Genomic DNA, 56,873 nt, shown 5'->3' with positions numbered 1-56,873 from the left:
CCCACCGAAACTGTCGGACCCACCCGATACTCTGACAGCAGTTCGATTCCCCACCAACCCGATCCCGATCCCGATCTCGCTGTCGTCGCCGGAAAGGAGCGTGTCGTGTTCACCTTCACCGACCGTGCCGCCGACGACGCCCTGCTGGCCACCAGCAGCCTCGACGAGTTGGCCCAGTACGGTCGCGACGCCCTGCGGCTGAGTAATCAAGCCCAGGCCATCGCCATGCAGATCGCCCGCCAGATCGGTCAATCCACCTACAATGAGCGCCTCACCGGATACAACGACTACGTCCCGAACCGAATCCGCAACGCCGCCGACAAAGCCGCCATAGGCGAAATCTCGCTGCAACTGGGCATCGCCCGAACCAAAGCCGGCGAATGGGTCCACCTCGACGAACTCCTCGACGAACACCCCAAGATCCGTGACGCCTTCCGCGCCGGTGACCTGAGCCCCCACCGCCTGGGCGTGGCCATCCGCGGCGCCGCCACCGGCCCCACCGGCGACCTGCGAGCCCGACTGGCCGAACTCACCGACAACACCGACACCGACGACGACCTCACCCTCGACTTCGACGACCACACCGACGATGCCGGCACCGACGATGACGCCGGTGATGCTGCGGCTGAGACCGATCCTGCCGGCGATGAGCCGTGGGATTTCGACGATGTGGTGCTCGATCTGGCCAGCCGCCCGACCACCGACACCGCGCTGCAAGCCGATCTCGACGCCATCATCATCACCCTCGACCCCGACCGGGCCGTCGAAGCCCACGACGACATCGCCGACCTATTCGGCGATGTGAAAATCGGTGCCGAAGCGTTCGGGCACATGACCGTCGACGCCTGCATCCCCGCCGAACACGGTGTACACCTACGCGAGCGGATCAGCGCGTTGATCAGCCGGCGAGTGTGCCGTCGCGACGGCCGCAGCATCAAAGCCCAACGCGTCGCCGCATTCGCCGAGATCATCAAGGCTCCCGGCGCGACGTTGCGCTGCCACTGCGGCGACGACACCTGCCCGGCCACGCAAACCCGCACCAGCAACCCAGCATCGGCCACCACCCCGAGTGCGGGTGGCAGCAGTGTCCGCGACTCGTCGGTCGACACCAGCACGGCCGGCGACTCCAACGCACCCGTCGACACCGCCGACGAACCCGCAATGGGCGGACCTGACGCGGCCGAAGAACAGCCGATCACCCTCGCCGACCTCGACGATCACCGTGACATCGCGATCGAGGTTGACGGCGTACAGTCCGACACCGGAATCGATGACGATGACGAGGCTGAGGACATCGAGCCCACCGCGGAATCCCGACGAGACTTCATCACCGCACCTCGCGCCGAGCACGACACCGACGGGGCCGATGCAGAGCCGACCCACGACCCCGACGCGAACAGCACCGACGACGCGGACACCGACAACACCGCGGCACCAGCAGCCGAACTCACCACAGACGCCGAACACGCCGAGGACACAGCAGACGCCGCGGTAGCCGATGACTCTGACAACAACCCCGCCGACACCGACCCGGACACCGACACCGATTCCGACTCCGATTCCGACACCAACAAAGGCCTCGTCGTCCCCGGCCTGACCCTGCTGCACGACCCCACCGGCCTCGACCCCACCCGCCTGATGGGCTACGGCGCCATCGACCCCGCCCACGCCGCACGCCTGGCACCCCACGCCACCACCATCACCGCCCCACCGAGCGAAACCCGCACCGCCAGCGGCCTGATCATCTTCGGCAACCGCACACCGGCACCACCCATCGACCCCACCGGGCACGGCGGCTACGCCACCCCACCACCCGGGGCACTGACCTACGCACCCTCAGCAGCACTACGCGCCGAAATCATCCAACTCGACCGACGCTGCCGCTACCCCTACTGCGGCCGACCGTCTGAAGAGTGCGAACTCGACCACCTACACAAATTCCTCCACGCCGACCCGCTGGCCGGCGGCTGGACCGTGGCCTTCAACCTCGCACCCCTATGCCGACCCGACCACGACCGCAAACACGACGGCCCGTGGCTCCCCACCATGCACACCGACCGCACCATCACCTGGCGCAACGCCCGCACCGGGCAGGTCATCGTCACCTACCCACGCTGACGGCATCCCCGCCCGCGCGGGTAGGCAGGTGGTTCAGCCGCGGTCAACCTCCGGGCGGACGACCGAGTAACGACCACCAGAACTCTTCGGGAATCTCTTCGCCGGCGCGAAGCACCATCGCGAGACCGGTCGCCATCAGGATGCCGAGGACCCCGAGCCAGAGCCCGGCGGTCGATATGAGTACCCAGGCGACCGCCACCGCGCCCGGCCAGGGATCGAGGATCAGCAATGCCGGGGCGAACAGGAATCCCACTGCGATATACCAATACGATCCCCAACGGTCACAACGCATCACGATGGTCAGCCAGCGCGGACTCGCGGGCGTCGGCGGGTGGACGGGTCTGGGAACCGACCTCTGGGACATCGGGAGACCTCCTCTACCGGGGTACCTCCATCGTGCGCCCACGGCGACACAGAGACCACTACCTCACAGGTAATCGCCAGCCCACCGAAGCGGCGTCACCGGTACGGCTGACGGGCGGTTTCCGGGTCGCCGAAGGTGATCGCACGTTCCCGTCGAGAATCGGTGAGAAGCGTGGCGCTCCAATTCAGCACGGTGCCGAGCCGGTTACGCATACCGGCGAGGAACGCGATGTGGATGACACCCCACGCGACCCAGCCGAGATAGCCGTACAGATCGAGTTTCCCGCTCTCCACCACCGCATGCCGCCGAGCGATATAGGCCGCACTGCCGAAATCGCGATACTTGAACGGCGCACGATCGGTGCCGCCGTCCGCGAGGTGGGCGATCACCGCCCCTGCGTGACGGCCACCTTGCATGGCGACTTCGGCCACACCGGGCAAATTGTCGCGAGAACTCATGTCCCCCACCACCCACACATCGGGGTGCCCAGCGACGGACAAATCCGCTTCCACCGGGATACGTCCGCCACGACCCTGCTCGACACCGAGCGCCCGCGCCACCACGCCGGCGAACGGAACCGCCTCGACCCCTGCGGTCCACAAGGTCGTGCGGGTCGGATACCGCACCACCTGTTTCGGTTCGGCTTTGGTCGTCGTCTCCACGTCCTCAGCGGTCACATCGGTCACATGTACGCCCAGGTGGGTCTCCACGCCCAGTTCGTCGAGGATGTGCTGCGCGCGCCGCGACAGTTTCGGACTGAACGACGGCAACACCCGGTCACCACCGTGCAACAGCAACACCCGCGCCTCACTCGGATCGATGGTCCGGAACTCGTGCTCCAACGCCAACGTCGCCAACTCACGGATCTGGCCGGCGATCTCGACGCCCGTCGGTCCACCGCCGGAGACCGCGAAGGTCAACCACTCCCGCCGGCTCTCGGCGTCCGGAATCGACTCGGCCACCTCGAAAGCGCCGATGATCCGGCGGCGGATCGCGAGCGCATCGTCGAGGGTCTTCATACCCGGCGCGAACTGCGCGAACTCGTCGTTGCCGTGATAGGCCGTGCGCATACCGACCGCGACGACCAGGTAGTCGTAGCCGATCTCCATCGTCGATTCATCCGGTCGACACACCGTGAGAGTGCGCTCCTGCGCATCGAGCGCTTCCGCCTCACCGAGCACGACATGGGCATTGCGCTGGCGCTTCAGCAGGTGCCGGATCGGACTCGAGATCGCGCCCTCCGACAGCAGGCCGGTCGCGCACTGGTACAGCAATGGCTGGAACAGGTGGCTCGTCCCGCGGTCCACCACGGTCACCCTGACGTTCGCCCGCTTGAGCCGGCGCGCTGCCTGCAGCCCGCCGAGCCCGGCACCGACGATCACCACATGAGGTTGGTTGGTCGCGCTCGTCACCGGAGACACGCTGCAGATTGTTCCAGACAGTGGCAGTCAGTTCACACTTTCCCTGGTCATTCTTCGCGGGTCGCGACGTAGGTGACACCGGCCGTCGCCGCGGACACCGCGAACACCGACGGCCACGCCCCGATCTTCTTCGCGAGCGGATGCGAGGCGCCGAACGCCCCGAGGTAGGTGGCAAGCAGACCTGCGGTGACCGCAGGACCCTGTCGCCGCCATTCGCGCACGCACCACGCGCCCGCAGCGGCGAGTACGAGACCGCCGAGCTCCCGCCGCCCAGTGAATCGGGCGGCACAATAGCCACCGATCAGACCTGACGATGAGACCGGAACTGTCGAGTTGAGACGCATGGCGGCCAGAATAGCCTCACAATCGACCCATGAACGTTGCGGATACCGGCGACCCCATCGACGACGTCACGGAACCGAAACGCGTTGCCGCGATGTACCTCAAGGAACGGGTGTACGCGAGCTTCACCGGCCTGGCCATCGTGCTGGTGCTCTACAACGGCGTCGACCACCACAGCGCCGCCTACGCCTTCGAGATCCTGGCGCTCGGCGTCCTCGCGGTGGTGTTGGCCGGATTCGCCTCCGACGGCATCGCCCACCTCGCCGTGCACCGGACGTTCCCGCATGGCCGGGATCTCCGGACGCTGGTGCGCATCTCGACCAACGCACTCTCCACGCTGACGATCCCGCTGGGATTGATCGTGGCGGCGTGGATCGGGCTTCTCGAACTGGACACGGCACTGCTGATCACCGGCTTCGTCTACATCGGCACCCTCGGCCTGATCGGCTGGTTGGCTGTCCGCAACGCCGAGGTGACCTGGATCCAGAAGCTCGCCGCCCTGGTCACCCTGGTCCTGATCGGTCTCGTGGTGCTCGCCATCCAGGTGCTCGCACACAGTCACTGACGTCCGGAGCACCGGCCCGGGGCCGCCGTCACACCGAGAGCGGATCGCCGCGCCGGTCGCGCGCATTGGCGAACCGCAGACTCTCGTCGGCCACGTCACCGCGGAGCAACCGACGGTCGGCGTAGTAGCTCATCGACATCACCCACGGCGCCTCGGGCCCCTGTTTCGGCAAGGTGTCGAGCGCACGCTGCACATATCCCGCCCCGAAATCGAGCAGTGGACGCGTCGGCATCTCCGGATCGGCCACCGGCCAGACGCTGTCGTGGCCATGCTCGTCGAGGTACCCGAGCAACTTACAGAAGTACTCACACAGCAACCCGATCTTGAGCGTCCACGACGCGTTCGTGTAGCCGATCGCCAGTGCGAAGTTGGGCACGCCGGACAGCATCATGCCGCGGTAGACCACGGTGTCGGGAAACGACACCGGACGGCCGTCCACGCTGAGGGCGATGCCGCCGACCAGTTTGATGTTCAACCCCGTCGCGGTGACGATGATGTCGGCCTCGAGCTCCGCACCGCTCTGGAGCAGGATGCCGTTCTCGGTGAACGTCGCGATGCGGTCGGTGACGATCGACGCCTTACCCTTGCGGATGCTGCGGAACAGATCCGCATCCGGCACCACGCACAATCTCTGATCCCACGGGTTGTACGGCGGGTTGAAGTGCTTGTCGACGTCGAATCCCTCGGGCAGCTGTGACTCGTTGATCCGCCGAATGACCCGCCGGGCGGCCTTCGGAAACCGTTGGCACAGTTCGAACACGAGGCGCTGCTGGGCGACGTTCTTCTGCCGGGTCAACGCGTAGCCGCGTTCGTCACCGAGCACTTTCTTGAGCGTGTTGGCCAGGGCATCCTCCCGCGGCAACGGAATGATGTAGGTCGGCGTCCGCTGCAGCATGGTGATGTGCGCCGTGTCGTCGGCCATCGCCGGCAGCAAGGTCACCGCGGTGGCCCCGCTGCCGATCACCACCACCTGCTTGCCCGCGTAGTCGAGATCCTCCGGCCAGTGCTGCGGATGCACGATCTGGCCCGCAAAGCGTTCCCGGCCCACGAATTCGGGACTGAAACCGTCGTCGTAGTCGTAGTACCCGGAACCGCAGAAGATCCATCGGGCACTGATCTGGATGCGTTCGCCGGTGTCGGAGCGGTCGACATCGACGAGCCACCGCGCATCCTCCGACGACCACGCCGCGGACACCACCTGGTGCCGGTAGCGGATGAGGTCGGCGAGACCGTTCTCGTCGATGGTCTCGTTCAGGTAGTCCAGGATGCGGGGTGCGTCGGCGATCGCCTGCTTGTCGCGCCACGGTTTGAACTCGTAGCCGAACGTGTAGAGGTCGGAGTCCGACCGAATACCCGGATACCGGAACAGATCCCACGTCCCCCCGGCGACGCCACGGGCCTCGACGACCGCGAACGACTTCGCGGGATGCTCGGTGGTGAGGTAGCGCGCCGCCCCGACCCCGGATACCCCGGCGCCGATGATGAGGACGTCGAGGGCCTCGACGAGGCTGTCACTGGCGGCGCGGCTCGTTGCGGTCATGTGATGCTCCTGTATTCGTTGGCGTTGACACCAGCATGCTCAGTCGACGCCGCACCCAACCGCTGATCGGGCGTGAAGTCGTACGGTACCGCGCCGGATGTCACCGTCTGGGCAAGCGCTTCGCCGATGACCGGTGCGTGTTTGAACAGATTGTGACCGGCCACCACGACTACCGGACCTTCCCGCCAGATCGCCATCCCGTCGTCACCCCACGGCAGCGTGGTCACCCAGCAGTGCACGATCTCTCGCGGTGTCGGGTCCAGTCCCGGCAACGCCGAATCCACGTAACCGACTGCCGCATCGGCCAATCCGCCGAGACGGGAACCGTCGTCGATGGCACCGTCATCGTGGGCATCGACGTGTTCGGACAGACCCAGCCCGTAACCCGAACGATCGGGATAGGCGGCGGCGTACACGCCGGTCGCGCCGAAGTGACCGCTGCCGTCCTGCAGCGTCGGAAGTCGGTTCACCCCGTCGCGAACCGAAAATGACACGCGCACATGTGCCCCCAAGAGCACCGGCACGGTGATACCAGCTCCTCGAGCCAATGCCGCGGTGCCGCGTCCCGCGCAGATCACCACCGTGCCGTGACTGCCCCGTGTCGTCGGTGTACGCACCACCGCCCCGTCGCCGTCCCGGTGCAGCACGATGACCTGCTCGCCGACGAGACTGTCGGTCAACCGATCCGTCAGCGCGGAGATCACCGCTCGGGTGTGGATGGAGCCGCCGCCGGGATCGAAGACGGCGGCGCCCTCGTAGGCACCGAGCAGCGGCAGCACATCGGCCACGGCGTCGGAGTCGAGCGACTCGGCGGCCACGCCGGCATCCCGGAGCAAGGGCAGACGACGGCCCGCCGTGTCGCCCAGCGCCAGCGCACCGTCGTCGGACACCGTGGTGACACCGATGTCGTCGGACCACTCACGCCACTGTTCACGCGCGCGCACCGCAAGTCGGATCAACCGTGGATCGTCGTGGGCGTGCCGGAAGATGCGCGACTGCCCGGCGGATTGTCCGTAGCCGGGCCGCCCGGTCTCGTACACCGTGACCGAATGGCCCTGCCGGGACAGCTGATAGGCCGTCAACAGACCGATGATCCCGGCTCCGATGACGGCTACGTCAGACGTGACGGACATGACCCGACGGTACCCCCGCCACGACACCCACGCGGTTTGCGTCGAGGACTGGGCGGGTATCCGGCGGCGCAGACGTTGCTGATCACTGTCGAGAAGGGAACCGACATGCCCGAGGAACTCAACGGCACCACCATCGCCTTCCTGGTCGCGCCCGAGGGCGCCGAACAGGTGGAACTGACCGAGCCGTGGAAGACGGTCGAGGCGGTCGGCGGCACACCGAAGCTGGTGTCGACCGCCGACGGCGAAGTGCAGGCGTTTCATCACCTCGACCGCGGCGACACCTTCACCGTCGATGTCACCGCCGACGCCGCCCGCGCCGACGACTTCGACGCTCTGGTGCTGCCCGGCGGGGTCGCCAATCCCGACTTCCTGCGCGCCGACGAGAGTGCGGTGGCGTTCGTCAAGGCCTTCTTCGACGCCGGGAAGCCGGTGGCGGCGATCTGCCACGCTCCATGGACCCTCATCGAGGCCGACGTGGTGCGCGGCCGCACGCTGACCTCCTATCCCAGCCTGCAGACCGATCTGCGCAATGCCGGGGCCACCTGGCAGGACGAGGAGGTGGTGGTGTGCCGGTCGGGGCCGAACACCCTGATCACCAGCCGCAACCCCAACGACCTGCCGGCTTTCAACTCGAAGCTGACCATCGAGTTCGCCAAGACGTCGGCCTGAGCACGATGCGGGCGCCGGAGCGGCGGCTCAGCCCTCCTGCGCGTCAAGCCGCTCGGCGACGTCGGCCGGGAATCCGCCGGTGGCGATCGGTCCCCATCGGGTCGGCGCGACGCGGATCAGCGACTTGCCCTGCATCCGCATCGCCGCGCGGTACTCGTCCCAGTCCGGATGTTCACCGGAGATGCAGCGGAAGTAGTCGACGAGGCCGTTCTCGGCCTCGGGCATGTCCAGCACTTCGGCGTCCCCGTCGACCTGCACCCACGGCCCGTTCCACTCGTCGGAGAGCACACAGACACTCGCGACGGGGGTGTTGCGGAGGTTGACGGCCTTCGCCCGACCCGGATAGGTCGAGATGACGATCCGGCCGGCCTCGTCGACGCCCCCGGTGACCGGCGACAACTGCGGCGTCCCGTCGGCGCGGACAGTGCTGAGGATCATCCGGTGCCGCGGCCGGAGGAACTCCAGGAGTGCGGTGCGGTCGACGACATCGGCTTTCGCAACGGTTCTGGCCATGAGGTTGACGATACGCGCGGTCAGAGCCTGAACCGACCCGCGAACCCCCGCAACGGCATGTCCGCACTTGTCAGGATGCCCGGCCGGGCCGCGACCACCGACGCGATGGCGTTCAGCGCCGGCAGACCGGTCACTGTCATCCCGATCGATGCGAATGACGACGGGTCCGACAGGTCCACACCGGCTTTCGGGAAGATCATGTGCTTGGAGTAGACCGACGGATCGCCGGTGATGTGGGTGATGTAGCAGCCTTTGATGTCCCACGCCGGATCGGTGAAGGGCGTCATCTGCCATTCGAGGTGGGTCTCCACGCGCGCCACGCCGTCGACCATGCCCTGATACGTGATGTAGTTGGCTCCCAGCGATCCCGCCGGCAGAAAGTACCACCCCAGATCGACATCCTTGGTGCAGGCGCCGAGCTCGTAGCTGAAGGCGACCTCGTCGAGGTCGAGGTCGAAACAGTCCGCCATCAGGTACACCGAGTCGGCGAACACCTCGGTGTAGCGACGCAACGAGTCCGGGATCGTCGGATCGTCGACCCGACGGCCGTAGCCGACCGCCTGCCAGGTCTCCGCCGAATGATGACACGACACGTCCACCGACTCGGTGACCGTGACATTCTCGATGTCGGCGACATCCATCGATTGCGCCACCGCGATCACCTGCGCGGCACCCGGATTCATACCGGTGCCGTAGAAGGTGGCACCGCCTGCCTGACAGGCCTCCTCGATCACCTCGGTGGTCTTGCGCCCACTCGGGTGGGGATGGTTGGTGTCGCGGTGGAAGCCGGTGATCCAGTCCGCGGTGGTCACGATGTTGATGCCGGCCTCCAGCACCTGCACATACAGCTCCTCGTCGGGGAAGACGCCGTGGAAGGTCAGCACGTCGGGCGCCGCCGCGATGATCTCCGCCACGGTTCCCGTCGCGATGACGCCGATGGGGTCGGCGCCCACGATCTCACCGGCATCGCGTCCGATCTTGTCCGGCGAATAGCAGTGCAGGCCCACCAATTCCAGGTCGGGGTGGCCGGCGATCCGGCCGATCATCTCGGTACCGACGTTGCCGGTGGCCACCTGGAACACGCGGATTCTCGGTGCGGGAGCGGTCATCACATCGCCTTTCGGTCACCGGTGCCGACGGGCGTCGTCGGACCGTCCGGATAGAACTGGGTGGCCCAGGCGCGCAATGCCGTGAAGCCCTGGTACTCCTTGCGCGACAAAGCGGGCGGGTCGGAATACCGCTGATGCGCCCAGATCTCGATGTCGGCCTCGAACTGTTCGATGACGAAGTCGGCCATCGTCTTGCCGTAGTCGGAGATCGGACCGGACTCCTCACCCGGCTTGCGTCCGATCCACACCGTGAACCGCACATCGGAGGTGTGGTCGTCGACGGGGGTGACCGCAGGCATCGTCCGGTTGTCGACCATCCCCCAGCTCTTGGTCACCGAACAGCCCAGGCCGGCGTTGATGGATTCCACGCCGCTGGTGGCATTCTCGAGGGTTGCGCCCTCGTCGAAAGCGATGGTGAAGTCGACATAGGATACCGGACCACTGAAGTCGTGTCGGGTGAACTCCGGCATGAACGGCGTCTTGTGCACGAACGTGAAGTGCGCGAAATCGACGCCGTTCTCCATGATGTACTGCGGATGGATCTCGAGGCCCTCACGAAAGAGCGTGGCGGCCGCGATCGGCGGATAGTAGTCATCAGCCGTTCGGTCGTCGTCGAAGTCGCCGAAGATGTCCGGGACGTCGAACGTCGGCGGTCGTCCCTCGACGTCGTACCAGATCCAGACCGCCTCGTTGCGTTCGACAACCGGATAGCTGCGGATGCGACGCCCCTTGTTGGGATGCTTCTCGTACGGGATGCAGACGTTGCGGCCCTCGCGGTTCCACTCCCAGCCGTGGAACGGGCAGACGATGTTCTCTCCCGCCACATGCCCTCCGTAGCCGAGGTGCGCACCGAGATGCTCGCAGTAGGCGTCGAACACGGCCACCGCCCCCGACGCCGAGCGCCACGCCACCATCTCCCGGTTGAAGTACTTCATCTTGCGCACGGCGCCGACAGGAATCTCGGCCGACCATGCGACCTGAAACCACCCGGTCGGCTCCATCGACAGCGGGGTTCTGGCCATCGGCTCTCCTCTCGGCCGTCGCACCTCCGAGAAGAACCATAGTGGGTTCTACGAAACTATGACAGGGGGTTATGCGATACCGGTTTCTGCCCGCCGAACGCCTGCGTACGGGCCAGCAGTACACCGAGGCCGCCGTAGCCGAGGATCGTCTGCGCGACGGCACCCCAGAGCCCCACACCCGGAATGGCACCCAGTGGCAACGCCCACACCAGCCAGCTCTGCGCGAACAGCGCCTGCCAGCGCAGCCCGCCGGTCCACCGGCCCGCGATGGCGACGCGAATGCCGATGATCGCCATGCCGAGCATCGACAGCGGCCAGCAGATGTCGAAGATCATCCAGACAACGGACTCGTGGATCAGCCAGAACATGTCGAGAATCGTCGACACGAGCGCGCCTCCGATCAGAAGGAACTCGGCGCGGTAGCCCGCCTCGGCCACGCGGCCCTCTCCCATCGCCTGGGTTCGCATCTGCACCGACAGCAACCCGAGTACCGAGAGCTGGAAGGCGAGTGCGGCGACACCGGCGAACATCGAGGCTGCACCGAAACCCTCGTGGTCGCCGAAAGCGGCGACACTGATCGCCCAGATCGGGGCGCTGCAGGCCAGCGCGATGCCCACGGTCCTTGTCGGCACCGGTCGACGGTCGGAGATGGGATTGGCGGACGGGTCGGCGACGGTCATGATTCTCCTCGGTTGGTGTGTGCCGAGAAGCGTGGCAGGCCCCACTTGGGGTTGACTTGATACCGCCGTGGGCGGGTGACCGGTGCTTGCTCAGTCCTGCTCGTGCGGCCAGTTCCCCTGGGTCAGCAGCTCTTCGAAATGCCGGATGAGATTGGGGTTGAGCTCCTCCTCGACCGCCTTCTGGAAGTTCCCATCCCACGTCGCGAGCCACTCATCGTCGCGGTCCCGCAGGTAGATCGGCCACCCGTGGGTGATGTCGAGGTGGTCGGAGTACAGATCGGCCGAACCGTCCTCGCGCATGTACCAGTACTTGCGGCCCGATTCCCAGAACGCCTTCAGCTCGTCGGCCGTGACGTAGTATTCGCCGTCCGATTCCCTCATACACCCGATCGTACGGACCGAGGCCACAGCTGTGGCGCGGTTAGGATCAGGCGTCATGAGCACCGACGCCGCAGCCTCGGGCCGGCGCACCAACCGTCGCGGACGCTCGACACGTGAGGCGATGCTCGACGCCGCGGTGACCGCACTGGCCTCCGGGGAACCGGGCGCGGTGTCGGCCAACCGGATCGCCAAGGAGATCGGCGCCACCTGGGGCACCGTGAAGTATCAGTTCGGCGATGTCGACGGGTTGTGGGCGGCGGTATTGCATCGGACGGCCGAGCATCGCGGCGAGCTTCCCTACCGCGAGAACAACACCGCCCCCCTGCCGGAGCGCGTGGCCGAGATCGTCGAAACGCTGTTCCTCGGCCTGACCTCCAGGGAAGCGCGGGCCATCGAACACCTGCGCGCCGCCCTGCCGAGGGACCCGGCCGAACTCGAACGGCTCTATCCGCAGACGGCCGCCGAACTCGCATCGTGGAAGGACAAGTGGGCGCGCGCCTGCCAGAAGGCATTCGCCGACCTCGATGTCGATCCTGCGCGGGTGCGCGAAGTCGCCGCCTTCATTCCGGGGGCGATGAGGGGACTCGTATCGGAGGCGCGGCTGGGCACCTATTCCGACCTCGACGAGGCACAGCGGGGCCTGACCAACGCCATCGTCGCCTACCTCGGCGGGACGTGACCCGCAGCGGACCCGCACTCCGCTCGATTCCGCGGAAGGCAGTAACCGGCTGCCCCGCGTGCCCTAACGTCAGCGGAAGTCGTGCCAGAACTCAACCATCAGGAGCCAGACCGCATGTCGCCAGTGATCGTCGTCGCCACCATCTCACCCAAGCCCGGCGAAGAAGCGGCCGTCAAGGAAGCCGTGCTCACCGCGATCCCGAAGGTGCACGCCGAACCCGGCTGCCACACATACGCGCTGCACGAGGCGACCGGCGATTCGACCGATCTGGTGATGATCGAGAAGTGGGAATCGATGGAGGCACTCGCCACCCACGGACAGGCCGAGGCGCTCGCCGAACTCGGCAAGGCCATCGGCAACCTGCTCGCCGGCCCCCTCGACGTCAAGACCTTCACCGCCGTTCCCGCCGGCGAAGCGGACCAGGGCGCCATCTAGCGAAGTCCCACCCCACCGAACCCGCCGATCTGTTGATTCGGCGGGTTCGGGCGTGCTAAACAGGTAGAACGAGCGTTAGATCGGGGCGCCTTCCGGCGTGTCATCAGCCGATCGACTCATCACACCTGGGAGGACCCACATGCCCGAAGCCGTCATCGTCGACGTCGTCCGCCTTGCCTCCGGCAAGGGCAAGCCGGGCGGCGCGTTGTCCGAAACCCAGCCCGTCGAGCTGCTCGCGCACGTGCTGCGCACCCTGGTCGAGCGCAACGACGTCGACCCCGCCCTTGTCGACGATGTCATCGGCGGCTGCGTCGGCCAGGCCGGCGAGCAGGCACTCAACATCTCCCGCACCGCTCTGCTGTCGGCCGGCTTCCCCGAATCGGTACCCGCCACCACCGTCGACCGCCAGTGCGGCTCCAGTCAGCAGGCCGCGCACTTTGCAGCGCAGGGCGTGATCGCCGGCGCCTATGACGTGGTGATCGCCGCCGGCGTCGAGTCGATGAGCCGCGTGCCGATGGGCTTCACCACCGTGGGTCGCAGCCCGTACGGCCCGAGTATCGCCGCGCGCTACCCCGACGGACTCGTCGGCCAGGGCATCTCGGCCGAGCTGATCTCGGCCAAGTGGAAGCTCGAGCGCGAGACGCTCGACACCTTCGCCGCGGAATCGCACCGCCGGGCCACGCAGGCCGCCGCCGACGGCTTCTTCGATCGGGAGATCATCCCGATCGACGTCACCACCACCGACGGCGAGAAGATCACCCACACCGTCGACGAGACGGTGCGCGCCACGACCACCGCCGAGGGCCTGTCCGGCCTGAAGCCGTCGTTCTATTCCGAGGAGTACTCCAAGCGATTCCCGGAGATCAACTGGCACATCACCCCCGGCAACTCGTCGCCGCTCACCGATGGTGCGTCGGGTGCGCTGATCATGAGTGACACGATGGCCGCCAAGCTCGGTCTCACGCCGCGTGCACGGTTCCACTCGTTCTCACTGGCCGGCGACGACCCGGTGTTCATGCTCACCGCGCCGATTCCGGCCACCCGCAAGATCCTCGAGCGCTCGGGCCTGACCATCGACGACCTCGACGCCTACGAGGTGAACGAGGCCTTCGCGCCGGTGCCGCTGGCCTGGGCCAACGAGTTCGGTGCCGACCCCGCCAAGCTCAACCCGCGCGGCGGCGCGATCGCGCTCGGCCACGCGCTCGGTTCCTCGGGCACCCGCCTGCTGAGCACTCTGGTCAACCATCTCGAGGCGACCGGGGGCCGGTACGGCCTGCAGACCATGTGCGAGGGCGCGGGCATGGCGAATGCCACGATCATCGAGCGTGTCTGACACCGTGTCCACCGCGGCGACCGGTGAGCCCGATGCGGTTACGGCCGCATCGGGCGACTGGCGCCAGATCGAACCGCTACACCTGCCGGTCACCCTGGTGGCAGCCAAGGACGCATTCCACGAACGCGGCTTCCACGGCACGTCGATCCGCGACATCGCTTCGCGCGCCGGAGTTTCCCTGCCCACGCTCTACTACCACCACGACAACAAGCAGGGCATCCTGGTGGCGTTGCTCGAGGCCGGCATGTCGTCGGTGCTCAATCGGGTGCGCGCGGCCATCGCCGACGGCGACACACCGCGCCAACAGCTGTCCAACGCGATCGAGACGATCGTGCTGCACATGACCGCCGACCTGCAGTTGGCCAGTGTCGGCAGAGAATTGCGCTATCTCGACACCGACAACCCGCATCGTCAGCACTATGTGGGCATGCGTACCGAGATGGAGGACCTGCTGGCAGATGTCCTGGAGCGCGGCATCGCCACCGGCGATTTCCAGATCCCGGGCGATGTCCGAGAGGTGTTGCGGTATCTGCTCGGCGCCTGCCAAGAGGTCACCACCTGGTACCGCCCCGAGGGCGCACGAAGCCCGGCGCAGGTCGCGGCGTCCTATGCCGCGACGTCGCTGCGGGCGGTGGGATCTCGCCCGCCGACCTGACCCACCTGATCCTGCGTAGCAATCTCAGACCCTAAACACGAAGGAGTTCACCATGAAACGCACCGTCTTCGAAGCCGAACACGAACAGCTCCGCCAGACCGCACGCGAGTTCCTGACCCGCGAGTGCGCACCGCACGTCGAGAAGTGGGAAGCCGCGGGACAGGTCGACCGCGAGGCATATGCCAAAGCGGGCGAGGCCGGATTGCTCGGTTTCAACATCCCCGAGGAGTTCGGCGGAGGCGGCGTGGACGACGACTTCCGATTCAACGCGGTCGTTGTCGAGGAGTTCGCGCGTTTCGGCAGTGCGGCACCGGGTCTGAGCCTGCAGAACGATGTTCTGGTCCCGTACTTCCTGCACCTGGCCAACGACGAACAACGCAAGCGCTGGATGCCCGGGATGGCCACCGGCGAGACCATCCTCGCGGTCGCGATGACCGAGCCCGGCGCCGGTAGCGACCTCGCCGGCATCAAGACCTCTGCCAAGCTCGACGGCGACCACTACATCCTCAACGGCAACAAGACCTTCATCTCGGCGGGCATCAACTCCGACCTGGTTGTCGTGGTGTGCCGCACCAATCCTGATCCGGCCGCCGGGCACAAGGCTTTCTCGCTGCTCGTCGTCGAGCGCGACATGGAGGGGTTCGAGCGCGGACGCAAGCTCGACAAGATGGGCCTGAAGGCCGCCGATACCGCCGAACTGCACTTCACCGACGTGCGCGTCCCGCGGGAGAACCTCCTCGGCGAGGAGAACAAGGGCTTCTACCACCTGATGCAGAACCTCCCCTCGGAGCGACTGTCGATCGCCGTCGGCGCCATCGCCGGCGCACGCGCGGTATTTGACGAGACGCTGCAGTACGTCAAGGACCGCAAAGCCTTCGGCAAGCCGATCGGCACCTTCCAGCACAACCGGTTCGTCGTCGCCGAGATGTCCACCGAACTCGACATCGCCGAGCAGTACATCGACCGCTGCCTGCAGGCCGTCGTCGACGGCGAGCTCACCGCGGTCGACGCCTCCAAGGCCAAGTGGTGGTGCACCGAGTTGGCCAAGCGCGTCATCGACCAGTGCGTGCAGCTGCACGGCGGCTACGGCTACATGAACGAATACCGGGTTGCCCGCGCCTACACCGATTCTCGCATCCAGACGATCTTCGGTGGCACCACCGAGATCATGAAGGACATCATCGGCCGGGATCTGGGTCTGTAGATCGCGGTCGCACCGCAGCCTGACTGAAATCGGCCCCGTGGGGTGGCGCCGAGGGGATATCCCCTCGGATCGCCCTCACGGGGCCGTTTTCAGTCACGGCAAGCCTCCCGTACGATCACACCCCGTGTCCCAACGAGACCGGAAGGTGCCCATGCTCGACGGTGTCCGTACCCTTTACCGCCTGACGCGCGGTGAACGCGTGGCCGATGACCAGCCCACCTCGCACGTCACCCTTTCCGAGGGGCGGCATCGGACGCTACGCCGCTACGGAACCACCGACGACGTCGATGCGGCTCTCAGTGCAGGACGCCCACCAGTCCTGCTGATCCCGCCACTTGCAGTCCCGGCCCGCTGCTACGACCTCGCGCCGGACATGTCGGTGGTCGCGGCAGTGCTGGCGACCGGACGCATCCCGTACGTGGTCGACTTCGGCGAGATGGGTTACGCCGACCGCTATCTCGGATTCGAGGACTTCTGCGACGACATCGTCCCCGACGCTATCGGACAAGTACTCGCCGACTACGGCGACACTTCGAGCACAGTAGACCTCGCCGCATGGAGCCTGGGCGGCACCGTCGCGTTCCTCACTGCAGCAGCACATCCCGACCTGCCCGTCCGGTCGATCACCGCGGTCGGCACACCGCTGAATTATTCGCTGGTACAACCGTATCCGTTGGTGAAGACGCTCATCCGGCCGATCGGTCCCGCTCCGGTGACGTACGCACTGAAAGCGATGGGCGGCATCCCGGCGCCGTTGGTGCGCCTTGGGTACCGCGCGACGGCGTGGGAACGCGAGATCAAGAAGCCCGGCTACATCCTCCGCAACGCGGACAACACGGAGGCGTTGGCGCGGATGCAGGTCATCGACTGGTTCCAGGAGACGCTGCCCGGATATCCCGGCAAGCTGGCCGAGCAGATGTGGGAGAACTTGGTCTTCCGTGACGAGATCGCCGGCGGCGTACTGCGATTCGGTGATCGCAGCATCGACCTCACATCCATCGCGCTCCCGATCCAGCTGTTCGGCAGCCATCGCGACGCGATCGTCAGCTGGGGTGCGGCGCGACACGGCGTGGAGATCTTCGCCGACTCGCCCGAGGTGCACTTCACCACCGTCGAGACCAGCCACCTGGGTCTGATCGCCGGCAGCGAGGCGACCGCGCAGACGTGGCCGCGGGTCGACGAGTTCTTGGCCGGCCTGGACCGCGTGGGCGCCTGAAACTCGTCAGACCGTCGCGGGCGGCGGCAGGCCCCCGCCCAATGTGCGGCCGACTCCCTGCGCAGAAGGGCGCGGCGATCGTGTGCGGCGTCATCGGCCGCAGGTCTCGACGCCGCCGATGCCGTGCGGGTCCGCTTCGCCTCTGCACGATCCGATGGAGGAACGAGCGCTGGTCGAGGTTCAGGTGCGCGCGATTCATCCGGAATGAACGAGACCGCACATGACCTGCGCAGACAATCTTGTCGGTGCAAAGGCATACATTGGCAACCAGCGAAATCGAAGTGTTGATGTGATATCGGATCGGCCCGCGGGGGCCGTTCACTTTCAGAGCTATGTGGGACGTGTGGTTTCGCCGTGTCCGTTCTCTGAAAGGTGCTGGCGGTGTCGAGTCGCGATTGGGCGTTGTCGTCATGGTGGGGTGAACCCTCGCCGTGGCCGGATCTTGCGCCCCGCTTCACCGGCCGTCTCCATGGCGACGAGGTCGCCGACGCCGATACCAATGGCCTGCTCGGGTCGATTGCCTCGTCGCAACGCGGACGAGCTTATCTGGCCTGGCACGACTATCAGCTCGCCGCCGAACTCCATCGCCGAGTTGTCAGCGATGGGAAACGTCCGGAGGACGTGTTTGTGGTCGACGGTTTCGCCGACTGCGCAGCTCGGATCGCGTTGGCGCTGAGCGTTTCCCAGACTGCCGCCGAGCAGCTCCTGCGCGAGGCGGTCGCCCTGCGGGATCGGCTTCCCGCCGTCGCCGAGCGACTCCGCAACGGCCAGATCTCCCAGGCCCGCGTCGCGACGATCATCGCGCGGACCGATCTGCTCACCGGGCATGCCTGCATGGCCGACGTGGATGCCGAGATCGCGGCCGAGTTGGACATGCACCGTGGCGCGTGGTCGGCCGAGCGATTGCGAGACATGATCGACCGCGTTGTCTTCCGCCACGACCCGGACGCGGTCCGAGAAGCACGCAGACGGGCACTGGCCGATCGGCGGATGTCGACCAAGCCGCAGCCGGATGGGATGGCGGAGATTTCTGCCACGATGGCGGCGGAGAACGTCCGTATCGCCGCGGCAGCCGTCACGTCTCTGGCGGCCGCGGTGTGCGCTTATGACGAACGCACGAAGGCGCAGCGTGCCTCGGACGCGATGTTCGCACTGCTGTCGGGCACCCGGTTCGAATGTCTGTGCGGCCGAGAGGACTGTGCCGCACAGATTCCTGAGCCGACCACGGTGCCCCCGGTGGATGCCAAGGTGGTCATTCATGTCGTCTGCGACGAGGGAACCCTCGCAGGCACCGCCGACAACGCCGGGTTCGTCGACGGGCACGGAGTGATCTCGGACGAACACGTGCGAGACCTGGCGGCGCGACCGGACGCCGTCGTCAAGAGGTTGGTCCCGAAAGGCACTCCGCAGAATCCGGACGGTACCTACACCCTCCCCGCGCATCTGCCCTCGGACCCGTACCGCCCCTCCGTTGCTCTGGACAACTATGTCCGGGTCCGCGATGGACACAGCGTGGTACCCGGCAATGCGACACCCGCGTTCGAGGGCGATGTCGAACATGTTCACGAGTACAACCACGCCGATCCCGCGGCAGGTGGACAGACCGTGCCGGAGAACCTGAACATCAAAGGTCGGTTCTTCCACATTCTCAAGACCTTCGGTCGCTGGGTCGACGACATGTACCGCGACTGCAGCGGCCGTCTTCGCACCGAGTTCACCACGCCCGAAGGGCTGGTGATCGAGGGCGACCCCGATAATCTCGAGAGCATGTTCCCCGGACTGTTGCGTATCCGGTTCGCGTCACCGGACCCACCCGCGCCGCCCGATGACTCCGGCCCACCCCGGAACCCGACGCCTCCACCACCCACCCGATCAAAGACCCGGTTGGCGGCCAAACACGCTCGCCGGCAGCAGGAACGCGAGCGAAATCGCCTCCGACGGGAAGTCGGGGAGCCCGATTAGCCCGAGTGCTTGATCGCTGAGTCACGTCGATTTCCGCGAACACCCCGTTCGCGATCCGGAACGCCGGTCGGTGATGGCGCCGGCTCAGAACCCGGCGCCCGGAATCCAGCTCGTACCGGCCAGCGGCACCCGGGCCATCGCGGAGGCCTCAATGGTGATCGCCACCAGGTCCTCGGGCTCGAGATGCTGCAGATGCGCCTTGCCGCAGGCGCGGGCGATGGTCTGGGCTTCCATGGTCATCACGCGCAGGAAGTTGGCCAGCCGGCGTCCACCCTCGACCGGGTCGAACCGCGCCGACAGCGCCGGGTCCTGGGTGCTGATGCCCGCCGGGTCCTTGCCGTCCTGGAAATCGTCGTAATACCCGGCGGCCGAACCCAGCGCCTCGTACTCGGCGGTGTAGCGGGGATCGTTGTCGCCCAACGCGATCAGTGCGGCAGTTCCGATGGCGACGGCGTCGGCCCCCAGCGCCATGGCCTTCGCGACATCCGCTCCGTTGCGGATGCCGCCCGACACGATGAGCTGCACCTCGCGGTGAACTCCCAACTCCTGAAACGCCTGTACCGCCTGCGGAATCGCCGCCAGTGTCGGGATGCCGACATGTTCGATGAACACGTCCTGGGTCGCCGCGGTGCCGCCCTGCATGCCGTCGACGACGACGACGTCGGCGCCGGAGTGCACGGCCAGCTTCACGTCGTAGTAGGTGCGGGTGGCGCCGACCTTGACGTAGATCGGCTTCTCCCAGTCGGTGATCTCGCGCAACTCGTTGATCTTGATGGCGAGGTCGTCGGGGCCGGTCCAGTCCGGATGCCGGCACGCGCTGCGCTGATCGATACCCTGCGGCAGGGTGCGCATCGCTGCGACACGTTCGGAGATCTTCTGGCCCAGCAGCATTCCGCCACCGCCGGGCTTCGCGCCCTGGCCGAGCACGATCTCGATGGCATCGGCGCGACGCAGGTCGTCGGGGTTCATCCCGTACCGCGACGGCAGATACTGATACACGAGGTTCTTCGACTGCCCCCGCTCCTCCGGGGTCATGCCACCGTCGCCGGTGGTGGTCGACGTCCCGACCTCCGACGCGCCGCGTCCCAGGGCTTCCTTGGCGCCCGCGGACAGTGCACCGAAGCTCATCCCGGCGATGGTGACGGGAGTATCGAGGTGCAACGGATACTTGGCATTTCGGCTACCGAGCACGACGTCGGTGTCGCAGCGCTCGCGGTATCCCTCGAGCGGGTAGCGCGACATCGACGCACCGAGGAAGAGCAGGTCATCGAAGTGCGGGAGTTTGCGCTTGGCGCCCCATCCGCGGATGTCATAGATTCCGGTGTCGGCGGCCCGCTGGATGGCGGCGATGGTGGTGCGGTCGAAGGTGGCGGACTCGCGCAGCCCGCGCTGTTCGATCGATCGGGTGTCGGTCATGGTGTTCTCCGAAATGCTCAGTACGCTGACGTGTTGTCGGCGTGGAAGTGGTAGAGCTCGCGGGCCGAGCCGTAGCGGGTGTAGTCCCTGGGATCGTCATCCTTGAAGCCGGCGGCCTTCAGCAGACCCGCCAATTCGTCGAGGTGCTCGGCACGCATCGGCTTGGCGACGCAATCCGCGCCGAGCGAGCCGACCTCGCCGCGGACGTAGATGCGGGTCTCGTAGATCGAATCTCCCAGTCCGTCACCGGCATCGCCGCGCACCACCATGCGCCCGGCCTGAGCCATGAAGGCACTGTTGTGGCCGACGTTGCCGCCGACGACGATGTCGACACCCTTCATCGAGATGCCGCAGCGTGCCGCCGCGTCACCTTCGACCACCAAGAGGCCGCCGTGCGCGGTGGCACCGGCCGACTGCGAGGCGTTGCCTTTGACGACCACGGTGCCGCTCATCATGTTCTCGGCCACACCAGTGCCCGCGTTGCCGTTGATGGTGATCTCGGCCTGCTGGTTCATACCGGCCGCGTAGTAGCCGACGTGGCCGTTGACGGTGACCTTGACCGGTGCGTTCACTCCGGCGGCCACGCTGTGCGCGCCCGACGGGTGCTCGATGACGATCTCACCGGCGACATCGTCGCTGTGTAGTGCGGCGTTGATCTCCCGCAGCGGCGTGGTGGCCAGGTCGAATGTGTTGGAGTTCAGCGTGTCCATGCGTAGACCACCTCAGGCTCGGGTTCCCAGATACGTGCATTCTCTACGCCGGGCAGGTTCGCCAGCGCGCGGTACTCGCTGGCCATGGCGACCCAGTCGTCGGTTTCGGCGATGACTGCCGGTTTGCAGGCGATGGCGTCGCGCACCACGGCGAAGGAGTCGTGATTGGACACCAACAGGGTGTAGAAGCCGTCGAAGGTGGTGCACACCTCCTTCAGTGCGGTCTCCACATCCTTGCCCTGTGCGAGCTGATGGGCCACGAATCGGGCGCCGACTTCGGTGTCGTTCTCGCTGTCGAAGGACACCCCTTCGGCGCGCAGCTCACGACGGATGGTCGCGTGGTTGGAGAACGATCCATTGTGCACCAGGCACTGCTCGGGTCCGACCGCGAACGGATGGGCACCCGAGGAGGTCACCGCCGACTCGGTGGCCATGCGGGTGTGCCCGACGCCCTGCCAGCCGCTTGCGCTCGGAAGTCCCCAGGACTGCACCAGATCCCGCGGCGCCCCGACCCCCTTGAGGACAGTGAGGTCGGCGCCGAAGCCGGCGACCAGGGCCTCGGGATACACGGAGGTCACTGCGGTCAGCAGCGTCTCCGCGTCGACGTCGGCCGCGGCGAGGACGAGGGTGTCGTCGACGAGCTGTGCGGTGACCTCGCTTCCCAACTCCGCGCCGACGGCCGCGGTGGCCGCGTCGAGTTCGGCTGCCTCAACACCGGTCTCCAGCAGCGACACACATCCGTGGCCGGCCGGCGACCACGTCGGGTCACCGTAGATGGCGATACCGGCCGAGTCGGCGCCGCGGTCCTGCATTTCGCCGAGCATCTGGCCGAGAAGCTCGCCGAGGCGTGGGTGGAGTTCGGGGTTGCGCAAGTGCAACCCGACGATTCCGCACATGGTGGTTTCCTTGTCTTTCTCGAACGTGTCTGGCTGGGATGTGCCGGTGAGGGTTCTAGAAGGCGGTCAGGTAGTTGTCGATCTCCCACGGAGACACCGCGGAATGCCACGCGAAGAACTCCTCGCGCTTGAGCCGGGAGAAGTACTCCGAGACAGGACCACTCGCACCGTCCTCGATGTCGGGCACTGCGGCGTTGAGCACACCGGTGATCACCGGGTCGGTGTCGAGCGCCTCGACGGCATGCAGCAGGGTCAGCGGCAAAGCGTCGATGTGCTCGGGACAGCTACCGATCTCGCCCGGGTCGAGGCTGCGCTTGACGCCGTCGAGTCCGGCGCCGAGTGCGGCGGCGATGGCCAGATAAGGGTTGGCCGAACCGTCACCGCCGCGCAGCTCGACGCGCTGTTCGTCGGGGACCCGCACATAGTGGGTTCGATCGTTCCCGCCATAGGTGGCCCGACGCGGCGCCCAGGATGCGCCCGACCGGGTGGCAGTCGCGCCGGTTCGCTTGTAGGAGTTGACCGTCGGGGCCATCAGTGCTTGCAGCGCGCAGGCGTGCTCCAGCACGCCTCCCACGAAACCGTAGGCGGTAGGCGACAATCCGAGTCCCCGCTCGTCCTCTCCTGCGGAGTCGGGAAACACCGGTGCACCGCCGGAGGTCAGTGACAGATGGAAGTGCAGACCGGAGCCAGTACGCTCGGCGAACGGCTTGGGCATGAACGTCGCAACCATGCCGCGTTCGGCGGCGATCGTCGACAGCAGGTACCGCAGCGTGATGACCCGGTCGGCGGTGACCAGCGCCTCGGCATACTTGAAATTCTGCTCGAACTGACCGTTGCCGTCTTCGTGGTCGTTGGCGTAGTTGCTCCACCCCAGCTGATTCATCGCCGTGGATACGGCTGTGAGGTGCTCGTACATCCGTGTCAGGCCCCGAACGTCGTAGCACGGCTGATCCGAATCGTCGGCGTCGTCGGCGGTGACGAGCGCACCGTTGGCATCCCGCTTGAGCAGGAAGTATTCGACCTCCGCGCCCACCCACGGCTCGAAGCCGGCGTCAGCCGCCTGCGAGATCAGCGACTTCAGGATATTGCGCGGCGCGAACGGCCACGGCTTGCCCTCGACGTGTGGGTCGCAGTGCACGACCGCGAGACCTTCCTTGATGAACGGGATCGGAGTGAAGGAGGCCGGGTCCGGGATCGCGATCAGGTCGGGATCTTTGGGTTCCTGCCCGATGGCACCCACCGCGTATCCGGCGAAGCCGACACCCTCAGTGGCCAATTCATCGACGGCCTCCACCGGGACGAGCTTGGCACACGGCTTTCCCCGGAGGTCGACGAAGAGGGCGAGGATGAACTTTGTCCCCGAGGCCGCGCACAGGTCGGCGAGTTCGTTGCGGTCAGTCATGGTGCTTCTCCGTTGTGTGGATGTCCAGGTTCATTATGTCCCCTGTAGGGAAACGTTGTCTACACCGAGTAGACCTCGCGATTGTTTCCAGCCGGTTACCGAGTCGTGAGTCCTGTGTGTCGATCGCGGCGGATGGGACCGCATGTTCGACGACCCGGTCAACGACCCCTGCGTCGGATGAGTCAGAGCTCCTTGAGGTGAACCAGACGACTGGTGCAAAGCCGACTCAACGCCAGCAGCAGAGACGCAAGATGAGTTGCGCGACAGGATCAGTCGAATCGACTGATCGCCTCACGCCTTGATCATAACGGTGCTGGACCGGTGTCACGCAAGAGAAACCGAGCGGTAATCGAGGATCCGCAAATTTGCGGATGGAACCTTCCACCGAACCCCATAACTTCTTCCGCAGGACATCGACCAGGCCCGTTCGGGTCACCACAACCTCGCCAGGAAGGGTCAATTCGTGAAGAAGACACTTGATACATCTGCGGCCGAGCGCAGCCGAGGCCGACGCAGCCGCGTCGGAGCCCGGGCGCTGGCAGCCGTGGGCGCTGCCGCAACTCTCGCGCTGACCGCGTGCGGCGGCTCGGGAAGCGACTCCGCGGCAGGAGCCGGCGACGACGGCAAGAACGTCACACTGATTTCGTGCACCAACTCGAATCCGTGGTGCAACGGCTTCAACAAAGGTCTCGAGGAACAACTGGGACAGGAAGGCGTGCAGGTCACTACACAAACCTCGGACTTCGACGCCGCCGAGGCGTCGCGCCAGTTCGCGCAGGCCGTGTCCCAGCGGCCCGATCTCATCCTCTACTACGTCAACGACCCGAACGCTGCAGTCGCCGACTATCAGAAGGCCCAGCAGGCCGGTGTTCCGGTGGTGGTCGTCGACACCGTGGTCGGTGACGAGTCCGACGGCCTCATCGCGGCGGCCCTTCAGCCCGATCATGAGGCACTGGGCACGTTCGCCGCCGAGAACATCCAGGAGGGCCTCAAGGCCCAGGGTGTCACCGAGGGCAACGTCATCGCGATCACCGGGACGGCGACACAGAACACGACTGTGGTCCGCATGAACGCGTTCCGCGAGCAGATGGCGACGACACCGGAGTACACAATCGTTGAAACACAGGATGGCGATTGGGATCCCGTGAAGTCGGCGACGATTGCCTCGCAGATGTTCGCCAAGTACGGGCCCACCGGTATCGCGGCGATCTACGGCATGGCCGACTACCAGGCCGCGTCGATCGCGCAGGCCGCCGAGCAAGCCGGCGCCCCTCTCTACCCCGCATCTGATGAGGGTGTCGTCATCACCGGCAGCAATTGCGCCACAACGGGTATTGACGCGATGCGTGCCGAAAAGGTCTACGGTGGCGCGACGCAGGCACCCGCGCAGGAGGCCGAGCAGTACACGCCGTACATCATGCAGGTCCTCAACGGCGAGTCGCTGGACTCCGACGGCCCGATCAGCGTGCCAGTCGAACGGATCACCTACACGACCGTCGAGGACTTCGCCGACATCTGCGTCTACTGACGCGCGGGCTCTGGCCGCCGGCTCATCCGGCGGCCAGAGCCACTCCCACCGACAGCCCGAAGGGGTCCACTGTGTCCATCCCGAGCTCACCGAACCCGACTGCGCCCGCGTTGGTCGACGCGGCGGATCTCACCAAACGCTACGGCGCCGTACAGGCCCTTCGGGGCGTTCGCCTGACCGTGCGAAGCGGTGAGGTCCACGGCCTCTGCGGCCACAACGGAGCAGGAAAGAGCACCCTGGTCAAAATGCTCGTCGGCCTCGAGCACCCGGACTCCGGCGACCTGCTCGTCGGCGGCGAAGCCGTGACGATGCACGGCGTCCAGGCCGCACAACGCCACGGCATCGCGATGCTCGACCAGGAGTTGAGCTTGGTGCCGGAACTGACCGTTGCGGAGAACATCTTCCTCGGCAACGTGGAGGAGTCACGCATCGTGCGGCGAGCCGACCGGTCACGTCGCGCCAGGGAACTGCTCGATACCGTCGGCTTGCACGACATGCCCACGTCGCGCCTGATCGCGGACACTTCTCTCGGTGAACGCCAATTGATCGAGGTGGCCAGACTACTGGGCCGCAACGCCAAGGTCCTCATCCTCGATGAACCGACGGCGACACTCACCGATGCCGAGATCGAACACGTCTTCGCCGCGGTGAGATCGGTTGTCGCTCAAGGCGCCGGCGTCATCTTCGTGTCGCATCGCCTTGATGAGGTCCTCGACATCTGCGATCGGGTCACCGTCTTGCGAGACGGCCAGACCGTCGCCGAGCAGACCGTGGACACACTGACGAAGAATGATCTCGTCACCCTCATGCTCGGTGACCTTCCTCCCGAAACCAGCTCCGAAGCACCGGGTTTCGGTACCGCAGATGACCCCCTCGCGGGTGTGGAGCCCGGAACCGGACTGTCGATCAAATCGTTGACCGTCGGGACACGCGTGCGCGGGGTCGACCTCGAGGTGCCGGCTGGGATGATCGTCGGAGTCGCTGGTCAGCTGGGTGCTGGTGCCAGCGAAATACTTTCCGCGATATCAGGTCTCGAACCAGAGGTGAGCGGATCGGTGTCCGTCACCGATACCCGTGTCCAGCTGGCCAACCCACTCTCCTCGCGCACGGCGGGAGTCCACTATGTCTCCAACGACCGCAAAGCGACCGGACTCTTCATCTCGAGCACAATCGAATCCAACCTTGTCGCCACCCGACTCAAGGCGATCTCGTCGGCGGGAGTCCTTCGCATGTCGAGGTTCCGGCGCTCGGCACGAGAGCTCGCCGAACTCGTCGGAATCGACATCCGCCGGCTTGCGCTGCCGGTCGGCTCGCTCAGCGGCGGCAACCAGCAGAAGGTGCTCGTCGGCCGGTGCCTCGAGCGGCCCGACCTCAAGGTCCTGCTACTGGACGAACCCACGCGCGGCGTCGATGTCGGAGGCCGCGCCGAGATCCATCGCCTGATCAGACACGCTGCCGCACAGGGGGTCGCTGTGTTGTTCGCTTCTACCGAACTCGACGAGGTGCTCGATCTCGCGGACGTGGTCGTCACCCTGTACAGCGGTCAGGTCGTCGCGATTCGACGCCGGGCCGATACCACTCTGACCGAGGTGTTCAGTGACATGACTCACCGCACGACCACAGAGGTTGCTTGATGACGACCATGGACAGACTCACCGGGACCCGACCCCACCCGGAACCGCCCGAGGCATCCGCCGGCTCACGCATCGTCGATGCCGTCAAGGCCACACCCGTGGCCACGCTCACCACCGGCGGATTGTTCGTCGCAATCCTCGTGACAGGCGGCCTGACCACGCCAGGATTTCTCACCATCGCCAATGCCAAAGCCGTGATCCTCGCCAGCGCATTCGTCGGGATCATCGCGGTCGGCATGACCATGATCATGCTCTGCGGGCGACTGTTCTCCCTCTCGTTGGGAACCACGGCCGCCGTGGGTGCCTTCGCATTCCTCTATTCACTGCAGTGGGGACTCATCCCCGCGATCGTCGTCACGCTCCTGCTGACAGCGGCCACCGGCTGGATTCAGGGCCTGATCGTCGGTGGACTCAACGCCAACCCCATCATCGTCACGATCGCGGCCGGGGTTCTGATGGAGGGCTTGTCACTCCTGCTCACCGGCGGCGTCACGGTCCTGCCCCCGACCGGAGACACCAGTTACGCCTTCCTCAACGGCCGGCCGTTCGGCATACCGATCAGCTTTCTCATCTTCTTGGGGCTCGTGGTGGTGGTCGAACTGATGTTGCGCCGCACCCATTACGGGCGCGATGTGTACGCGGTCGGTGAGAGCGCGGGAGCGGCGCGGGCCGCCGCGATCAGCATTCCGCGGGTCACCGCCGCCGCATTCGCGATCGCCGGAGCATGCGCGGGCCTGGCCGGGATCCTGTTGGCGTCCTTCAACGCCAACGCGACGTTGTCCATCGAGGGAACGTACAACTTCGATGCAATCGCCGCGGTGCTCGTCGGCGGCAGCCTGGTCACCGGCGGCCGCGGATCCGCGGTGCGGACGCTCTTCGGTTCCATCGTCATCGCGACCCTCGCGTCGCTGTTGCTCATCCGCGGCTATTCCACAGGTATTCAACTTCTGGTGAAGGGCTTGATCGTGTTGGTCGTTGTCTGCATCATCCATCTGGGCGACCGCGGGAGCCGACGATGAAGGCCACTGCGCGCCAATGGGCGCCCCGCGGACGCGACGCTTACCCGTTCGCTCTCCTGATCGTCGCGGCCCTCGCACTGTTCATCATCGCGCCGCTGAACGGCGCCGTCGTCGGGACATTCAACGTCTACAACATCCTGCAAGTCGTCGCCGACTACGGTCTGGTCGTCCTCGCGCTCGGACTGACGATGATCGTCAAGGAATACGACATCTCGACCGCCGGCATCTACGCGGTCGGCGGTGTCGTCGCCGTGACCGTCGGTCAGGACTCGCCGCTGCTCGGACTTGCTGCCGCGATAGGAGTCGGACTCATCGCCGGCTTGGTCCAGGGCGGCGCGGTCGCCGGATTCGCAATGAGCTCGGTGCCGGTGACGCTCGGCGGCTACATCACCCTGATCGGACTCGCGCGGGTCGTCAGTAACGACAAGGTCGTGCCCTATGAGAACTTCGATGTCGGCGCGAGGCTCAATGCGCCCATCCTGGAGGTGTTCTCCCTCCGCAGTCTGATCGTGCTCGCCGCCTTTGTCATCGTCGCCCTGCTGATGAGGCAGACGACGCTGGGAATGGAGCTACGCGCCGTCGGCGGCGACCGGCGAGGCGCCCGCATCGCGGGAGTGCGGGTCAACATGGTGCTGCTCGGCACTCTCGTCGCCTCCGGAGTCCTGTCGTCGCTGGGTGGCGGACTGGCCGCCTATGGCCTGTCGACGGCCAATCCGAACCTCGGACTCACCCCGCTGATCTTCGCCACCATCGCTGTCCTGCTCGGGGGAGTCTCACTCTCGGGTGGCCGAGGGTCGGCGTGGGGAATGCTCGCCGGGTTGGCCGCGTACGCGACCGTGCGCGAGACCCTCGCGATCCTGGGCACCGCGGACTGGATGACCAACGTGGTCACCGGCATCCTGTTGTTGGCCGTGACGATCGCCACCGCCCCGGATCTCATTCGCATGCTGGTCACCGCACGTTCCCGACGCCGATCGGCCCGCGGCGGCGTCACCCCCGCGACCCAGCAGGTGCCTGCGTGATCTCGCCTGTCGAGAATCGTTCACACACAGGCCGGTTGGACGCGGGTGCGGCGACGGTGACGATGACCGTAGTGTTCGCCGGCGTCACGGTGGCGACACCACTGCTGCCGACCTACCAGGAGCAGTGGAACCTCTCCGAGACGACGACGACGGCGCTGTTCGTCGCCTATGTCGCGGGCGTGGTCATCGCGCTCCTGCTCCTCGGGCAGGCCGCCGATGTGTACGGTCCGAGGCCGGTGGTGGCGGCGGCAGTCGTGATCGCGACCGCCGGTGGTGTCGTCAATCTGTTCGCCGACTCCGCAGCGACGCTGACGGTGGGACGCGTTCTGCAAGGTCTCGCCGCCGGCCTGATCCCCGGGGCGACGGCTGCGACGCTGGCAACCACCCGGGTGTCGGCGACCTGGCGATCGCGGTTGATCAGTATCGCGACAACGACCGGTATCGCGGTGGGCCTTGTGCTCGGCGGCTTCCTCGTCGACCGAGGGGTCACCGTGGTGTGGTACGCCTATCTGGGCGCAATGCTGCCCTGCATGGCGTGGGCCCTGACGATGCTCTTTCGGGCAGAACGATATCGCACACAGCACTCACTCTTTCGAGTGCCTCTGGTTATCCCTTCGACCGGTCGCGGGCGATTCATCGGCGTTCTCGCGATCGCCGCAGTCACCTTCGCCGGGATGGCTGTCTACGCCGGTGTGGGCCCACGCCTGGTGGGTTCAGGAGCCGAAGATTCCATCGAAGTCGGGGCAGCAGTTGCTGCCGGGTGCTACGTGATCAGTGGCCTGGCGCAGCTCACTGTCGGCCGACGGGTGTCTGGCCCCCGTTGGGGTGCCGCAGCGCTTGCCGTCGGATCAGGTTGTCTCGCTGCGGCCGTCGCACTCACGAATCTCGGCTTGCTGTTCGTGTCGGCAGCACTGGTGGGGATGGCCAACGGACTGCTGTTCCCGATCACACTCACGGCGGCGGACCGGATCGCTCCCGATGGCAGACGCGCCGCGGCCATCTCGACCTACTACCTGGCCATGTACTGCGGTATCGCACTTCCTCTGCTGGGGGCCGGCGCACTTGCCGATGTCATCGGCTTCACGAACGCGGTGCAGGGCCTGGCCCTCGCCATCGGGGCCGCGGCCCTCGTCATCGCCGCTACGGACGCCGCAGTCTCGCACCAACGCGAGTCTGCGCGGATTTGACAGTGCAACAACGAATGAAAGGACCCAACATGTCCGACCTGCTCAGCGGGAAAGTCGCCATCATCACCGGTGGCTCTCAGGGGATGGGGGCCGCACAGGCCCAACTCTTCGTCGACGAGGGCGCACATGTCGTCATCGCCGATATCGCCGATGACCTCGGCCAGGAGCTCGCCGAGAAGCTCGGCGAGGCCGCCACCTACGCACACCTGGACGTCTCCGACGCCGACGCGTGGAAGACGGTGATCACCGACACGGTGACCACCCACGGTCGCCTCGACATCCTGGTCAACAATGCCGGCGTCTACAAGCGCGCGATGATCGAGGACACCACACTCGAGCTGCTCGACTTCCATTACCGCATCAATCAACTCGGCGTATTCCTCGGCATGCAGGCGGCTTTCCCGGCGATGCGCGACTCGGGTGGCGGGTCGATCATCAACGTCTCGTCCATCTCCGGTCTGGGCGCACTCCCCGGCCACGCCGCTTACGGCACCACCAAGTGGGCCGTGCGCGGAATGACCAAGTACGCCGCACGCGAGTTCGGTCCGCATGGTGTGCGGGTCAACTCGACGCATCCGGGCTTCATCGACACGACAATGCTGCTGGAGAACTCCGAGGAGTTGAACTCGAGTATCGAGACCGTGACCCCGCTGGGACGCCGGGGTTCGGTCGTCGAACTTGCCGAGGTCACCGCGTTTCTCGCATCCGACCAGAGCAGCTACGTCAACGGCGCCGAGATGACCATCGACGGCGGCGCCAGCATCTGACCGACCGGCGCCATCGAGCGTCGCAATGTCTATTCGAACAGAGAAGATAGGAAACACATCATGGGACACCTGCAACTGCCGCCCGGGAAGAAGATCGCCGTCAGCCTGGGCACCGACTTCGACGCGCAATGTCTGTGGTTGGGCGGATTCAACCGTCCCACGCCGTCATTCATGTCGCGCGGCGAGTTCGGCGCGAAGGTCGGCGTGCCACGACTCCTGGACCTGTACAAGCAGTTCGACGTCCGGACCACCTGGTTCGTACCGGGACACTCGGTCGACACCTTCACCGAAGAATGCAAGGCCGTCGCCGACAACGGCCACGAGTTCGGCCATCACGGCTACTACCATGAGAACCCGACGATGATCTCCGCCGACACCGAACGCCGGCTCGTCGACCTCGCCTTCGACACCTTCAAGAACGTGCTCGGAGTCCGCCCCGTCGGATACCGATCCCCGTACTGGGACTACAGCGAGAGCACGCTGGACATCCTCGAGGACACCGGCATGATCTACGACACCAGCCTGATGGGACGCGACTACCACCCGTATCATCCGCAGCGCTGGCAGATCAATTGGGAGAAGGCCAATGTCGCCGGACGCGCGAGCCGAGTGCTCGAGATCCCGGTGAGCTGGTACCTCGACGACTTCCCACCGCTCGCGTACACCGGGACCCAAGCGGGGATGCAAGACTCTCGCACCATCCTGCAACGGTGGAAGGACATCTTCGACTTCGGGTATCAACGAGAGGAAAACCCCGTCTTCGCGACCTGCGTGCACCCGCAGATCATCGGGCAGCCACACCATCTCATGTGGTACGAGGAGTTGCTCGGCTACATCGCCGGTCACGAGGGTGTCTGGTTCGCAACCCTCGAGGAGATCGCGAAGGCCTGGGTTCCCGACGAGGAGGACCAGAAACTCTTCGAACTACCCGACTTGCGCGGTGTCGAACCGACTCCCGCCGAATCCGGCTGGGTCTGACCACCAACTCGTGACCCCGGGCGGCCCTCAAACCGGGCCGCCCGGGGGACGATTCCCAACTGCCCTTCGGAGGAGCGTCGATGAACCCCACCGCCCACAGCGACCCGCAACCGCTGACTGCCGACCGGAGCGACCCTCGGCAAGACGAATATTGCGTATCCGACTTGACCGACGACGTGGAGATCCTCGTCGACACGTGGGGCATTCCCCACGTCTACGCGACCACACGAATGGATGCCTTTGTCGCCCAGGGCTTCCATGCCGCACGAGACAGGCTCTTCCAGATCGATCTGTGGCGGCGGCGCGGATTGGGTTTGCTGGCCGAGGTTCTCGGGCCCGAGTATGTGTCACAGGACCGCGCGACCCGTCTGTTCCTCTATCGCGGCGACATGCGCTCGGAATGGCTCTCCTACAGCACCGATGCCGAGGAGACCGTGAGCGCATTCGTGGCCGGAGTGAATGCCTACGTGTCCTGGGCTCTGCAAGATCCGGAACGGCGGCTGCCGCCGGAGTTCGGTGCGCTCGGGTTCCTTCCGGCGTACTGGCGCCCCGAGGACGTCGTACGCATCCGGACGCACGGACTGCTGTACAACGTCGAACAGGAACTCGCCCGCGCACTCACCCTGCGCGACCTGGGGGCCCCGGGGGAAGAGTTCCGATCGGTACGCGAGCCGGCGGGTGAGCTCGACGATGCGGATGTGAGCCTCTACGCCCACCTTCGCGATGAGGTCCTCGACGTTTACCGTGAGGCCTTTGCGCCGGTCGACTTCGGCACGGCGACTGCGTCGGAGGTGTCGACGCCCTCCGGCAGCAACAACTGGGTGATCGCGCCGTGGTTGTCGGCGTCGGGCCGACCGGTGATGGCCAACGATCCGCACCGGGCCGTCACCCTGCCGGCATTGCGCTATCTCGCCCACCTCGAGGCGCCCGGGCTCAGCGTCATCGGCGCCGGAGAACCCAACCTGCCGGGAATCTCGATCGGACACAACGGACGTGTCGCCTTCGGCCTGACGATCTGGCCGGTCGATCACGAGGACATGTACATCTACGAGCTGCATCCCACCGACGATTCCCGCTATCGATACCGGGGCGGCTGGGAGAAGTTCGAGGTCGTCGAGGAATCGTCGCCGGTTGCCGGAGAAGCCGATGTCGTCCACCAACTCTCGTATACCCGCCACGGACCGGTCGTGTACACGGATCTGGATGCGCGGAGGGTCGTGGCGATACGAGCGGTCTGGTTGGAGCCGGGAATGGCCCCCTACCTCGCCAGCCTCGAGTATCAGGACGCCGCGGACGCCGACGAGTTCCGCCGTGCGTTACGTCGTTGGGGCGCGCCCGGAGTGAACATGGTGTACGCCAGCAAGGACGGCGACATCGGTTGGCAAGCCAGCGCCTTGGTGCCACGCCGCGTGGGTTGGGATGGTTCGAGGCCGGTCCCGGGAGACGGCACATTCGAATGGGACGGATTCGCGTCCGTTGACGAGCTCCCATCGGCGGTCAATCCCGAGAGCGGCTGGTTCACCACGTCGAACCAGAACAACGTGCCCGACGTCCACGACAGCGTGGCACTGCCGACCACGGTGGATTGGTATTCGAGTGCGCGCCATGAACGTTTGCGCGCGTGGTTCACCAGCGGTGCGCCGCTGGATGTGGAGTCCAGCATCAACATGCAGTCCAACGCCGACAATGTTCATGGACGCCGGTTGCTGGAAGCACTCTCCGGTGTCGCCACGCCGGAGGGGTTTGCCACGGAGTGGCGGGAGCTGCAGGAGTGGGACGGGACCGAGTCCATCGATTCGCGTGCGGCACTGATCTTCCAGGTCTGGCAGCGACGACACTTCCGGCCGTGGCTGGTCGACACGTGCTTCCAGCGCCTTGGTGTTCCGGCGGAAAACGCGGCGGCGGGGCGTCACCGACTGCTACGGGCAGACACACTGTTTTCCGATATCAGGCCCGACCTGCGCATGGTCGCGTCATTCGACCAGAACGACGACGGGGATCTTCAACTCCTCGGCAAAGGGGTCGCCGAGACGTTGCCGTCCGCCCTCGCCGAAATCGCGGACCTCCTTGGTCCGGACCGAGACCGCTGGCAGTGGGGAGCGCTTCACCGGACCACATTGCGACATGCGGTCTTGTCCAAGACACCGAACACACCTTCCGAATGGGGTGAGTTGGCACCCGTTCCGCGCTCCGGCAGCGGCGACACAGTGGGACTCACCGGGTACGACGCAGAGTTCAACGCCGTGATGGGGTCGAGCTTCCGGATCGCCGTCGACGTCGGAGAGTGGGACAGCAGTCTGGTACTCAATTCGCCCGGCCAATCCGGTGATCCGCGTTCGGATCACTACGCCGATCTGTTGCCTGCCTGGCAATCAGACACGGCCTTCCAGTTGGCGTACAGCCGAGAAGCGGTGGAATCCGTTGTCGCACGACGTATCGTCCTGCGTTCCGCGGCGAGCGACGAGGCGCCGACCCGATGACCCGCGTGGGGTACCGGATCGCACTGATCCCCGGTGACGGAATCGGCGCCGAGGTCGTTCCGCCCGCGGCCGCAGTCCTGCAGGCCATCGGCCACCGCCATGGGATCACCTTCGACTTCGATGAGTTCGACTGGTCGTGCCAGCGTTACGTGCATGAGGGGGCTATGATGCCCACCGACGGCATCGATACGATTCGCGGTCACGACGCGATTCTGCTCGGCGCCGTCGGCTGGCAGGGGGTACCGGACAGTATCTCCCTCTGGGGTTTGCTGATTCCCCTCCGACGGGCGTTCCACCAGTATGTGAACCTGCGGCCGATCATGGTCTTCGATGGTGTGCGTTCACCCCTGACCGCCGCGAAGGACGCCACTCGCGTTGACGGGGTGGACTTCGTCATCGTCCGGGAGAACGTCGAGGGCGAGTACTCCGAGATCGGCGGACGGATGAATCGGGGACTAGCCTCCGAACAGGCCATCCAGACAGCGGTCTTCACCAGGCCAGGAATCTCCAGAGTCGCCGAGTACGCTTTCGGTCTGGCCGCCGGCCGACGCGGACGTGTCACATCGGCGACGAAATCGAACGGGATCGTCCACACGATGCCGTTTTGGGACGAGGTCGTGTCGGAGGTCGCCGAGGATCACCCCGGCGTCGCGCTCCGCAGTGAACACATCGACGCGCTGGCGGCCAAGATCGTTCTGGAGCCGGCCGCTTTCGACGTCATCGTCGCATCCAACCTCTTCGGCGATGTGCTCTCCGACCTCGCTGCCGCGGTTGCGGGTTCGATCGGGATCGCGCCGTCGGGCAACCTCAACCCGGAGCGCGAATTCCCCTCGATGTTCGAACCGGTGCACGGATCGGCCCCCGACATCGCCGGACGCGATCTCGCCAATCCGGTGGGTGCCATATGGTCCGCGGCGATGATGCTCGAGCACCTCGGACACCGCGAGGCGGCGACCGAGATCCTGGACGCCGTGCGCGCGCTGTTCGTCGACGGGATACGCACCCGCGACATCGGCGGTTCGGCCGGCACCGCCGAGTTCACCCGGGAACTGCTGAAGCGAATCGACTAGCGACCGGAGGACATCTCGAGACTCCCGGGCAGACGGAACTCTCCGGTCGTGAACGGTCCCCCACTCACGATCACCTGGGCGCCGTCCTGGATCTGGAAGATCAATTGCGGTTGGGCCAGCGAGGGATCACCGACAGGACCCGCAAAGCCCTGCGCCGCCTGCCCGGGCGTGTCGAAGTTGTAGGTGCCGTTCACCCCTCGATAGGGATGCGACCGCAACGCCGTGGCCACCTCGCCGGGATCGGTGAGATCCTCCGACATCCGCCACGCCAACGCGATGCGGTGCATGCGATCGTAGGCGAGGCCGGCGTGCGAGCGTCCCGGGCGGACACCGAAGCGGCGAGTGTAGCGGCGGCTGAACGCCACACCGCGAGTGTCCGAATAGGTCCCGGTCATCGTCGCCCAGAGGACTCCTTCGGCGGCAGCACCGAGGCGGTCCCGGAACGCCGGCACGGAGGGTGCATAGATTGCATATGCGAGCGTTGGCGAACCGGAGTCGTGCAAGGCCAGAACCGCTTGCTCGACGTCCTCGACGAAGTAGCTGCCGATCATCACCGCGGCCGCGGGTTCGGTCAATGCCTGTTGTACGGCCCGGGCCCATCCGCCATCAGCATTCGAACCGGTGACGGGCACCACCTCGAGCTGCCAGCCCGACTCCTCGGCCAGCGAGGCGGCTGCCGAGACACCGAAGTCGACGTGACTCCAGTTCTTTTGCAGCACCACAAGACGTTTCGAGGGACTACGCCAGTGGCCGGCATCGCACAGCGACTGCATGTACGAGACGAAGGCCGGCGCATAGCTCGTGTCGCTGGCACAGACCTGGAACACATGGCCGAAGCGTCCCAGGTCATTTTGGACAGCGCGTTCCATGACGCCGCTGGTGGCTGCGTGCAGATACGGGATTCCGGAGTCGCCGGCGATCTCGTGAGCGACGTCCTGGGCCGCGAGATACCCCGAGGTCAGTACGTCGGCGCCGCCGCTGAGAAGCTGATCGAATGCCGACCTCACCGACACCGATGACGTGACGTCGACATCGACCAACAGCGGTTTGACCTCACGCCCTCGAACACCGCCGGCCGCGTTGATCTCATCCATGGCGAGCTGAAGTCCGTTGAGCATCTCGCGTCCGTCGTCGCGACCGAGGCCGGTGCGCGGGACCGCAGCCCCGACCACGAGCTTGCGACGCCGCCGGTGGATGATCCCCGGCGCCGACGGGCGGCGGTGCGTGGAAACGGTGCTCGACTGGTCTACCGCCGCGGCGCGCACGAGTCGACCGACAGACAACTTGGCGTAGTACTCGGTGGCGCCCGGCAGCGGCACCTGCAGCAGACCCGCGTCGAGCGCATACGTGGCGGCGGCCGTTCTCGTCGGCATTCCCAGTTTCTGAAGGACGTTCTTGATGTGCGATGCCGCAGTCCGGTCCGAGATGAACAGGTCCTCGGCCACCTGCACGTTTCCGCGTCCGGTGACAAGGAGAGTGAGCACTTCGAGTTCGCGACCCGACAGGCCGTGCGGAAGCTCGGTGATCTGTTCACCAGCGAGGAGAACGTGATCGACACTGCCGTCGGTGTGCAGTTCCACGGTGACCCGACACAACATGGCATCGGAGTTGGGGCGCCAGAGGAAACTGCACTTCGTCAGGGACGTCCGGAACATCGCGGTAGCCAGTCGGACCAGTTCGACGGGCACATCGTCAGGCGTCCCTCGCTCGATGATGCCGAGCTGCCCCGAGCGTCGGACACGCACCACAAAAGGCGCACCGCTCCAGGGACCCTCGTCGATTCGGACAGATCTACCCACGGTGTTCTCCTTCGTCACGAATCCTCGCCACGTTCCCGATTCATGACAGGGAACAAAGTGTATCGGTAGTGGCCAGTCGCTGCACTTTGGTCAGGCGTCCACCCGCTGCGCGGCCCGCAGACATTCAACGAACCCGTCGACGGCCGGCTTCGCAAGATCGGTCGGACGCGCGATCAACAGCTCCGTGGTCGGCGCATTGTTGATGGTCCGGATCACCACATCGGCCGGCCGGAACCGTCCCACCGATGCCGGCAGGATGGAAATCCCGACACCCGCCGACACCAAGCCGACCACGGTCTCGTGATGGATAGCCTCCTGCACCACCAGGGGCTCGGCGCCGACGGTGGCGAACAGGGCCCAGATCTGCGCCACATACGCCGGCATGAGGTCGTTGGGGAACAGGATGAGCCGCTCGTCGACGAGGTCGTCGACGTCGATGCTCTCATGTGAGGCAAGCGCGTGCTCCACCGGGACGACCGCGACCATCGGCTCGGCGAACAGCGGTTCCACCGTCAACCCGGGGTCGGCTCCCCCGGATCGGATCAGCCCGACGTCGAGAGACCCTGCCGTCAGAGCATCGAGCTGCTCCCGAGTTGTCAGCGGAGACAGATCCACGCGGACCATCGGGTGGATCTCGCGGAAGATCCGCAACCCCGGCGGCAGCACCGTCCCGCTCGCCGAACTGACGAAGCCGACCCGAATGCGCCCGCGCCGCCCCTCTGCATGGTCACGGGCTTCGAGTACCGCATCGTCGAGGTCATCGAGCAACGCATCGACCCTCTCGGCGAACACCTCCCCGGCCCCAGTCAACGCCACGCGCCGCGTGGTGCGATCGAAAAGCCGCGCGCCGACCTCCCGCTCCAGTTCTTTGATGTGTGCGGTCAGCGGCGGTTGGGAGATGTGCAGCCGAGCGGCCGCCCGTCCGAAGTGCAGTTCGTCGGCAAGCACGCGGAAATACCGAAGGTGACGCAGCTCCATCGCATTATTCTCTCCATCAGAATAGTTATCGTCAAATACGTATTGGAGTTTTGTTAATCAGCACCGTCTACTGGAAGTGCACTGACTTTCAGCGGACGGACACCGAAATGACGATCGACCACGCCCCACCCCTCCAACGCTCCGACATACCCGTCCGAATCGTGCGCGCGGCAGACCTCGCCGCCACGCCATGGCGCAACGGCGGCGGCGTCACCCGGCGAATCGTCACCGGCGGCCCCGCCGACGGCCCGGACTGGACCCTGAGCATCGCCGACATCGACTCTTCCTGTCGGTTCTCACAGTTCCCCGGAATGGATCGAACGGCCGTCGTCGTGGGCAACGACCCGGTGGAACTCACCGTCAACGACACGACGCACACCCTGGCGCTTCTCGACCGCGTGACTTTCGCGGGCGAGGACATCGTGTCCGCCACCCCCATCCGGCGGCCGACACGACTGCTCAACCTGATGATGCAGCGCGCCACGTGCGACGGCACGCTCACCCTCCGCCACGTCCGAGGCACGGTCGATGCCGTTACCGACGACACCGTCGCGCTGGTGGTGCTCGCCGGCCACCTCATCATCGATCAGCAGCAATTGCGCCGCTGGGACACTGTCGTTCTCACCGATCTGACACCCCAGATCCGTGGTGCCGCAACTGTCGCCGCCGTCCGGCTGCACTCCGAGGAGAATCCATGACCGAATCCATCACCCACACGACCTCGGTGAGCGGTCTGCTCGCCGAGATCGCCGACATCGGCACCGACAGCGCCCGTGGCGGTTACAGCCGGCCGGTGTACTCCGCTGCCGAGCTCGAGCTTCGAGAATGGTTCATCGCAGCGGCCCGCGCACGATCACTGGACATCGAGCAGGACCGCAACGGCATCATCTGGGCGTGGTGGAACCCTGCCCGGCTCCCCCTCACCGACGCGGTGGTCACCGGTAGCCACCTCGATTCGGTTCCCGGCGGCGGCGCCTTCGACGGCCCGCTCGGTGTCGCGTCCGCGCTCGCCGCCATCGACTCCCTGCAGGCCGGTTCGGTGATGCCCGAGCGTCCCCTCGCGCTGGCGGTCTTCCCCGAGGAGGAGGGCTCACGCTACGGATTGGCCTGCCTGGGTTCGCAGTTGATGACCGGCGCGGTCACCCCCCAACGGGCTGCCGCGCTCACCGACGCCGACGGCACCACCTTCGCCGACCTCGCGGCCCGCAACGGACTCGATCCGGCCGGCATGGGTCGTGACGACGAGCGACTGTCGCAGATCGGCTGCTTCGTGGAACTGCATGTCGAGCAGGGTCGCGGTCTGATCGATCAGGACCGGGCCATCGCGATCGGGTCGTCGATCCTCGGCCACGGACGGTGGCGACTGTCGTTCAGCGGCCAAGGCAATCACGCCGGCACCACCCTGATGGACGGGCGCCGCGACCCCATGCTCGCCGCCGCCGCAACGGTTCTGGACGTACGACGACTCGGCCGGGCCGTCGATGGTGCCCGCGCCACCGTCGGTAAACTCGATCCGATTCCGGGTGGCAGCAACGTGATCGCATCACGGGTCGATGTCTGGCTCGACGTCCGCCATTCCGACGACGCCGTGGTGGCCGCGCTGGTCGCCGACATCGCTGCCGTCGCCCGCGAGCATGCTGGGGCCGAGGGCTGCTCGGTGACGCTGACCGAGGCGTCGATGAGTCCACGGGTGGACTTCCATCCCGGCCTGCGCGGTCGGCTCTCCGACATCCTGCCCGACGCCCCGATCCTGCCGACCGGCGCCGGTCACGACGCCGGCGTTCTCAAAGAGGAGATCCCCACGGCGATGCTGTTCGTCCGCAACCCCACCGGCATCTCGCACTCCCCCGAAGAGTACGTCGAGGACCCTGACGCCGATGCCGGCGGCGACACCCTCGCCACCGTTCTCGCGGATCTGCTGACCCAGCCCTGAAACACACCTCTACCCCACCCTTGACCCACGGAAAGTGAACTCACCCATGACCCCCACCACCACACGTTTCCTCATCGTCGGCGGCGGCCTCGAAGGCCTCGCCATCGCCTGGTCGCTGGCCGATCAGGGCGAGACCGACGTCCTCGTCGTCGAACGGGACACGCTGTGCTCCGGGATGACCGGCAAGTCCAGCGGCGTCGTCCGTTGCCACTACGGCAACCCGTCGCTGGCCGCGATGAGCTGGTACGGCGTCGACATCTTCACCCGCGCAACGGAATTGTTCGGTGACGACATGGCTTTCCAGCAATGTGGTTACGTGGTCGGTGTCGGCGAGAACAACGTCGGCCCGTTGCGCGCGAACGTCGAGATGATGCAAGGTCTCGGCATCGACGTCGACTTCATCGGCCACGACACGATGGCCGAGCTGTGGCCGGGTCTGCACCTCGACGACTTCGCCGCCTTCGCCTACGAGCCGCTCGGCGGGCGTGGTGAGGCCTATATGGCCGGCATGGCGTTCGCTGCCGCGGCCCGCAAGCTCGGCGTGAAGGTCCGCCAGTCGACGACGGTGACCGAGCTCCTGCAAGGTGACGACGGACGCGTCGTCGGCGCCGCACTGGCCAACGGGGACACCATCTACGCCGACACGGTGATCGTCGCGGCCGGCCCGTGGACCCCGGCACTCACCGAGCCGGTCGGCGTGCCGGTCGACGTGCGCGCACAGCGCGCGCAGCTCGTGCTGATCGATCAGGGCGAGCCGACCCCGGTGGTGCCGGTGCTCTCCGATCTGGCGGGCCTGTCCTACATCTGTCGCGAACCCAACGGCGAACTGCTGATGGGGAACTCGGATCACTCTGCGCCGCAGTACATCGATCCGGACAACTACATCAACCGCGCCGACGAGTCCACCATCGACAAGATCATCATGAAGGCGGGGCATCGCCTGCCCGACATGCCGGATCCGCGGATCACCAGCAGCTATGTCGGCGCCTACGACGTGACGCCGGACTACAACCCGATCATCGGCCCCGCGCCGGTCGACGGGCTGTTCCTGGCGACCGGATTCTCCGGTCACGGCTTCAAGATCTCCCCCGCCGTCGGCAAACTCGTCGCCGATCTGCTGCTCAGCGGCTCCACGACGCTGAAGAACGTCGACCCCCGAGACTTCCGGCACTCCCGATTCGCCGAGGGCGATCTGTTGCTGAGCCTGAACCCGTATGAGGGGGCCGGCGAGATGCGGTGATGCCACCACGACCGTCGGCTGTCCATCAACGAGTCCCGACCCGCCGCGACCACTCAACTGGTCACGGACGGCTCATCTGCCGCGTGCCGGCCGATATGGAACTCGTCGGTGTCCACCTCGTTCGAGCTGCGGTTACGCCAGACACCGAGGAGGTAGAACGCCAGGCCACCGACCAACCAGCACAGCAGCACACCGATCGAGTGCAGCGCTCCGTTCCCGTTGAAGAAGGCGACGTCGCGCAGCATCGTTCCGGTGGCCCCCGGCGGTAGGAGCTGCCCGATCTGACCCCACGGCGTCGGTAGCATCTCGGGTGCACTTGCCAACCCCGACAGCGGGTTCCCGAGGAAGATCAGCAGGATCGCAGCGATGCCCAGCCCGGCCCCGCCGAGCAGCTCACGCAGCCCCAGGACAGCGAAACACGTTGCGGCGATCCCCAACATCGCGGCGAGACTGGTGACCCAGTAGCTGCCGTCGAAGGTGCCGATCACATACGTGAGCGTAGCCACCAGCGCGAGCCCACCGACCACCGAGACCCCGAGCGCGGTGAGCACCCGCGCACCGGGCGTGTGGATCAGCAGCATGATGACCATCGCGCTGATCCAGCCGCCCAGCGCGAGCGGCAGGGCACCGGCCGCGAGCCCGGCCCCCTTCGGGTCGTCGGGCGGGAACGATCGGATGTCGACGGTCTGCGACGACCCGCCGACAGTCTGCGACACGCGTGTGCCAACCGTCGAGATCGCCGTGGCCACCGCCGGACTCGCCGCCGAGGCCACCATGGCGTTCACGTCCCGGCCGTCGACGATCAGTGCTCCGTAGATGTCGCGATGGTCGATCGCGTTGCGCGCGGCGTCGGGGCTGTCATATCGGGTGATCTCGAAACCGTCGAGCTGTTGGCTCAACTCGTCGGCCTGCGCCGCGGGAGCGACCACGCCGATCGGAACGTCGTGCGGGCCGGAGTTGGCCGCCGGGAGCGCGAATGCGGTGACCATTGCGGCCAGGAGCGCCGCGACCCCCACGACGATACCGATGATCGTGCGCGGGTTCGGGCGAGCGACGGTTCCGTCCGCCGGAGACAGCATTGCCATGTCAAGTCCTTAAGATACGGTACGTTTCCTATGACGATAGGCTATGGTCATTAGAAACGCAACGTTTCTTATGAGGAGGGTGATGGCGACACGACGCCGCGGCGCCGATCTCGAGGCCGCGATCCACACCGCAGTGCAGAGCGAGCTGATGACGCACGGTTACGCGGGACTGACATTCGAAGGTGTGGCCGCTGCCGCGGAGACCAGCAAGGCAGTCTTGTACCGACGGTGGCCGACCAAGGCCTCGATGGTGTTCGCCTCGGTGGCCGGTGCGGACTCGTCACCGCTGCATACCCCCGACACCGGCTCGCTCGTCGGGGATCTCACCCAGTTGCTGCGCGACGGCAACGCGCTCTTCACCCACCACGGGCGGGGCATGATCCTCGGTATCCTCTCCGACGCCGACGAGGCGACCGCCGAGTCGATGCGGGAGGTCATCTTCCGCCGCGCGGCCGAGCTCGTCGGTCCCATCGCCGAACATGCCCGCGAGAGAGGCGAACTCGGCCCCAACCCGATCCCGACACGGGCGCTGGCCCTGCCGATGGACCTGTTGCGGAACGAGACACTGTTGCGTCGCCCCCTCGACGACGACGGTATAGCCGAGATCGTCGATACCTGCGTGGTGCCGTTGTTTCGGGTATGGAGCTCGGCACCCGACAGCGTGGGCCCGCCGTGACGGCGAGCCCACGCTGAATGGTCGGTTATACGACCTGAATCACGTGGACACCGGCTCCGGCTCCGCAGTCCCGGCAGCCGAAGGACCGACCGTCGGCGGGACGCGTGCGATCAAACCCGGCGCGTGCCCCACCCCGGCAGCCGGGATCTCGTAGGCGGTCTCGGCGTGGATGGTCGAATCCAGGCCGGTCACCTCGGTCTCCTCGTCGACGCGTAGCGTCATCACCTTGTCCAGTCCCTTGGCGATCAGCCACGTCATCACGAACGAATACGTGCAGGTGATGACGATGCCGGCCAGTTCTTTCCAGAGGATGCCGATGTCGCCGCCGAACAGGATGCCGGCCACCCCTGCCGGGGCAGAGTCGGACGCGAAGAGCACGATGCACAGGGTGCCGACGATGCCGCCGACGCCGTGCACGGCAAACGCGTCGAGGGTGTCGTCCACCTTCATCCGACTCTTGAAGCTGAGCAGGAAGGCCACCACACCGGCAGCGAGCAGACCCACCGCGAGCGCGCCGAGCGGGGTCATCGTGTTGGCTGCCGGGGTGATACCCACGAGGCCGGCGACGGCACCGGTGATGGCGCCCAGTGACGTCACGTGCCCTTCCCGCCACCGCTCGATCGCCGCGAAGCCGAGAATGCCTGCGCTACCGGCCAACAGGGTGTTGAGAATGACGACCTGGGTGAGGAAACTGGCGCCGAGCGCGCAGCTGCCGTTGAACCCGAACCAGCCGAACCAGAGAATGCCACCGCCCAGCAGGGCCATCGGCACATTGTGGGGCCGCTCCATGCGCTTGCGCCGCGCACCGAGCACCAGCGCGAGCGCCAGCGCTGCCACCCCGGAGTTCATGTGCACGGCTGTGCCGCCGGCGTAGTCGTGGACACCGATGTCGTTCAACAGGAAACCACCGCTGATGCCGTCGCTGTCAGCGGCGAAGATCCAGTGTGCCACCGGGAAGTAGACCAGTGTCAGCCAGACCGGCGCGAAAACCATCCAGGCGGAGAACTTCATCCGGCCGGCCGCGCCACTGGCGACGATGGCGACGGTGATGGCGGCGAACAGGATGAACCAGGCGGCGAAGTAGAGCACCTGGGTGTTGCCGGACCCGTCGTCGGACATGTTGGAGCCGAGGCCTAGGTAGTCCATCGGGTTACCGATGAGTCCCCAGTCGTTGACCGACGGACCCGACACCAGTCCGTAGCCATAGAGCACGTACAGCACGCTGGTGATGCCGAGGGTGACCATCACCATGGTCATCATGTTCAGCACGTTGCGCGCCCCCACCATGCCCCCGTAGTAGAGGGCGAGGCCGGGAAACATCAGCAAGACGAAGACGAAGGCCGCGAGCATCCACGCCAGGTCGGCGTTCGCGGCGAGTATGGGTTCCATTCAAGAATCCTTGGTGGTGCTGTCGGACAGGGTTAGTTCGCGCGCAGGAAGGCGACGACGTCATCGCGATAGTCCAGAAAGCCCTTGTAGGCGGCGATCGGTTCGCTCAGGGTCTCGATCACGGTCGCGAGTTGGTGCGCCCACGCCGGAATCCGCTTGATCTCGTCGAGTGAGGCCATGAACGTGCGGATGTTGAACGTGACCGCACCGGTCATGGGCAGCCGGATGAAGTGTTCCAACTCGATGCGCAGGCGCGCGCGACCGAAGTCGCGTTCGCGCACCATCTGCCCGATGTCGTCGGCCCACGCCGGCAACTCTTCGAGACTGACGTCGAGCTTCGCCGAATCCGACGCCGACAGCGTCCAGTTCACGCGGCGGTAGACCTCGTCGGAGGGCAGTCGTCTCAGGAACTGCTCGGCGCGCGCCACAATCCCCTGGCGGGTCAGACCAGGCACCGGGGCATGGATCTCGTACATATCCATGCCGACGTCGAACGAGACCGACCAGGCCGCCGCGAACGTGACCGCTCCGGCATCGAAGTACAGGTGGCCGTCGCGTTCGACCACCAACAGCAGATCGTCGGGCACTTCGCGGGCGAGGAACTCCAGCGGGCCGCACGGAAGCGTCGCGTCGTCGCCGAGAACGAAGAACTGGTCGGTGCCGAGAAGGTCATTGCGCCAATGGAATCGCTGCTGCGTATGCTCCGTCAGATGCATCACCGACGGATGACTCAACGCCAGATCGCGCAGGTAGTACAGCAGCAGATCCCAGCACGCCGTTTCCATGCCGGGCCGGATCTTGACCCGATGCGGGTCGGCATCCAGAATCCGCCGACGCTCAGCCATGATCATCGGATACTCGACACCCCCGAGATCGACGATGTGCCTGCCCCATTCGCCACCACGGGTTGCGCGGGGCGCCCGCGCCGGCTCCACGTTCACGCTATAGCGGAACTGCTCGAGATCATCGGGAAACGGCCAGGGCAGATTCGCGAGATGATCGACACCCGACGCCATCGCTGCCGGGGTGTCGCTGGGGTGAGGAGTGATCGTCACAGGTCCACCTCGATGTCGTGGCCGCGCGAGACGCAGCACAGCATGCTGTCGCCGGCGGCGCGCTCGTCGTCGGTCAGAACGAAGTCACGGTGCTCGACGTCTCCGGAACGGACCGGCACCCGACACTCGCCGCACACGCCTTGGCGGCAGAGATTCGCCACCCGAACACCGTTGCCGAGCAGCCCTTGCAGCATCGACACACCGGCCGGGATGTCTATGCGTCGTCCGCTGGAGGCCACGGTGACCGTGAACGGCTCCCCCGGGTCTTGCGCCGGAGCGGTGAAACGCTCCAGATGCACCCGCGATGGCGGCCATCCCGCAGTCGCGGCGGCATCCACATATGCGTCGAGCATAGCGATCGGACCGCACGCATAGGCGTGCGTGCCCAGGGGCTGGCGGTGGATCCGGTCGGCGAGCAACCGGCGGGTGTCCGCCGCTCCCGACACTTCGAACAGGGTGATACCGGTATGCGAAGCCAGTTCCCGTAGCTCGTCGAGGTGAGCAGCAGCACCGGCACGGTAGGAGTAGATGACCTCCGCCGATGTCCGACGACGCACCGCCGACCGTAGGTGCGACAGGATCGGCGTGATCCCGATACCGCCGGCGACCAGCAGCATGTGGCGCTGGTTCCAGACAGGCGCGAACATCGACCTCGGCCCCTCGACCTCGAGCACGGCACCTTCGGAGACGTTGTCGTGCAACCATTCCGATCCCCCACCGGCGCCCCGCCGCAACACCGAGACGCCGTAGCTGTCGGGCAAGAAGCCGTCGTCGACGAGCGAATAGGCGTTGCGATGAGCGCCGGCGGTGACGATCAGATGGCTGCCCGGCTGATAGGGAGCAGGACCCGTCCCGTCGGCGGGTGCCAAGCGAATGTGCATGATGTCGGCGGTCAGTCGGTGGACTCCGATCACCGGCATCTGGCGCGGGCCAGTCGAATAGCCGGCATACAGATGACCGGCAACCGGCTCGACCGTGGCGGTCACGCGGGTGCTCCCGGTTCTGCCGACGAGGCGAGGAACCCGCCGAGGGCGGCCGAGTGATGCGGATGCACCTCGAGCGTGCGGGCGCATCCGGGGCAGTCCAGGGTTCCTCCCGGTATTCCCTCGCCGCGGAAGAGGTTCCGGCACTGCGCGCAGTACACGGGCAGGTCACGGGTGTGCACGACGAAGGCCGAGAGCTCGGTATCCACGGCACCGCATTCACGCGTAATGGCCAGCGCGGTCAGCACGTCGTACTGACCACCGACGATGTGGATGCGAACGCCGGTACTCACCGCGCTCAGCGCCGTCCGCAGGGCGGCAAGGTCCTCCTCACGCGTCAGCGTGTCGAGCACGAGCAGGTGGGTTCGGCCGATCGCCTCGGCTGCACTCACCCACTGGGCGGCCACGTCGCCGGTGCGCGGTTCGTCCCCGACGGAGACGATCAGGAATGTCGATGCGGCCGAATCGATCGGATCCGGGTCTGTCGGCCATGCGGGCAGACCGTCGCCGGGTCGTTCGTCCAGCGTCGGCTCGGGGTCCGGCGGCGGCGTGCCGGCTGCTCGCAACCATTGCGCCACCCGGGCACGGTATTTGATGATGCCCTTGTAATCAGCCATGTCGTCGGGCAGTTCGTCGACGACCTCGGCGGTACGCAGTCGCCAGGGTTCGACGGTCGCGAGAGCATCCAGCGGCAGCATGTAGGTGCGGATGAGAAACATGACCGCACCGGAGTCCGGCAGGCGGATCAGATGCTGCACCTCGACCCGCAGGTGGACGAGACGTCCGAAGGTCTCGTCGTCGACGTGTCGGATCAGCTCCCGGTCCGGACCCCACTCCGGGTAACGCTCGGTGGAGACGTCGAGGCGGCGGCCGATGGTCATGGTCCAGTTGGTGCGCCGGTAGGGCCGATGTGGCTGAAGGCGTTTGATGAACTCATGCGCCCGGGTGATCACCCCCTCCTTCCGCACCCGCGGCACCGGGCCGTGGATCTCCAGGAAGCTCATCCCGACGTCGAAGCCGAAGCTCCAGTCCGCGGCAAAGGTGACCACCCCGGCGTCGGCGAAGAGCTGGCCGTCGCGTTGGTCGAGCAGGACTACGTCTTCCTGGATCTGACCGCAGATGTAGCTCAGCGGGCCGCTGGGCAGCGTGGTGTCATCGCCGTACACGAACGTGTCGGCGATCCCGAGTTTGCTGTTGCGCCACTCCCATTGGTCGCCGTCGGCGCGTAAGGCGAACTTGTCCGGATAGGCGGTCGCCAGTTCCCGCATGATGGTGAGCATCGCGTCCCAGGCGGCGGGACGCATGTGCGGCAGCAGGGCCGCTCGCGACGGATCGGCGGCGAGAACCTCTGTGCGTTTATCGATCTCGGTCTGGTACTCGGAGTCGACATCGATCACGACATCACCCCATTGGCCGGCCGCGGTCGACACGGTGTGATCGGCGGGTTCGACGTTGGTGCTGTAGCGGTAGCGGTCCTCGACGAACGGGAACGGGAATCCGGTCACCAGCGCGGGATCGAGAGTCGAATCCGGGACGGATGAATCGGGCAGAGCGGTGGTCACAGCGGTACCTCCAGGGTGGCGCCTTCGGCGGCACGGGAGACGCACGGCATGAACGCATCTCCTGCGCCTTTCTCCTCGTCGGTCAGATACAGATCTCGGTGCACCGCGGCGCCGGCCGCCAACGGCAGCCGGCATTCGCCGCAGACGCCCTGCCGGCACCGGTTGGGGATGGCGTACCCGGCCGACTCCAGCGCTTCGAGGACCGATGTCCCAGAAGGGACGTCGAGTGTCGTATCGGTTTCGGTCAGCCGCACCGTGAACGGGTCGCCGGCGTCGAGCGCGTCGGTGCCGAACCGTTCGAAGTGGATGCGTGACAGCGGCCAGCCGAGCGCGGCGGCGGTGTCGACGACGTGGTCGATCATCCCCGCAGGTCCGCACACGTAGAGATGGGTACCGATCGGCTGATCGATCAGGGTCTCGCCGAGACGGTCGACGAATGCCGGCTGATCGGTGAACAGTTCCGCACGGGCGCCGGCGAGGTCGACGATGTCGTCGACGTGGGCGGCCCGACCCGCACGAAATGAATAGAGCACCTGCACATCCCGGCCCCATCGCCGTGCGGCGCGCAGATGCGACAGGATGGGGGTGATCCCGATCCCACCGGCGATGAGTAGATGCTTGGTGGCGCGCGCCTCGGGAGCGAATGCACTACGCGGGATCTCGACGTCGACGACATCGCCTTCGGCGAGCATCTCATGCATCCAGCGCGACCCACCGAATCCGTCGTCGAGGCGCAGCACCGAGATCGAGTAACTTCTGGGCGCGACGCCGTCGCCGGTGAGGCTGTACGCGTTGGACCGGTCACCCGCGGCGATGACCACGTGGCTGCCGGCGACGAAACCGGGCAACTCGGCGCCGTCCGGGGCTGCGAAGGTGAAGTTGCGGATGCCCGGTGCGGCGTCGCCGATCGCGGTGACGACGAGTCGTAGCGTCGTGGATTCCGCGCGCGTCACGCCGGGCGTTGCGCCGGAGATTGCGACAGTCACGATGACGATCCTTCTGTTGTGGACTCTTGTGCAGCGCTGGCCGTTTCGGCATCGACCATGAAGCCGAGATAGCGCCCGGACCGTCGTGAGACGTGATGGTAGATGAGCAGGTGGCGGCCGCATCCGACGCAGTCGACGATGTCGTCGACCCCGAGCTCGGTATGAGTGATGGCTTCGCAGTGTGAACAGAACACCTCGATGGCGTCGACACCCGCTACGGTCACGTAGATCTCGTCGTCCATGAGTCCGGCGGTGGTGGCGACCCCGCGCAGCGCGAGGGCCGCGCCGCGCGGGGCGATGATCACCACCCGTACTCCGACCCGTGCGTGGGCCAGCTCGCCGCGCAGTGCACTCGCCGCGTGCTCGACGTCGTCGAAAGTGAGCGGGAGGCGGGTGACGTTCTCCGGCAGCCCGTTGGCCACCTGGTACACCCGCTCCTCGGCGGCCTCCCCGACACCGACGACGATGTACGCGCTGCCCGAGATCTCGGGCAGCGCCTCATCGACAGGTGCCGCAGGTCGGGCCCAGATCGGGATGCTGGAGTAGGTGATCTGCGACATGAGCCCTCAGAGGAGTTCGGCGTTGCGGTGACCGGCGTAGAAGGCGAGCGCATAGCTCGGGGTGCTGAAGTAGATCTTGGAGCCCTTGGGGAAGAAGATGGCGTCCTTGGCCTTCGCGACCTGGGTCTGGCCGGTCTCCGTGTTCTCCAGCAGGAACTCGCCTTCGAGCACGACCTTCATCTCGTCGTACTCGTATTCGTAGTAAAGCCGCTCGTCGGTGTGCCGGAGCTCGAAGTAGCCCGAGCACATCTCGCTGCCCTGCGGGTTCTCGTAGACGTCACCGATGAAACCCTCGGTGCCCGGGTACTCCGACTCCGGCATCTTGGGCAGGTTCTCCCAGGCCCCACTCGTCACCAGAAACGGTGCCGCTGCGGTCTCGGTGTTCTCGACGGTCATGTCGGTTCCCTTCGGATCGATGCTGTGTGCCACCGATGCAATGGCTAACATCAGTAGACTTTGTTCGATCTCATGAAACCCACCGCGTGTTACGTCTCGGTGACACCGTGGTTTATTGATGTAAAACGTAGTCCACTGCAAGTGGACTTGCTTTTGGTCGTCTTCCCATCCGGAGGTGTGGATACTCGACCCTATGAACTCGCCCGTCGACGTCGCGGTGGTCGGCACGCTCAACGTCGACCTGATCATCCGGGTCACCCGCATGCCCGACGTCGGCGAAACGGTCTTGGGGAGGTCGGTGTCGCAGCGACTCGGCGGCAAAGGGGCCAATCAGGCGCTCGCAGCCGCCGGTCTCGCGCCGACCGCGCTGATCGGGGCGGTCGGCCGCGACGAGGAGGGTGAGCGTCTGCTGGCCGGGCAGCGCGCCGGCGGGGTCGATGTGACGCATGTATTCCGTGCCGACGGTGCCAGCGGGAGGGCCTTCATCGAGGTAGATGACGCCGGCGACAATCGGATCATCGTGTCACCGGGGGCCAACCGGTTGCTGAGACCGACACAGGTGCGACCAGCGCTCGACGCCGTCTCACCGAAAGTCGTTCTCACTCAGCTCGAATCACCGCCGGAGATCACCGAGGCGGTCACGGCCTGGTGCTCAGGACATGCCCGACGGCTTCTACTCAACCCGAGCCCGGTCACCGATCTGCCGACATACGTTCTCGCCGCTGCAGATCCTCTGGTCGTCAACGAGCACGAGGCGCGGTTCTACGCACCGGCGGACACCGACGACCCCGACGCGCTGGCGCGTTCGCTGCTGGCGGTGGCCGGGTCCGCGGTGATCACGCTCGGGGCCGAGGGGGCCGTCGTGGCCGAGGGCGACACAGTACGTCGGATCGACGTGGAGCAAGTGCGCGTGGTCGACACCACCGGCGCCGGCGACATGTTCGCCGGGGTCCTCGCGGCCCATCTGACGCGCGACGTCGAGCTGGGAGCCGCCACCGAGTTGGCCGCGGCGGCCGCCACCGAATACGTCGCGCGTCCGCGGGAGATATGACGCTAATTCGGCCCGGGTGGCGCGACCAACTCGAACACCGGATGGCGCTCGGCCTCGGCGCGGAACTCCGCCACGGGCGAATCCGGGCTCGCCGCGAAGTACGCCCGCGGCGGACCGGTGATCTGCAGATACTGCTTCAACACCGGGGCTGCCTCGTCGACGTCGACCTCGCGCACCGCCAGCCGTGAATCCTCGCTGCGGCGGCGCAGCCGTACCGTGCCCGCCGCACGGGCGTTGTGGACCCAACCGACCGGACCGTAGGGCGCCACCAGCCAGCGTCGCCCGTCCTGCTCGACAAGCGTCACCGGGTGGGTGTGCTGCCGGCCGGTTCTTCGGCCTCTGGTGGTGAGCAGATACGTGTGCGGAACCAGTCCCCAACCGACCGGACGGCGCATCACCTTCTCACCGATCTGGCGTAGTCGGGTCATCCGGAACTTCTTGACCTCACCCATGACCCGATTGTCACCCCGGAACGGCGACGAACGAAAGGGTCCGCGCTCAGCGTTTGGCCCAGCGTGCGACCCGATCCTTGTGCTCGGTCGTCTGATGCGCCAGGGGCTGCATCGCGGCGGCGAGGTTGAGCGTCGAGTCCAGCGACCCCGTCCGTGATTCGGTGAGCAACCGCTTGGCCATCCGCAGTGCGTGCGGCGGGTTCTTGGCGATGCGCCGGGCCAGCGCGGTGGCCTCGTCTAGCAGCGCGTCGTCGGCGACGACCCGGCCCACCAGACCCCACTCCAACGCGGTCGCGGCGTCTACCCGGTCGCCGGTGAAGCTCATCTCCGCGGCCCGTTCGTAGCCGATGGCTCGCTGCAAGAACCAGGAGCCGCCGTCGCCGGGAATGAGTCCCAGCTGGACGAAGCTCTCGGCGAAGAAGGCGGATTCGGCCGCCACCCGCATGTCACACATCATCGCGAGATCGCAGCCCGCACCCACCGCGGCACCGTTGATCGCGCCGATCACGGGCACCTCGCACCGGTTCAGTGCACGCGGGATACGTTGAATTCCATCGGCGTAGCCGTGTCGCTGATCCACCGGGTCGAGCCCGAACAATCCCTGCTCGTCGGCCATCTCCCGCACGTTGCCGCCGGCCGAGAAGATGTGGCCCGCGCCGGTGAGGATCACCACGCGCACCGCCGGGTCCGCATTCGCCTCGTCCACGGCTCGTTCGAACGCGGCGATCATGTTCTTGTCGGTGATCGCGTTGCCGACCTGCGGCAGATTGATGGTCCACACGGCAACGCCGTCGGTGATCTCGATCTGAAGGGGTTCGCTCACGCGTCCGGGCCTCTCTGCGTTGAAGGGTCTTCTGAGCACCTTACGACCCGGCCGACCGTACGGTGGGTGCCATGTCGACCAGCCCCACCCGCCACCTCATCCGGTACGGCGGCACGTTCGCTCCCGATCTGATTGCGCGAGCCGAGGGCTCCCATCTGTACACCGAGTCCGGCAGACGCCTGCTCGACTTCACCTCCGGACAGATGTCGGCAATCCTCGGTCACTCCCACCCCGAGGTGGTGGCCACAGTGCAGCGCCAGGTCGCCACGCTCGACCACCTCTTCAGCGGGATGCTGTCGCAGCCCGTGGTCGACCTGACTCGCCGGCTCGCCGAGTCGCTCCCGGAACCGCTGGACAAGGCGCTGCTACTGACCACCGGCGCCGAATCGAACGAGGCGGCGGTCCGGATGGCGAAACTGGTGACCGGCAAACACGAGATCGTGTCCTTCACCCGTTCCTGGCACGGCATGACCCACGCCGCCGCGGCCGCCACCTACAGCTCCGGCCGTCGGGGATACGGCCCCGTCGCGGCGGGCAATCTCGCGCTGCCGACACCCAATGCCTATCGCCCCGACTTCACCCATACCGACGGTTCGCTGGACTGGCAGCGCCAGTTGGACTTCGGTTTCGAGATGATCGACGCACAATCGGTCGGATCGTTGGCGGCGTGCATCGTCGAACCGATCCTGTCCTCCGGTGGGGTCATCGACCTGCCGCCCGGATATCTGCGCGCGCTGAAGGACAAATGCGAGCAGCGCGACATGCTGCTCATCGTCGACGAGGCACAGACCGGCCTGTGCCGGACCGGCGAGTGGTATGCATTCCAACGCGACGGTGTCGTACCGGACATTCTGACCTTGTCGAAGACCCTGGGCGCCGGATTGCCTCTCGCGGCGACGATCACGTCCGCGGCGATCGAGGCCACGGCTCACGAACGTGGGTTCTTGTTCTTCACCACCCACGTCTCCGATCCGCTCGTGGCCGCCGTCGGCAACACGGTGCTCGACGTCCTGATCCGCGACGAACTCGATGAACGCGCTCGCACCGCCGGTGAGCTACTGGATGCCGGCCTCCGGTCGATCGCCGGTCGCCACGACGTGGTCGGCGACGTCCGCGGCCGCGGACTGATGCAGGGCATCGAGCTGGCCACCGATCGCGACACCAAGACCGGCGCAGACGAACTCGGTGCAGCGGTGACCCGACGGTGCTATGAGCTCGGGTTGCACATGAATGTGGTCCAGCTGCCCGGTATGGGTGGCATCTTCCGGATCGCACCACCACTGACCGCCACCGACGACGAGTTGCGGTCCGGGCTCGAGATGCTCGATCAGGCCATCGGAGAGTGCGTCGCCTGACGAACCTACGACGAGGCCTTCGCCGAATCGGTTCCCGGCGTCTCCTTGGACGCCCACTGCCGGGTCCAGCGATACAGCCAGGCGATCACGGCCACGAATGCGACCACCCCGAGGATCTCCGACCCGGTCTCCCACCCGTCACCGATGAACGGCAGCGCGAGGATGGTGTCGTCGCCGGTCGACGCGACAATCGCGGCGAACACCACGTTCCACAGGCTCTCCCCGACGATGAGGCCGGTCGCGAGTAGCACACCCATCCGCTTCTTGCGCTCCACATCGCTGCCGGTGCCTTCGGCCCATTTGTTGTAGGCGCGGCCGATGAATGCGCCAAACGGAATGATCAACGTCACCGACATCGGCAGGTACATCCCCATGCCGACGGCCAGCGGCGGCACGCTGAATCTGCTCCCGGTGCGGGTCAACACCTCGTCGACCACGATCACCACCGCGCCGATGAGGACGCCGAGTCCGATCAGCGCCCAGTCGAGGTCGCCGCCGAACACGCCTTCTGCCAGTGACGAGATCAACCCGGCCTGCGGAGCGGGCAGTGCGTCGTCGCCGGCGCCCGGGGCACCGACGAACCCGAACGCGGTCTGCATCAGCTGGAGCACCGGCGGGATCACCAATGACCCGAAGATCACGCCGATGACCAACGCCACCTGCTGTTTCCACGGTGTCGCACCGACCAGCTGACCGGTCTTGAGATCCTGCAGATTGTCGTTGGAGATGGTGGCGACACCGAACACGATGGCGGCGGTGAACAGCGTGTAGGCGACCAACGCCGCCGACTGTTTGTCGTTGGCGCTGCCGAAGGTGATCTTGATGACGACGGCCGCGACCAGCACCACCACGATGCCGACGCCGGAGATCGGGCTGTTCGACGAACCGATCAGACCGGCCATGTACCCGCAGACCGACGCGACGATCAGGCCGATGAGGAATACGAAGATGATGCTTGCGGTGATGATGCCGACCGCACTGCCGTGTAACACTGTGTGGGCGGCGAAGTCCCACAGCATGAACCCGATCGGGATCAGCGAGGCCAGCACCACACCGGACACGATGGTGATCGGGATGTCCTGCTCGGTGAGATCCACCGACGACCCGGCGCGGCGGGCCCGGGTGGAGACCAACGCGGCCTTGATACCGCGCACGATGGGTCCGATGATCTTGATCAGCGTCCAGACCGCGGCTATCGCGATCGCACCGGCGCCGATGAACCGCACATCGTTGGTGAAGGCGTTGTCCACGACGTCGGCGATCGACCCGGATGCCGGCAGGTCGCCCCACGTCCGGATCGGCAGCAGCACACCGTAGGAGATGAACAGCCCGATCAACATCGAGATACCGACGGTGATGCCGACGAGGTGACCGACACCGATCAGGGAGAACAGCAATCCCGCACCGAATGTGGTGCCGCCCTGACCGATCCGCACATATCCCGAGATGGTGCCGGCGATCAGCTTGGTCTGGGTGAGGATCGAGAAAGCAGCGGACACCACACCGCCGACCACGATCACCCGCAGACCACGGCGATTCTCCTCGGCGCCCTGCGCGGTGTCGCCGACCTTGAGCACCTCGGCGGCGGCAGCACCTTCCGGATAGGGCAGGTCGGAACCGGTGACGAGCGCGCGGCGCAACGGGATCGAATACATCACGCCGAGGATGCCGCCGATCAGACACACCGCGACCGTCGTCCAGTACGGAAACCCGGTCCACCACCCGATCATGATCAGACCCGGAAGCACGAAGATGATCGCCGAGAGGGTGCCGGCCGCCGAGGCGATGGTCTGCACGATGTTGTTCTCGACCACGGAGTGGTCGGCGAAGTATCGCAGGATGCTCATCGAGATCACCGCTGCGGGAATGGCGGTGGCGAACGTGAGCCCGACCTTGAGTCCGAGATAGACGTTGGCCGCGGTGAACACCAGCGTGATGAGACCGCCGAGGATGATGCCCCGGATGGTGAGTTCACGCAGGCTCGCCGACGACGAACCCTTCACGGTGGAGCCTGATGTGGACATGACAGCGACCCCTTACCCGGCCGGTTTCGGCTGGTGACTCCCGATGAGTCGGTGGACTCCGCTAACTCTAGGAGCGTCGCGTCACATCCGCAGGGATTCGTTCAGGCTCGTTTCCGCACGTGGCTCGGCACGCGTCTGATTTGCCGGGTTTGGGGGCAAGCGTCCGCCGCAGCGGGTTTCGATGCGTCCTGCGGTTCAGTCAGCGGTGGTGGGACTGCGCAGCCGTCCGGTCCGCATGCGGCGGCGTCCTGATCGCCGACGATTGTGACGGTCCGCTCGCCCCAGGCCAGTTGCAATGCGCGCGCGAAGGTTTTGGATGGCACCTCCGGCTCGTCGAAGCCCGCGGACACCGCCATCGCGACGAACCGCTCGCGGTCGCCGAGTAGGGCAGACCGATCTCGGCGGCCTGGGCGGGCGATGCCGCGTTCGTTCGCGCGCGCCTGCTCCACCGGGATGCCGCACTTGTGCGTCCAGACCTCGCAGACGATGACCCCCGGATGCTCGGTCGGTAGTCTGTGATCGGTCGGGGTTTCGCCCACGACACCGATCACAACTCGCGGGGAAGGAACAATACCGCCGATGGGATCGGATCCGATCACCGACCTGGAAGCCGAGATCGCCGACATCTGGCGCCGCGGCCGCATCCAGATGCGTGCGCGCGCCCGCGCCATCCACCCGCGGCTCGATCCGACCTGCTATCCGTTGCTGGTGCTGCTCTCGCGCCACGACGCCATCCGGATGTCGGACCTGCTCGCCGACCTCGGTCTGGAGAAGTCGACGCTGACCCGCCAGATCGACTCGGTGGTTCGGCTGGACCTCGTCGAGCGACATGCCGACCCCGACGATGCGCGGGCACGCCTGGTCGCGCTGACCGATGAGGGACGCGAGCGCCTCGACGCGGTGGCCACCACGGCGGCCGCGGTGTGGCGTGAGCGTCTGTCCCGGTGGGATCCCGATGACGTCCGACGCCTCGCCGACTTGCTGCACCGGCTCGGCGACGACACCTCTGACGTCCCGCCGGAATCCGAGGCGGGGAGCACCTCCAGTCAGTTGTAAGTTGCGATTATCGGCGTGGT

The 56,873-nt window shown here is 66.2% G+C and carries 54 protein-coding genes; 26 read left to right on the top strand and 28 right to left on the bottom strand.

The window, feature by feature from the left end; all coding sequences use genetic code 11:
- Nucleotides 1-105: 105 nt before the first annotated feature.
- Nucleotides 106-2,118, top strand: coding sequence for an HNH endonuclease signature motif containing protein (locus NWF22_RS12255; RefSeq protein WP_160901953.1), 2,013 nt, complete (start codon nt 106-108; stop codon nt 2,116-2,118).
- 43 nt (nt 2,119-2,161) lie between these two features.
- Here the strand turns inward: NWF22_RS12255 and NWF22_RS12250 are convergent, their stop codons facing one another.
- From NWF22_RS12250 to NWF22_RS12240, 3 genes are all read right to left on the bottom strand, one after another.
- The gene (locus NWF22_RS12250; protein ID WP_160901952.1) at nt 2,162-2,482 is read right to left on the bottom strand and encodes a hypothetical protein; all 321 of its coding nucleotides are present in this window, start codon (nt 2,480-2,482) and stop codon (nt 2,162-2,164) included.
- Between the two features lie 95 nt (nt 2,483-2,577).
- Nucleotides 2,578-3,894, bottom strand: coding sequence for an NAD(P)/FAD-dependent oxidoreductase (locus tag NWF22_RS12245; protein WP_160901951.1), 1,317 nt, complete (start codon nt 3,892-3,894; stop codon nt 2,578-2,580).
- A gap of 56 nt (nt 3,895-3,950) precedes the next feature.
- Nucleotides 3,951-4,247 (bottom strand): hypothetical protein, encoded by a 297-nt coding sequence (locus NWF22_RS12240; protein ID WP_160901950.1) that lies wholly within the window; start codon nt 4,245-4,247, stop codon nt 3,951-3,953.
- 29 nt (nt 4,248-4,276) lie between these two features.
- Here NWF22_RS12240 and NWF22_RS12235 point away from each other — a divergent pair, with 29 nt between their 5' ends.
- Nucleotides 4,277-4,810 (top strand): hypothetical protein, encoded by a 534-nt coding sequence (locus tag NWF22_RS12235; RefSeq protein WP_160901949.1) that lies wholly within the window; start codon nt 4,277-4,279, stop codon nt 4,808-4,810.
- Between the two features lie 28 nt (nt 4,811-4,838).
- Here NWF22_RS12235 and NWF22_RS12230 read toward each other — a convergent pair whose 3' ends face one another.
- The gene (locus tag NWF22_RS12230; RefSeq protein WP_160901948.1) at nt 4,839-6,350 is read right to left on the bottom strand and encodes a flavin-containing monooxygenase; all 1,512 of its coding nucleotides are present in this window, start codon (nt 6,348-6,350) and stop codon (nt 4,839-4,841) included.
- A complete protein-coding gene (locus NWF22_RS12225) occupies nt 6,347-7,483 on the bottom strand; it encodes an NAD(P)/FAD-dependent oxidoreductase (RefSeq protein WP_160901947.1) in 1,137 nt (378 codons plus the stop codon). Before NWF22_RS12225 ends, NWF22_RS12230 begins: the two co-directional genes overlap by 4 nt.
- A 105-nt stretch (nt 7,484-7,588) precedes the next feature.
- On the opposite strand from NWF22_RS12225, the gene NWF22_RS12220 reads away from it, so the two are divergent.
- Complete coding sequence (locus NWF22_RS12220; RefSeq protein WP_160902193.1) at nt 7,589-8,152, top strand: type 1 glutamine amidotransferase domain-containing protein; 564 nt, start codon at nt 7,589-7,591, stop codon at nt 8,150-8,152.
- Nucleotides 8,153-8,179: 27 nt separating this feature from the next.
- On the opposite strand, the gene NWF22_RS12215 is transcribed toward NWF22_RS12220, so the two are convergent.
- From NWF22_RS12215 to NWF22_RS12195, 5 genes are all read right to left on the bottom strand, one after another.
- A complete protein-coding gene (locus NWF22_RS12215) occupies nt 8,180-8,665 on the bottom strand; it encodes a PPOX class F420-dependent oxidoreductase (protein ID WP_160901946.1) in 486 nt (161 codons plus the stop codon).
- A 20-nt stretch (nt 8,666-8,685) separates the two neighbouring features.
- A complete protein-coding gene (locus NWF22_RS12210; protein WP_160901945.1) occupies nt 8,686-9,774 on the bottom strand; it encodes an NAD(P)H-dependent amine dehydrogenase family protein in 1,089 nt (362 codons plus the stop codon).
- Nucleotides 9,774-10,796 (bottom strand): Rieske 2Fe-2S domain-containing protein, encoded by a 1,023-nt coding sequence (locus tag NWF22_RS12205; RefSeq protein WP_160901944.1) that lies wholly within the window; start codon nt 10,794-10,796, stop codon nt 9,774-9,776. Before NWF22_RS12205 ends, NWF22_RS12210 begins: the two co-directional genes overlap by 1 nt.
- Nucleotides 10,797-10,852: 56 nt before the next feature.
- Complete coding sequence (locus tag NWF22_RS12200; RefSeq protein WP_202398467.1) at nt 10,853-11,476, bottom strand: hypothetical protein; 624 nt, start codon at nt 11,474-11,476, stop codon at nt 10,853-10,855.
- Between the two features lie 90 nt (nt 11,477-11,566).
- Nucleotides 11,567-11,857: a hypothetical protein gene (locus tag NWF22_RS12195; RefSeq protein ID WP_160901943.1), complete on the bottom strand. Its 291-nt coding sequence runs from the start codon at nt 11,855-11,857 to the stop codon at nt 11,567-11,569.
- A gap of 55 nt (nt 11,858-11,912) precedes the next feature.
- On the opposite strand from NWF22_RS12195, the gene NWF22_RS12190 reads away from it, so the two are divergent.
- From NWF22_RS12190 to NWF22_RS12160, 7 genes are all read left to right on the top strand, one after another.
- Nucleotides 11,913-12,536: a TetR/AcrR family transcriptional regulator gene (locus NWF22_RS12190; protein WP_160901942.1), complete on the top strand. Its 624-nt coding sequence runs from the start codon at nt 11,913-11,915 to the stop codon at nt 12,534-12,536.
- 114 nt (nt 12,537-12,650) lie between these two features.
- Nucleotides 12,651-12,971, top strand: a complete 321-nt coding sequence (locus NWF22_RS12185) for a putative quinol monooxygenase (RefSeq protein ID WP_160901941.1) — start codon at nt 12,651-12,653, stop codon at nt 12,969-12,971.
- 139 nt (nt 12,972-13,110) lie between these two features.
- Nucleotides 13,111-14,304, top strand: coding sequence for a thiolase family protein (locus tag NWF22_RS12180; protein WP_160901940.1), 1,194 nt, complete (start codon nt 13,111-13,113; stop codon nt 14,302-14,304).
- The gene (locus NWF22_RS12175) at nt 14,297-14,959 is read left to right on the top strand and encodes a TetR/AcrR family transcriptional regulator (protein WP_373691998.1); all 663 of its coding nucleotides are present in this window, start codon (nt 14,297-14,299) and stop codon (nt 14,957-14,959) included. The genes NWF22_RS12180 and NWF22_RS12175 overlap by 8 nt, the downstream gene beginning before the upstream one ends.
- 52 nt (nt 14,960-15,011) lie before the next feature.
- The gene (locus NWF22_RS12170; protein ID WP_160901938.1) at nt 15,012-16,163 is read left to right on the top strand and encodes an acyl-CoA dehydrogenase family protein; all 1,152 of its coding nucleotides are present in this window, start codon (nt 15,012-15,014) and stop codon (nt 16,161-16,163) included.
- 151 nt (nt 16,164-16,314) lie between these two features.
- A complete protein-coding gene (locus NWF22_RS12165) occupies nt 16,315-17,379 on the top strand; it encodes a polyhydroxyalkanoate synthase family protein (RefSeq protein ID WP_202398552.1) in 1,065 nt (354 codons plus the stop codon).
- Nucleotides 17,380-17,760: 381 nt separating this feature from the next.
- Nucleotides 17,761-19,341, top strand: a complete 1,581-nt coding sequence (locus NWF22_RS12160) for a DUF222 domain-containing protein (protein WP_258321402.1) — start codon at nt 17,761-17,763, stop codon at nt 19,339-19,341.
- Nucleotides 19,342-19,425: 84 nt separating this feature from the next.
- Here the strand turns inward: NWF22_RS12160 and NWF22_RS12155 are convergent, their stop codons facing one another.
- Genes NWF22_RS12155 through glnT form a run of 4 tightly spaced genes read right to left on the bottom strand, consistent with a single transcriptional unit; the run spans nt 19,426 to nt 23,765 of the window.
- On the bottom strand, nt 19,426-20,757 hold the full coding sequence (locus NWF22_RS12155; RefSeq protein ID WP_160901937.1) for an FMN-binding glutamate synthase family protein: 1,332 nt from the start codon (nt 20,755-20,757) through the stop codon (nt 19,426-19,428).
- Between the two features lie 17 nt (nt 20,758-20,774).
- The gene (locus tag NWF22_RS12150) at nt 20,775-21,467 is read right to left on the bottom strand and encodes a GltB/FmdC/FwdC-like GXGXG domain-containing protein (RefSeq protein ID WP_160901936.1); all 693 of its coding nucleotides are present in this window, start codon (nt 21,465-21,467) and stop codon (nt 20,775-20,777) included.
- Nucleotides 21,455-22,363 (bottom strand): class II glutamine amidotransferase domain-containing protein, encoded by a 909-nt coding sequence (locus tag NWF22_RS12145; protein WP_160901935.1) that lies wholly within the window; start codon nt 22,361-22,363, stop codon nt 21,455-21,457. The genes NWF22_RS12150 and NWF22_RS12145 overlap by 13 nt, the downstream gene beginning before the upstream one ends.
- A gap of 55 nt (nt 22,364-22,418) precedes the next feature.
- The gene (glnT, locus tag NWF22_RS12140; RefSeq protein WP_160901934.1) at nt 22,419-23,765 is read right to left on the bottom strand and encodes a type III glutamate--ammonia ligase; all 1,347 of its coding nucleotides are present in this window, start codon (nt 23,763-23,765) and stop codon (nt 22,419-22,421) included.
- A gap of 463 nt (nt 23,766-24,228) precedes the next feature.
- Between glnT and NWF22_RS12135 the strand changes: the two genes are divergently transcribed.
- From NWF22_RS12135 to NWF22_RS12095, 9 genes are all read left to right on the top strand, one after another.
- The gene (locus NWF22_RS12135; RefSeq protein WP_160901933.1) at nt 24,229-25,293 is read left to right on the top strand and encodes a sugar ABC transporter substrate-binding protein; all 1,065 of its coding nucleotides are present in this window, start codon (nt 24,229-24,231) and stop codon (nt 25,291-25,293) included.
- 71 nt (nt 25,294-25,364) lie between these two features.
- Nucleotides 25,365-26,927, top strand: a complete 1,563-nt coding sequence (locus NWF22_RS12130; RefSeq protein ID WP_160901932.1) for a sugar ABC transporter ATP-binding protein — start codon at nt 25,365-25,367, stop codon at nt 26,925-26,927.
- On the top strand, nt 26,927-27,946 hold the full coding sequence (locus NWF22_RS12125; protein ID WP_160901931.1) for an ABC transporter permease: 1,020 nt from the start codon (nt 26,927-26,929) through the stop codon (nt 27,944-27,946). The genes NWF22_RS12130 and NWF22_RS12125 overlap by 1 nt, the downstream gene beginning before the upstream one ends.
- Nucleotides 27,943-28,968 carry an ABC transporter permease gene (locus NWF22_RS12120; RefSeq protein WP_160901930.1) on the top strand — a complete coding sequence of 342 codons (1,026 nt, stop codon included), beginning with the start codon at nt 27,943-27,945 and terminating at the stop codon, nt 28,966-28,968. Before NWF22_RS12125 ends, NWF22_RS12120 begins: the two co-directional genes overlap by 4 nt.
- A 62-nt stretch (nt 28,969-29,030) precedes the next feature.
- On the top strand, nt 29,031-30,155 hold the full coding sequence (locus NWF22_RS12115; protein ID WP_160901929.1) for an MFS transporter: 1,125 nt from the start codon (nt 29,031-29,033) through the stop codon (nt 30,153-30,155).
- 29 nt (nt 30,156-30,184) lie between these two features.
- Nucleotides 30,185-30,922: an SDR family NAD(P)-dependent oxidoreductase gene (locus NWF22_RS12110; protein ID WP_160901928.1), complete on the top strand. Its 738-nt coding sequence runs from the start codon at nt 30,185-30,187 to the stop codon at nt 30,920-30,922.
- A 60-nt stretch (nt 30,923-30,982) separates the two neighbouring features.
- Nucleotides 30,983-31,900, top strand: a complete 918-nt coding sequence (locus NWF22_RS12105) for a polysaccharide deacetylase family protein (protein WP_160901927.1) — start codon at nt 30,983-30,985, stop codon at nt 31,898-31,900.
- A gap of 80 nt (nt 31,901-31,980) precedes the next feature.
- Complete coding sequence (locus NWF22_RS12100; protein ID WP_160901926.1) at nt 31,981-34,380, top strand: penicillin acylase family protein; 2,400 nt, start codon at nt 31,981-31,983, stop codon at nt 34,378-34,380.
- Nucleotides 34,377-35,450 (top strand): tartrate dehydrogenase, encoded by a 1,074-nt coding sequence (locus tag NWF22_RS12095; protein ID WP_160901925.1) that lies wholly within the window; start codon nt 34,377-34,379, stop codon nt 35,448-35,450. Before NWF22_RS12100 ends, NWF22_RS12095 begins: the two co-directional genes overlap by 4 nt.
- Here the strand turns inward: NWF22_RS12095 and NWF22_RS12090 are convergent.
- On the bottom strand, nt 35,447-37,249 hold the full coding sequence (locus tag NWF22_RS12090; protein WP_160901924.1) for an ABC transporter substrate-binding protein: 1,803 nt from the start codon (nt 37,247-37,249) through the stop codon (nt 35,447-35,449). The two genes, NWF22_RS12095 and NWF22_RS12090, sit on opposite strands and share 4 nt — an antisense overlap.
- Before the next feature lie 90 nt (nt 37,250-37,339).
- The gene (locus tag NWF22_RS12085; RefSeq protein ID WP_160901923.1) at nt 37,340-38,227 is read right to left on the bottom strand and encodes a LysR substrate-binding domain-containing protein; all 888 of its coding nucleotides are present in this window, start codon (nt 38,225-38,227) and stop codon (nt 37,340-37,342) included.
- A gap of 107 nt (nt 38,228-38,334) precedes the next feature.
- Between NWF22_RS12085 and NWF22_RS12080 the strand changes: the two genes are divergently transcribed.
- The 3 genes from NWF22_RS12080 to NWF22_RS12070 are packed head-to-tail and all read left to right on the top strand — an operon-like array spanning nt 38,335 to nt 41,400.
- Nucleotides 38,335-38,925: a HutD/Ves family protein gene (locus tag NWF22_RS12080; protein WP_160901922.1), complete on the top strand. Its 591-nt coding sequence runs from the start codon at nt 38,335-38,337 to the stop codon at nt 38,923-38,925.
- Nucleotides 38,922-40,160: an allantoate amidohydrolase gene (locus tag NWF22_RS12075; RefSeq protein ID WP_160901921.1), complete on the top strand. Its 1,239-nt coding sequence runs from the start codon at nt 38,922-38,924 to the stop codon at nt 40,158-40,160. Before NWF22_RS12080 ends, NWF22_RS12075 begins: the two co-directional genes overlap by 4 nt.
- 46 nt (nt 40,161-40,206) lie before the next feature.
- A complete protein-coding gene (locus tag NWF22_RS12070) occupies nt 40,207-41,400 on the top strand; it encodes an NAD(P)/FAD-dependent oxidoreductase (RefSeq protein WP_160901920.1) in 1,194 nt (397 codons plus the stop codon).
- A 53-nt stretch (nt 41,401-41,453) separates the two neighbouring features.
- Here NWF22_RS12070 and NWF22_RS12065 read toward each other — a convergent pair whose 3' ends face one another.
- Nucleotides 41,454-42,485 (bottom strand): ABC transporter permease, encoded by a 1,032-nt coding sequence (locus NWF22_RS12065; RefSeq protein ID WP_202398466.1) that lies wholly within the window; start codon nt 42,483-42,485, stop codon nt 41,454-41,456.
- Between the two features lie 82 nt (nt 42,486-42,567).
- Here NWF22_RS12065 and NWF22_RS12060 point away from each other — a divergent pair, with 82 nt between their 5' ends.
- A complete protein-coding gene (locus tag NWF22_RS12060; protein ID WP_160901919.1) occupies nt 42,568-43,161 on the top strand; it encodes a TetR/AcrR family transcriptional regulator in 594 nt (197 codons plus the stop codon).
- 39 nt (nt 43,162-43,200) lie between these two features.
- Here the strand turns inward: NWF22_RS12060 and NWF22_RS12055 are convergent, their stop codons facing one another.
- From NWF22_RS12055 to NWF22_RS12025, 7 genes are all read right to left on the bottom strand, one after another.
- Nucleotides 43,201-44,550: an ammonium transporter gene (locus tag NWF22_RS12055; RefSeq protein WP_160901918.1), complete on the bottom strand. Its 1,350-nt coding sequence runs from the start codon at nt 44,548-44,550 to the stop codon at nt 43,201-43,203.
- Between the two features lie 32 nt (nt 44,551-44,582).
- A complete protein-coding gene (locus NWF22_RS12050; protein WP_160902188.1) occupies nt 44,583-45,566 on the bottom strand; it encodes a heme-dependent oxidative N-demethylase family protein in 984 nt (327 codons plus the stop codon).
- Nucleotides 45,567-45,601: 35 nt separating this feature from the next.
- Entirely contained in the window at nt 45,602-46,525 is a 924-nt protein-coding gene (locus tag NWF22_RS12045) for a PDR/VanB family oxidoreductase (RefSeq protein WP_233751109.1), read from the bottom strand.
- A 62-nt stretch (nt 46,526-46,587) separates the two neighbouring features.
- Nucleotides 46,588-48,150 carry a heme-dependent oxidative N-demethylase family protein gene (locus NWF22_RS12040; RefSeq protein ID WP_258321401.1) on the bottom strand — a complete coding sequence of 521 codons (1,563 nt, stop codon included), beginning with the start codon at nt 48,148-48,150 and terminating at the stop codon, nt 46,588-46,590.
- Nucleotides 48,147-49,136: a PDR/VanB family oxidoreductase gene (locus NWF22_RS12035; RefSeq protein WP_202398584.1), complete on the bottom strand. Its 990-nt coding sequence runs from the start codon at nt 49,134-49,136 to the stop codon at nt 48,147-48,149. The genes NWF22_RS12040 and NWF22_RS12035 overlap by 4 nt, the downstream gene beginning before the upstream one ends.
- Nucleotides 49,133-49,696, bottom strand: coding sequence for a dimethylamine monooxygenase subunit DmmA family protein (locus NWF22_RS12030; protein ID WP_160901915.1), 564 nt, complete (start codon nt 49,694-49,696; stop codon nt 49,133-49,135). Before NWF22_RS12030 ends, NWF22_RS12035 begins: the two co-directional genes overlap by 4 nt.
- A gap of 6 nt (nt 49,697-49,702) precedes the next feature.
- The gene (locus tag NWF22_RS12025; RefSeq protein ID WP_160902186.1) at nt 49,703-50,092 is read right to left on the bottom strand and encodes a cupin domain-containing protein; all 390 of its coding nucleotides are present in this window, start codon (nt 50,090-50,092) and stop codon (nt 49,703-49,705) included.
- A gap of 193 nt (nt 50,093-50,285) precedes the next feature.
- Here NWF22_RS12025 and NWF22_RS12020 point away from each other — a divergent pair, with 193 nt between their 5' ends.
- Complete coding sequence (locus tag NWF22_RS12020) at nt 50,286-51,143, top strand: ribokinase (protein ID WP_160901914.1); 858 nt, start codon at nt 50,286-50,288, stop codon at nt 51,141-51,143.
- A 2-nt stretch (nt 51,144-51,145) separates the two neighbouring features.
- On the opposite strand, the gene NWF22_RS12015 is transcribed toward NWF22_RS12020, so the two are convergent.
- Entirely contained in the window at nt 51,146-51,595 is a 450-nt protein-coding gene (locus NWF22_RS12015) for a nitroreductase family deazaflavin-dependent oxidoreductase (RefSeq protein ID WP_160901913.1), read from the bottom strand.
- Nucleotides 51,596-51,641: 46 nt separating this feature from the next.
- Nucleotides 51,642-52,418, bottom strand: coding sequence for a crotonase/enoyl-CoA hydratase family protein (locus NWF22_RS12010; protein ID WP_160901912.1), 777 nt, complete (start codon nt 52,416-52,418; stop codon nt 51,642-51,644).
- 71 nt (nt 52,419-52,489) lie between these two features.
- Between NWF22_RS12010 and NWF22_RS12005 the strand changes: the two genes are divergently transcribed.
- Nucleotides 52,490-53,773, top strand: a complete 1,284-nt coding sequence (locus NWF22_RS12005) for an aspartate aminotransferase family protein (RefSeq protein WP_160901911.1) — start codon at nt 52,490-52,492, stop codon at nt 53,771-53,773.
- Between the two features lie 5 nt (nt 53,774-53,778).
- Here NWF22_RS12005 and NWF22_RS12000 read toward each other — a convergent pair whose 3' ends face one another.
- Nucleotides 53,779-55,797 (bottom strand): OPT family oligopeptide transporter, encoded by a 2,019-nt coding sequence (locus NWF22_RS12000; protein WP_160901910.1) that lies wholly within the window; start codon nt 55,795-55,797, stop codon nt 53,779-53,781.
- Nucleotides 55,798-55,898: 101 nt separating this feature from the next.
- On the bottom strand, nt 55,899-56,336 hold the full coding sequence (locus tag NWF22_RS11995; RefSeq protein ID WP_160901909.1) for a hypothetical protein: 438 nt from the start codon (nt 56,334-56,336) through the stop codon (nt 55,899-55,901).
- Between the two features lie 40 nt (nt 56,337-56,376).
- Here NWF22_RS11995 and NWF22_RS11990 point away from each other — a divergent pair, with 40 nt between their 5' ends.
- Nucleotides 56,377-56,853, top strand: coding sequence for a MarR family winged helix-turn-helix transcriptional regulator (locus NWF22_RS11990; RefSeq protein WP_160901908.1), 477 nt, complete (start codon nt 56,377-56,379; stop codon nt 56,851-56,853).
- Nucleotides 56,854-56,873: the final 20 nt, after the last annotated feature.

It is taken from the genome of Gordonia mangrovi, from assembly GCF_024734075.1.
In the GTDB taxonomy this organism is placed as follows: Bacteria; Actinomycetota; Actinomycetes; order Mycobacteriales; family Mycobacteriaceae; genus Gordonia; species Gordonia mangrovi.
Note: the sequence above shows the minus strand (reverse complement) of the source record. Positions and strands in the feature narration are given on the sequence as shown.

Excerpts from the sequence above, each read along its gene's own strand:
- NWF22_RS12250 (WP_160901952.1), bottom strand. The coding sequence starts at position 2,482 with ATGTCCCAGAGGTCGGTTCCCAGACCCGTCCACCCGCCGACGCCCGCG.
- NWF22_RS12240 (WP_160901950.1), bottom strand. The coding sequence starts at position 4,247 with ATGCGTCTCAACTCGACAGTTCCGGTCTCATCGTCAGGTCTGATCGGT.
- NWF22_RS12235 (WP_160901949.1), top strand. The coding sequence starts at position 4,277 with ATGAACGTTGCGGATACCGGCGACCCCATCGACGACGTCACGGAACCG.
- NWF22_RS12230 (WP_160901948.1), bottom strand. The coding sequence starts at position 6,350 with ATGACCGCAACGAGCCGCGCCGCCAGTGACAGCCTCGTCGAGGCCCTC.
- NWF22_RS12225 (WP_160901947.1), bottom strand. The coding sequence starts at position 7,483 with ATGTCCGTCACGTCTGACGTAGCCGTCATCGGAGCCGGGATCATCGGT.
- NWF22_RS12220 (WP_160902193.1), top strand. The coding sequence starts at position 7,589 with ATGCCCGAGGAACTCAACGGCACCACCATCGCCTTCCTGGTCGCGCCC.
- NWF22_RS12215 (WP_160901946.1), bottom strand. The coding sequence starts at position 8,665 with ATGGCCAGAACCGTTGCGAAAGCCGATGTCGTCGACCGCACCGCACTC.
- NWF22_RS12210 (WP_160901945.1), bottom strand. The coding sequence starts at position 9,774 with ATGACCGCTCCCGCACCGAGAATCCGCGTGTTCCAGGTGGCCACCGGC.
- NWF22_RS12205 (WP_160901944.1), bottom strand. The coding sequence starts at position 10,796 with ATGGCCAGAACCCCGCTGTCGATGGAGCCGACCGGGTGGTTTCAGGTC.
- NWF22_RS12200 (WP_202398467.1), bottom strand. The coding sequence starts at position 11,476 with ATGACCGTCGCCGACCCGTCCGCCAATCCCATCTCCGACCGTCGACCG.
- NWF22_RS12195 (WP_160901943.1), bottom strand. The coding sequence starts at position 11,857 with ATGAGGGAATCGGACGGCGAATACTACGTCACGGCCGACGAGCTGAAG.
- NWF22_RS12190 (WP_160901942.1), top strand. The coding sequence starts at position 11,913 with ATGAGCACCGACGCCGCAGCCTCGGGCCGGCGCACCAACCGTCGCGGA.
- NWF22_RS12185 (WP_160901941.1), top strand. The coding sequence starts at position 12,651 with ATGTCGCCAGTGATCGTCGTCGCCACCATCTCACCCAAGCCCGGCGAA.
- NWF22_RS12180 (WP_160901940.1), top strand. The coding sequence starts at position 13,111 with ATGCCCGAAGCCGTCATCGTCGACGTCGTCCGCCTTGCCTCCGGCAAG.
- NWF22_RS12170 (WP_160901938.1), top strand. The coding sequence starts at position 15,012 with ATGAAACGCACCGTCTTCGAAGCCGAACACGAACAGCTCCGCCAGACC.
- NWF22_RS12165 (WP_202398552.1), top strand. The coding sequence starts at position 16,315 with ATGCTCGACGGTGTCCGTACCCTTTACCGCCTGACGCGCGGTGAACGC.
- NWF22_RS12155 (WP_160901937.1), bottom strand. The coding sequence starts at position 20,757 with ATGACCGACACCCGATCGATCGAACAGCGCGGGCTGCGCGAGTCCGCC.
- NWF22_RS12150 (WP_160901936.1), bottom strand. The coding sequence starts at position 21,467 with ATGGACACGCTGAACTCCAACACATTCGACCTGGCCACCACGCCGCTG.
- NWF22_RS12145 (WP_160901935.1), bottom strand. The coding sequence starts at position 22,363 with ATGTGCGGAATCGTCGGGTTGCACTTGCGCAACCCCGAACTCCACCCA.
- glnT (WP_160901934.1), bottom strand. The coding sequence starts at position 23,765 with ATGACTGACCGCAACGAACTCGCCGACCTGTGCGCGGCCTCGGGGACA.
- NWF22_RS12125 (WP_160901931.1), top strand. The coding sequence starts at position 26,927 with ATGACGACCATGGACAGACTCACCGGGACCCGACCCCACCCGGAACCG.
- NWF22_RS12120 (WP_160901930.1), top strand. The coding sequence starts at position 27,943 with ATGAAGGCCACTGCGCGCCAATGGGCGCCCCGCGGACGCGACGCTTAC.
- NWF22_RS12115 (WP_160901929.1), top strand. The coding sequence starts at position 29,031 with ATGACCGTAGTGTTCGCCGGCGTCACGGTGGCGACACCACTGCTGCCG.
- NWF22_RS12110 (WP_160901928.1), top strand. The coding sequence starts at position 30,185 with ATGTCCGACCTGCTCAGCGGGAAAGTCGCCATCATCACCGGTGGCTCT.
- NWF22_RS12105 (WP_160901927.1), top strand. The coding sequence starts at position 30,983 with ATGGGACACCTGCAACTGCCGCCCGGGAAGAAGATCGCCGTCAGCCTG.
- NWF22_RS12100 (WP_160901926.1), top strand. The coding sequence starts at position 31,981 with ATGAACCCCACCGCCCACAGCGACCCGCAACCGCTGACTGCCGACCGG.
- NWF22_RS12095 (WP_160901925.1), top strand. The coding sequence starts at position 34,377 with ATGACCCGCGTGGGGTACCGGATCGCACTGATCCCCGGTGACGGAATC.
- NWF22_RS12085 (WP_160901923.1), bottom strand. The coding sequence starts at position 38,227 with ATGGAGCTGCGTCACCTTCGGTATTTCCGCGTGCTTGCCGACGAACTG.
- NWF22_RS12080 (WP_160901922.1), top strand. The coding sequence starts at position 38,335 with ATGACGATCGACCACGCCCCACCCCTCCAACGCTCCGACATACCCGTC.
- NWF22_RS12075 (WP_160901921.1), top strand. The coding sequence starts at position 38,922 with ATGACCGAATCCATCACCCACACGACCTCGGTGAGCGGTCTGCTCGCC.
- NWF22_RS12070 (WP_160901920.1), top strand. The coding sequence starts at position 40,207 with ATGACCCCCACCACCACACGTTTCCTCATCGTCGGCGGCGGCCTCGAA.
- NWF22_RS12065 (WP_202398466.1), bottom strand. The coding sequence starts at position 42,485 with ATGGCAATGCTGTCTCCGGCGGACGGAACCGTCGCTCGCCCGAACCCG.
- NWF22_RS12060 (WP_160901919.1), top strand. The coding sequence starts at position 42,568 with ATGGCGACACGACGCCGCGGCGCCGATCTCGAGGCCGCGATCCACACC.
- NWF22_RS12055 (WP_160901918.1), bottom strand. The coding sequence starts at position 44,550 with ATGGAACCCATACTCGCCGCGAACGCCGACCTGGCGTGGATGCTCGCG.
- NWF22_RS12050 (WP_160902188.1), bottom strand. The coding sequence starts at position 45,566 with ATGGCGTCGGGTGTCGATCATCTCGCGAATCTGCCCTGGCCGTTTCCC.
- NWF22_RS12045 (WP_233751109.1), bottom strand. The coding sequence starts at position 46,525 with ATGCCGGTGATCGGAGTCCACCGACTGACCGCCGACATCATGCACATT.
- NWF22_RS12030 (WP_160901915.1), bottom strand. The coding sequence starts at position 49,696 with ATGTCGCAGATCACCTACTCCAGCATCCCGATCTGGGCCCGACCTGCG.
- NWF22_RS12025 (WP_160902186.1), bottom strand. The coding sequence starts at position 50,092 with ATGACCGTCGAGAACACCGAGACCGCAGCGGCACCGTTTCTGGTGACG.
- NWF22_RS12020 (WP_160901914.1), top strand. The coding sequence starts at position 50,286 with ATGAACTCGCCCGTCGACGTCGCGGTGGTCGGCACGCTCAACGTCGAC.
- NWF22_RS12015 (WP_160901913.1), bottom strand. The coding sequence starts at position 51,595 with ATGGGTGAGGTCAAGAAGTTCCGGATGACCCGACTACGCCAGATCGGT.
- NWF22_RS12005 (WP_160901911.1), top strand. The coding sequence starts at position 52,490 with ATGTCGACCAGCCCCACCCGCCACCTCATCCGGTACGGCGGCACGTTC.
- NWF22_RS12000 (WP_160901910.1), bottom strand. The coding sequence starts at position 55,797 with ATGTCCACATCAGGCTCCACCGTGAAGGGTTCGTCGTCGGCGAGCCTG.
- NWF22_RS11990 (WP_160901908.1), top strand. The coding sequence starts at position 56,377 with ATGGGATCGGATCCGATCACCGACCTGGAAGCCGAGATCGCCGACATC.